We start from the raw sequence: 57,671 nt of genomic DNA, 5'->3' as shown, positions 1-57,671 counted from the left end.
GAATGCATGGTAATTATGGCCCGAACGTAATGACCAATGAATGTGATGTATTAATTGCAGTAGGTATGCGTTTTGATGATCGCGTAACAGGAAGACTGGATAAGTATGCCAAACAGGCCAAAATAATTCATTTGGATATAGATCCATCCGAGATTGATAAAAACGTAAAAGCAACAGTAGGTGTTTGGGGCGATTGTAAAGAAACATTACCCCTGCTTACCAAACAGATACAGTCAAAAGTGTATCCACAGTGGGTAGAAAAGTTTAAAAGCTTTCAGCAGGAAGAAGAGACACAGGTAATTTTCGATGAACTGCACCCCGATACAGAACAGATGACGATGGGGGAAGTGTTGCGTGTACTCAATGAACTAACCAACGGAGACGCCATTATTGTTACAGATGTGGGTCAGCACCAGATGGTGGCCTGTCGTTATGCAAAATTCAATGAAACAAGAAGTAATGTAACATCGGGTGGATTGGGTACCATGGGTTTTGCATTACCTGCAGCTATTGGTGCAAAGTATGGTGCACCGGAAAGAACCGTTGTAGCCATCATTGGAGACGGAGGTATCCAGATGACCATTCAGGAACTGGGTACGATAATGCAAACGGGGATCAGTGTAAAAATATTAATCCTCAATAACCAGTTCTTGGGAATGGTACGCCAATGGCAGCAACTGTTTCATGATAAACGTTATTCGTTTGTAGACATAGCCAGTCCCAATTATGTAATGGTGGCAAAGGGATATGGCATCGAAGGAAACAGTATTAATGACCGTATACAATTAAAAACTGCACTGGAAACCATGTTGCAACACGATGGGTCTTATTTACTGGAAGTGATGGTTGGAAAAGAAAATAATGTGTTTCCCATGGTACCACAAGGATGTAGTGTTAGTGAAATCAGATTAAAATAATTGTATGAGCAAGCAGGAATTTACGATCACAGTCTATACAGAAAACCATATCGGGTTATTGAATCGTATTGCGATTATCTTCTCCAGAAGAAAAATCAATATCGAAAGCCTTAACACATCTCCTTCAGAAGTGGAAGGTATTCATCGGTTTACCATTGTTATTGATGAACTGGAAGAAGTAGTGCGTAAACTGGTAAGACAAATTGAAAAACAGGTAGAAGTATTAAAAGCGTATTACAATACCAACGACGAAATTGTATGGCAGGAACTGGCATTGTACAAAGTATCGACTGATGAGATTGCTGAAAAAGTAAAAGTAGAAAGACTGCTACGTGAGTATGGGGCAAGGGCGGTAGTGATCAGGAAAGACTATACCATTTTTGAAACCAGTGGTCATCGTGAAGAAACCAACAGGTTGATTGCCGTGCTGGAACCACATGGTCTGATCGAATTTGTGAGAAGTGCAAGGGTGGCTATCATTAAAGCCAGCCGAGGTTTTCATGAGAAGATCAAAGAATTTGAAGCAAAAGATCCGGGCGATGAAGTGATCGAAAATGAATACCTCGGAAAACAGGATGAAATATTTACAATGTAATAGAAACAAGCAATAAAAACTTATAAAACAAACATCATGGCAAAATTAAATTTCGGCGGCGTTGAAGAAAATGTAGTAACCCGCGAAGAGTTCCCGCTTGAAAAAGCACAAGCGGTACTGAAAAATGAAACCGTAGCAGTTATTGGTTATGGCGTTCAGGGACCCGGACAGGCATTGAACCAGAAAGAAAATGGTATCAATGTTATTGTAGGTCAGCGAAAAAATTCAAAAAGCTGGGATAAAGCTGTGCGTGATGGTTTTGTTCCCGGAGAATCACTTTTCGAAATTGAAGAAGCACTGGAACGTGGCACCATCATCTGTTACCTGTTAAGTGATGCAGCACAAATTAAATTATGGCCAACGGTACAAAAATATTTAACACCGGGTAAAGCCCTGTATTTCTCTCATGGCTTTGGTGTAACCTATAAAGAACAAACAGGTATTGTTCCGCCAGCCGATGTGGATGTATTCCTCGTCGCACCAAAAGGATCAGGTACATCATTGCGTCGCATGTTTTTGCAGGGTCGCGGACTGAACAGCAGTTATGCTATTTTTCAGGATGCTACAGGCCGCGCTTTTGAAAGAGTAGCGGCACTTGGTATTGCCATTGGAAGTGGCTACCTCTTTGAAACAGATTTCAAAAAAGAAGTATACAGCGATCTTACCGGAGAACGTGGTACACTGATGGGTGCCGTACAGGGTATTTTTGCTGCTCAGTATGAAGTATTGCGTGCAAAAGGTCATTCACCATCGGAGGCATTTAATGAAACGGTAGAAGAATTAACACAGTCATTGATGCCACTGGTGGCAGAAAACGGGATGGACTGGATGTATGCCAATTGTTCTACCACAGCACAACGTGGTGCATTGGATTGGTGGAAAAAATTCAGGGACGCTACATTACCTGTATTCACTGAATTGTATGAAAGTGTGGCAGCAGGTAAAGAAGCCGCGAAATCAATTGAAAGTAACAGCAAACCTGACTATCGCGAAAAACTGGAAGAAGAACTGAAAGAATTACGCGACAGTGAACTGTGGCAGGCAGGTAAAACAGTGAGAAGTCTGCGTCCGGAAAACCAGAAAGTAGCTGAAACAGTAGAAGCGTAGCATCTTAAATAAGTATGGCCCTCTCTGTAACAGGGAGGGCCAATAGTAACAGATATGAGCATAACAGCAACACATACGCTTGATTTTGCAGCGGCAGCAAAGCGCTTACAGCATGTGGTCAACCGAACACCATTAACGTATAACCGTGCTTTGTCGCGCAGGTATAACTGTAATGTGTATCTGAAAAGAGAAGACCTGCAGATAGTGCGATCGTATAAATTGCGTGGTGCTTATAACATGATGAGTAGCCTGCCTGCAGAACAATTACAGCAGGGTGTGGTATGTGCCAGTGCAGGAAACCATGCACAGGGATTTGCTTATAGTTGCAAAAAACTGAACATAAAGGGTGTGGTATTCATGCCCATCATTACACCCAACCAGAAAGTAAGCCAGACTAAAATGTTTGGAGAAGGGTTTGTAGAAGTGAAATTAACCGGCGACACTTTCGACGATTGCGCAACAGCCGCCAAAGAATATACGCTGGAAAATAAAATGACATTCATTCCGCCATTTGATGACCTGAGAATCATTGAAGGGCAATCAACCGTTGGATTAGAGATTATGGAAGATCTGGCGGATATTGATTACCTGTTTGTTCCGGTAGGTGGCGGCGGACTAAGCGCGGGTGTTGGCAGTTATTTCAAAACATTTTCGCCCAAAACAAAAATCATTGGTGTAGAACCGGAAGGGGCTCCATCGATGACAGAAGCATTAAAAGCAGGAAGCCCTGTTTTATTGGATCAGATTGAACGTTTCGTTGATGGTGCAGCAGTTAAAAGAGTAGGTGACATTACTTTTGAAATCTGTAAAGATGTACTGGATGATATGAAACTGGTACCCGAAGGTCGTGTTTGTTCCACCATTTTGCGTATGTATAATGAAGATGCAATTGTAGCTGAACCCGCAGGTGCGCTATCCATTGCAGCACTCGATGATTATACGGAAGCAATTGAGGGTAAGAATGTAGTTTGTATTGTAAGTGGCAGTAATAATGATATCGATCGTATGCAGGAAATCAAAGAAAGATCACTGCAATATGAAGGGTTGAAACATTATTTCCTTATCCGCTTTGCACAGAGACCCGGCGCACTCAAACAATTTGTGAACCATGTATTGGGACCGGATGATGATATCACCAGGTTTGAATACATGCAGAAACACAACAAAGAAACCGGTCCGGCATTGGTGGGTATTGAACTGAAATCGAAGAAAGATTATGAAATACTGATAGAGAACCTGAACAAACACCAGATTAACTATACAGAATTGAGTAAGCAGGATAATCTTTTTGGCTACCTGGTATAAAATCAGAAAACTATACTATATTTATAGGGTAATGAAACAACAGCAGTCAAATATCACTTCACTAGAAACAGCCCAACTGTTTACGACTGCTATTATTACAATCATTACCACTACAACAACCCTGTAAGGGGTTAATTATTCTATATCATACCATGGGTCGGCAGACTGTTTTCAAAGTAAACGGTTCTTATATTTTCTTATTCATTATCAAATCATTTTATGAAGGTTCTCAAATTCGGTGGAAGTTCAGTGGCCAATGCTGAAAATGTTGAAAAAGTAGTCAATATTGTTTTAGCACAAACAGGTACAGATAAAATTGCAGTAGTCGTTTCTGCTATGAGTGGTGTTACAGATAGCCTTTTAAAAATAGCCACGCTGGCTGCAACAGCAGATGAAACATATAAAGCCTCTCTGGAATTACTGGAACAAAAACACCTTGAGCTGGTTCGTTCACTATTACCTATACAACAGCAAAGTGCTACTTTAAGCCTTGTTAAACAACATTTCAATGACCTCGAGGGTATTTGCGATGGTGTTTACCTGTTGAAAGAACTTTCTTTACGCACACAGGATAAAATTGTGAGTTATGGAGAACTCCTCTCATCTCAAATTATTGCGTCTAGGTTTAAGTCGGCAGGCGTAGAGTCATTATGGGTCGATTCACGACACCTGATTGTAACCAATTCTAATTATTCCAATGCAGGCGTAGATTTCGCAATTACCAATGAAAGAATTTTTTCCTGGTTCAATGCCAACAAAGCAAAATATTATATCATACCAGGGTTTATAGCAGCCAATCTTGCTGAACATACAACAACATTAGGAAGAGGTGGATCAGATTATACAGGGGCTATTTATGCAGCCGCATTGGATGCTACTGTGCTGGAAATATGGACAGATGTAAGTGGCATGATGACTGCGGACCCACGACTTGTATCGAATGCCAAACCTATTGAACGCATTTCATACCAGGAGGCCATGGAGCTCTCACATTTTGGAGCTAAGATTATTTATCCGCCTACTATACAACCGGTCATGATTAAAAAAATACCGGTATGGATCAAAAATACATTTGCACCATCAGATCATGGAACATTGATAGAAAGCCATACAGAGACAGCTAATGAATTTATAAGAGGTATATCAAGTATTACAAGTATCAGTTTGCTAAGTCTGGAAGGAAGTGGAATGATCGGTATTCCCGGCTTTTCAAAACGTTTATTTGAATCGTTGGCAAATGAACAGGTGAATGTTATTTTAATTACCCAAAGCTCATCGGAACACTCTATTTGTGTAGGTATTAATGAAGCGGATACATTAAAAGCAAAAAGGGCTGTAGACAACGCTTTTAGTTATGAAATACAGACAGGAAAGGTCGATCCATTAATTGTGGAAACAAATCTCGCCATCTTAGCCCTCGTAGGTGAACAGATGAAAAGTCACCCCGGTGTCAGTGGTAAAATGTTCGGGGCATTGGGAAGAAATGGTATCAATATAAGAGCCATCGCACAGGGTTCATCTGAAAAAAATATTTCAGCAGTCATAGCAACCAAAGATGTTCGAAAGGCAATTAATGTGTTGCATGAAGTTTTTTTTGAAACAAGTTATAAGCAACTGAATGTCTTTATAGCAGGAGCTGGTAATGTGGGTAGCAAGCTGATCGCACAAATAAAACAACAACAACAGTTTCTACAGGAACAACTCAACTTGCAGGTAAGGGTCGTAGGCATAGCCAATAGCAAGAAAGCATTGCTGACAGACCAGGGTATAGAATTGAATCAATGGAAAACATTGCTGGAAGAAGCTCCTGCTGCTGGTATCGGCGATTTTGTTCAGCAGATCAGGGAGAAGAATCTGCGTAATAGTGTATTTGTAGATGTAACAGCCAACGAAGAAGTAGCAGCAGTTTATGATCAGCTTCTGGCAAAAAGTATTTCTGTAGTAGCCTGTAATAAAATTGCCTGCTCATCTTCGTATAGTAAGTATCAGCAACTGAAATCGCTGGCCAGAGAATACAATACCCTCTTCCTATTTGAAACTAATGTAGGGGCAGGTTTGCCGGTAATTGGTACATTAAATGATTTGTTACGCAGTGGTGATAAAGTAAATAAAATCAAAGCCGTACTGTCTGGTACACTCAATTATGTTTTTAATCATTACGACGGTACAAAACCTTTTGCAGAAGTAGTAAGACAGGCACAGACAGAAGGGTATACAGAACCAGATCCAAGACTGGACCTGGGAGGTACAGATGTAATGCGTAAAATTATGATTCTTGCCAGGGAAGCCGGACAGCAGATTGAAATGGATCAGATCAGCAACCGTTATTTCTTACCTGAATCCTGCTTCAAAGGAACAGTAGAAGATTTTTATGCAGAGATGACTAAACAGGAAGCTCATTTCAAATTATTATTTGAAAAAGCAGCAGACGAAGGGGCTAAACTGAAATTTGTAGCTAGCTATGAAGATGGGAAAGCAGCAGTAGGATTGGAGCATATATCGCCGAGTTCCGATTTCTATCATTTATATGGAAAAGATAACCTGGTATTATTTTATACTGATCGCTATCCTGAACAACCATTGGTGATTAAAGGTGCTGGTGCCGGGGCAGACGTTACTGCATCGGGTGTATTTGCAGATATTATTCGCGTAGCAAGAATCTAATGATATGGAAACAGGAAGAATCATTAAAGTACATGCACCGGCAACTGTGGCCAATATGGTATGCGGGTTTGATATACTCGGTTTTGCCGTGAGAGAACCTTATGACGAAATGTGGATCCGATTAACAGAACAACCTGGTATTACCATCATCAATAAAGACCATTACCAGTTACCAGTAGAACCGGAAAAAAATGTAGCAGGTGCGGCATTACTGGCTATGCTGGAAGAAATGACGATGCCGGTTGGGTTTGAACTTACGATTCATAAGCATATTAAACCTGGTAGTGGTGTTGGTTCGAGTGCAGCCAGTTCAGCAGGTGCAGTAGTAGCAGCCAATGCATTACTGAATAATGTTTTTAGTAAGGAAGACCTCGTACGTTTTGCCATGAATGGAGAAAAACTTGCATCGGGTGTGAAACACGCTGATAATATTGCCCCATGTATCTATGGTGGGGTAACGCTTATCAGATCCATTCATCCACTGGATATAGTTTCGCTAACCGCACCACCATTATATGTAACCATTGTTCACCCGCAGATAGAAGTACGAACTGCAGATGCAAGAAGCATTCTAAAAAAACAGGTCTACCTCAAAGATGCTATTAAACAATGGGGCAATATTGCAGGACTGGTAACCGGATTGCTGCAAAGTGATTATGAGCTGATAGGTCGTTCGCTCGAAGATGTATTGATAGAGCCGGTGAGAAGTATTCTTATCCCGGGTTTTAGCACCGTGAAAGCAAAAAGTAAAGAAGCGGGAGCTCTGGGAGGAGGAATCTCCGGATCAGGGCCATCCATTTTTATGCTGAGTAAAGATGAACAAACGGCGGTAGCAGTAGAACAGGAAATGAAAAAAGTATACCAGCAGTTAGGACTGGATCATCATACCTATGTAACCACCATACATTCATCCGGAATAGATATTGTTGAAGAATAAAAAATGATACATGCGTTATTATAGTTTAAACAGGCAATCGCCGGAGGTTGATTTCAGAGAGGCTACTATTTGCGGACAGGCACCTGATAAAGGCTTGTATTTTCCGGTAGCGTTGCCAAAATTGAAAGATACATTCATACAGCAGATAGATTACATGAGCAAAGAAGAGCTGGCTTATGAAATCATGAAACCCTATATCGGCAATAGCATCGGCGAAAACAATTTAAGAACAATTGTTGCAGAAACTGTCAATTTCCCTTTTCCACTGGTGCCTGTAAACGAAAATATTTATTCACTCGAATTGTTTCATGGTCCCACACTTGCTTTTAAAGATGTTGGCGCCCGATTTATGAGCCGCTGTCTGGGTTATTTTTCAAAAGACCAGAACAAAAAAACAACAGTGCTGGTTGCTACTTCAGGTGATACAGGTGGTGCTGTAGCAAATGGTTTTTTAGGTGTTGAAGCTGTTGAAGTGGTGATATTGTATCCTTCAGGTAAAGTAAGCCCGGTTCAGGAATTACAATTAACCACCTGTGGTCAGAATATTACTGCACTGGAAGTAAATGGAAGTTTCGATGACTGTCAGTCGATGGTAAAAGATGCTTTCATGGATGCCAAACTACGGGAACGTCTTCAACTCACATCCGCTAACTCTATTAATGTGGCACGTTGGTTACCACAACAACTTTATTATTTTTTCGCATGGCAGCAGTGGGCTGATAAAGAACACCCCCCTGTCATATCGGTACCCAGCGGTAACTTTGGAAATATTTGTGCAGGCTTGCTGGCCAGGTATTCAGGATTGCCCATACCTGCTTTTATTGCAGCCTGTAATGTAAATGATACTGTTTCAGATTTTCTGCAGACAGGAGTATATACACCCAAAACAGCTATTCCCACTGTATCAAATGCTATGGATGTAGGTAACCCCAGCAACTTGATCAGGATTATCGAATTGTTTAAAGTAGCGGGTATTCCGGTACATGAAATACTGCAAAGTGAAACTGTTACCGATGCTGAAACAATAGCCTGCATCAGGCATGTGTATGAAGACTATGGCTATATGCTCGACCCTCACGGAGCTGTGGCATACAGCGCATTGGAACGTAATATCGGAACAGATCAAAAAGCTATTTTCCTGGAAACAGCCCACCCTGTAAAGTTTCCGGATACTGTAAAGAAAGCTACAGGAAAGGATCCGGCAATGCCAGCATCCATTCAACCCCTATTAAAATTGCAAAAACAGGCGGTTACAATGCAACCTTCATTTGCGGCATTAAAGGAATGGTTATTGCATAAATAAGATCAGGAACTCTTCTTATTGAAGTAGATGATAAAAGTACTTCCTTTATCAACCTCACTGACAGCGGTAATAGATCCACCCATGGCTTCTACCTGTGTTTTTGTAATGAAAAGGCCCACCCCTTTTGCTTCTTCATGGCGATGAAAGGTTTTATTCAGACCGAATAATTTTTCGCTATGTCTGTTAAGGTCAATACCTAAACCATTGTCTTTGAATTTCAAGATTAATACGCCATCTTCAAATAAAGTTTCAGCATAAATAACAGGTGTACGTAAAGGAGACCTGTATTTTAAGGAATTGGAAAGCAGGTTTTGTAAAATACTTTCCAGGTAAAGTCTTGGATACTCAATGGCTGGTGCTTTGGTAAAATTGTAACTAACTACAGCTTCTGTTTCCATGATTTTACCAATCATACTGTCTTTCACTTTTTTGAACACTTCTTCAAATAACAGCGACTCTCTTTTCTTGCCCGTATCCTCCTGTATTTTCAGTGCATCTACCAACTCATTGAGTGTTTCGGAAAGGTTATGAATAACTGTTTCGAATTTTTCAAATAAGAGGGCTTTTTCTTCTTCTGTCTGGCTTTCTTTATATAACCATAATAAAGAGTTCAGGTTACTCACCGGAGACCTTAAATTATGAGAAGTAATATGCGCGAAATTGAGTAGTTGCTGGTTTTTTTGCTGCAGCTGTAATGATAATATTTCTTGCTCTGTTCTTGATTTTTTAACATCAGTAAAATCGGTAGCAACGCCACAAATGGCAACAACATTATAATGTTCGTCGAGTAAAGGGAATTTATTGGTGAGCATTGTTCTATGTGCCCCTTTCACAATGGCACTTGTTTCCTGTGTATTTGCTTCTTTAGAAGCTATAATAGCCGATTCGTTACCAACAAGCTTTGCCGCTATTTCTTCCGGAAAAAGATCAAATGCTGTTTTGCCAATAATATCGCTCACTTCAAGATCAAAATCGTTGGCAAACCGCTTATTTACTAAAAGGTATTTCCCTTTTATATCTTTAAGAAAAATAGCGGCAGATGTATTATTGATAATGCCTTTTAAGAGTTGCTCACTTTTCCAAAGATCGTTTCTGCTTTCTTTTAATGCTTTAACCGACTCATTCAATTCATTGGTTCTTTGTTCTACAATTTTCTCGAGATTTTTATTGAGATCCATTAACTGGTCTTCAGCAATATTTTTTTTGATATTAATCTTATTCAGTTGCCGGGCAGTGAGGGTAATGAGTAATAAGCCTACAAGTGTAAATGAAGTGGCAAATAAAGCAATGCCAAATTCAACACTGATCAGCCCCTCCCTGTGTAAATAAATCCTGATGATACTCAGGAATAGTACGGTGATGGTAAGTGTAGGAAACAACTGCCGGGCCATAATATTCCCCAGCCCTTTTCCGGTAAGTACACCAGTAATACCCAAATTATGGTTCCATAATGATGCAGCAATAGAAGTGATCAGTAATGCGATTGCTGTATGAATGGCCATAGACCCCAAGGCAGATAATTTATAAAATATGGGCACACCTAAAATATACCCGATGATAGCAAGTGATGCGATCAATGAAACTATATGCAAAAGATATTGAGCCACCACTCTTAAACTCTTTCTTGATGAGGTAATCAACAAAAAAGAAAAGCCCAATAAAAAAAAGGAAAAAGAAGTGCCTTGAGCCATTCTGCCGGGAGAAAATGATCCATCTTCTGTTACAAAAGAATCTTTGACGAGCAACTGATCAATACCAAAATCAAAACCTATAAGCGATTGTATAAATGTGGTAAAGCCTGTGAGTAACAATATAAAACTGAAACTAATCCTTGCCCATGACCATTTTTCTGAAACCAATGCATAAAGTATAGCACCCATGAATACGAAAAGTAGTGCTGTATTAAACTTCATGCTCACATACCCTGGTATAATTGTAGTAAGAGAGCGAAGATGAAAAATCCATCCGGCAGATACAATAGAACCAAGAACGATCGAGATAATGGATGCGAACCTGATATACTTTATGCTTGTATCCTGATTCATGAAATGAGGTGATGGGTGTTATGCGCGTCTTAAAGTTAAAAAAATAAATGTAGAGTAAGAATTTTAAATATGACTCACAGTGGGCTTAAACATTGCTTAAGAAGTGAAAACACAGTTGAGTTCAGATTATTGAATCAAAACTTGTAAGGATCGTTTTTGTGCTGCGTCATTCAGATACATGAGCACAAAAGTGGCTTCAAAACAAGTAATCATATGAAAACGCAATATTTATTGTTCTTTTTATGCCTGCTGATAGGTGTTGCTGCAAAAGCCCAGGATCTGTCTGACAGGAAAAAACACTATAATCTTTCCGAAACCGGACTGGCAATCGAAGGGTACGACCCGGTAGCCTATTTCCATCAGAAAAAACCGGTAAAGGGTAAAAAAGAACTGTTGGTTAATTATGAGGGGGTAATTTATTATTTTTCGTCAGCGAATAATAGAGCTGTTTTCCTTACATCTCCATCCTCCTATGAACCTGAATTCGGTGGCTGGTGCGCATATGCCATGGGGGCCAAAGCTGAAAAAGTAAGTATAGACCCCGAAACTTTTAAGATCATCGACAATAAACTATACCTTTTTTACAACAGATTTTTTACAAATACCTTAAAAGATTGGAACAAAGCGGAAGAAACACTTAAGCGCCAAGCCGAAAGAGCCTGGAAAAAAATTATTCAATAGTTTTCACATCAACCTTATGCAACATCAAACACAAAACATATTTCACTGGCTCTTACGAATAATAGCGGCGGTAATCATGCTGCAAACACTCTATTTTAAATTCTCTGGTGCTGAAGAATCGGTTTACATCTTTACACAAATGCAAATAGAACCCTGGGGCAGGTATGCAACAGGTATGGCAGAATTAATTGCAGCGCTGTTGATCTTATATAAGCCCAGTACTGCTATCGGAGCGATACTAACTATAGGAATCATGAGCGGAGCCATTTTTTCTCACCTCTTTGTGTTGGGTATAGAGGTAAAGAATGATCACGGACTTTTATTTACATATGCACTTGCTGTATGGGTAGCTGCTTTATTCCTGCTTTGGTTTAACAAACGCCAGATCAGCTATTTTTTGCATCAGCTTTTTCTTAATAAATCAAGGTAGAAACACGTGTTTACCCCTTTTGAGAATGAAATAATTGTAGGGTCGGCCAGTTTAAGCGTTCAGTCGGTGAAAATCACTGTGGATATTCATAAATAACCGAATCGTACCGATTTCGCAAAAGAACATTATTTTCACCCGTAAAAGGGATCGGCTGACCTGGTTTAAAAACCCGGAATTCAAACGATTCGTACATACTGGTACACGTTGTGTATGAAAAATTAACAACGAACATACCTGTTTTAAAAGTATAGAACCCGTTAGTATGCAAATTGCTCAAGCTATTCGAAACATATTTGTTCAGCTACATGAAACGCTGGATAAATTGACGCCCGAACAATATACGGCATGTAGTAAGTCGTTGTTTAATGCCACTATTGGTCAGCATGTTCGTCATATCGTTGAACTTTTTCAATGTCTTGAAAGCGGCTATGAGAGCGGATTGGTGAATTATGAAAACAGGAAACGGGATAAACAGATCGAAACTGACAAAGACCTTGCCATTCGTCTGTTGCACCAGATAAGCCATAACCTGGTACGTACCGATAAGAAACTACAACTCGAAATGAGTTATGATGACCTGTCGGATGAAACGGTAAGTGTAGAGAGTAATTACTACCGAGAAGTAATTTATAATCTTGAGCATACGGTTCATCATATGGCGCTGATCAGGGTGGGCGTAACAGAACTGTCTGATATTACACTGCCCGATGGATTCGGAGTGGCCAATTCTACGATAAAACATCGGGAAACATGTGCACAGTAACATTTATTCCACTTGGGAATAAGATACTGCTTACTTCCAATCGCGATGAAAAAGCTATTCGCAAAAAAGCAATAGCTCCTTCTATAACTACTCAGCTCTCAATAAACCTGCTTTTCCCAAAAGACGCAGAAGCTGGTGGTACATGGGTTGCTGCGTCAGATACAGGCACTGTAATGGTTTTATTGAATGGAGGGTTTATCAAACATGAACCTGCTGCTGCGTATAGGAAGAGTCGCGGTTTGATTTTTCTTGATGTGCTGTCAGAGAAGAAAGCCGCCCCTGCCTTCAAAAAAATTAACCTTTTAGGAATTGAGCCATTTACACTGGTAATTTGGGAAGATGGTAAATTATATGAATGCAGGTGGAGTGGAGAAGAAAAATATATCCGTGAAATGGATATCACTCAGCCACATATCTGGTCATCTGTTACACTGTATACTTCTGCCACTATTCAGAAAAGGGAACAATGGTTTAAGAACTGGTTAGATACGCACCCAGAGCCATCTATTGCTGATATTCGTAAATTTCATTTGTTTGGTGGAGAAGGTGATAGCGAAAATGATATTCGAATGAACCGAAACAATACTATGTTTACCGTGAGTGTAACAAGCATCGAATGTAACAAACAACAGGCCATCATGTATTACGAGGACCTGGTGAACGAAGAGAAAACAGAGACAGCGCTTACATTTGTTCAGGAACAGCCTGTAGCCTAACTTTCACTCATGAGTTTTATTAAGAAACTGAGCTTTCACCCCCTGTTTATAAAAATATTTCATTGGGAATACTGGCCATTTGCCGTATTGTATGCCCCTCTTTACCCATATTGGTTTTGGCTTTGTTTAAAAGCAAGGGCTTTCTTTTATATCAATGCAGCTAACCCATCCATTCGCAACGGCGGTTTTCTGATGGAAAGCAAGAAGGAAATCTATGATCTTCTGCCGGAGGGCAGTTACCCCACTACCGTTTTCTTTCACGCAGGTACAGCAGGTGCCATCGTATTGGAAGAAATGCAAAACAGCGGAATCCAATATCCGGCCATTGCTAAGCCAGATATTGGTATGAGAGGAATGAGTGTGCAGAAACTGGAAAGTGATGCGGATGTTTTAAGCTATGCACAAAAAAGCAAGGTTGATTTTTTAGTACAGTCCTATATTCCTTATGAAGATGAGCTGGGCATTTTTTATTATCGTATACCCGGCGAAGCCAAAGGACAGATAACAGGCGTTGTTGGAAAAGAATTGTTATCGGTAACAGGCGATGGGACATCGACGATAGATGAATTACTACAACAAAACCCGCGGTTTATTCTTCAGTTGCCAACATTGCGAAAAACGATCCCGAATGAGTTATCAATCATACTACCGCTCGGAGAAAAAAAAATATTGGTACCATACGGCAATCATGCGAGAGGTGCAAAATTTATTGATGTAACAGATTTAGCCGACGAAAAATTAAACCATGTAATTGATCAACTCGCTAAACAGATTGATGGTTTTTATTACGGAAGAATGGATGTGAGATATAAGAGTATTGAAGATTTACGTCAAGGTAAAAATTTCTCGATTATAGAACTCAATGGCTCTGGGAGCGAACCCACGCATATGTATGATCCACGCCATTCGGTATTTTTTGCATGGAAAGAAATTACGAGGCACTGGGCCCTCATGTACAAGATCAGCACCATCAACCATAAGAACGGGGTGGCTTATATGACACGAAAGGAGGGACTTGCCATGCTGAAAGCCAATGCCAAACTCGTAGAAGATATTTCCTGAATTTTCGCAAAACTTCGGTCAATAAATAAAATGCACAAGTTCTGTTGATGCATTAATTTGCACGCATAAATGAGTCAAACAATATGTTGCAGACAGCAAAGGCTTTTCTTTTCGACCTGAATGGTACCATGATCGATGATATGCAATACCATAAACAGGTATGGTATGATATTCTGACAAAAGACCTGGGTGCCGATCTCACCTGGGATCAGGTGGCTTCACATATGTATGGAAAAAATGTGGAGCTATTGATCAGAATATTTGGTCCGGACCATTTTACGATGGAAGAAATGAACCGACTGTCTGTAGAGAAAGAAAAAAAATACCAGGAACTGTATAAACCTCAGTTAAAAGGATTGCCGGGGCTGGAGATATTTCTTGAAAGAGCAAAACAGAAAAACATCAAAATGGGAATAGGCTCTGCAGCCATTTTGTTCAATATTGATTTTGCAATTGATGGACTTAATATCAGGCATTATTTTGATTCAATTGTTGGAGCTGAAAATGTGAAAGACAGTAAACCTGATCCGGAAACTTATTTAAAAGGAGCCATTGAGTTAGGCCTGAATCCGACCGACTGTATTGTTTTTGAGGATGCCCCCAAAGGTGTAGAAGCAGCACAGAATGCAGGTATGAAAGCGGTTGTTCTCACTACGATGCATACGGCAGAAGAATTCAGTCAATATCCTAATATCATCACTTTTGTAAATGATTACACGACATTAATTCCCTTGTTAGATTAATTAGCTTACCTGTAACAAGTTTTTTTAGAGATCATATGTTATCAACGACTCTGGGTAACCTTCCTTTTTTCCGTTCTCTTTGTTAAGAACATCATGCATTTTTATAAACTGCCCTTTTGTTAGATCCTTTTCACAAAGAAAACGGGAGAAAGTAAGTTGGCATAGAGTCATTTGTAGTATCATAGTATAAAATAATAAAGGGGCTCATATCGGAGCCCCTTTATTATTTTATAAAAACTATTCTACCAGAATCTTACGTAGAGAGCAGTAAGTAACAGTAATGTAATGATGATTAACACCAGTACAGAGTTGCTTACTTTAAACATACCTTTCTCAAAAACGAAAGATTTAGGATTTACTTTAGGTCCACGGAGACTGATGAGAATCATCAATACCATGGTAAAGAAGAATGACCAGCCCATATTGATCAGGAATGGTATTTCGTAACCACCTTTTCCATTTGGATAAGCAGTATATAATATGGTTTCATTACCCAATAGTCCGGGCGCATAGTTGTTAAAGAAGACCGATAATACAAAACCACAAATTACACCTGCAATAGCAGCAGCGCCTGTTGTTCTTTTCCAGAACATACCCAGGATGAACATCGCGAATACACCGGGACTGATAAAGCCGGTGTATTTCTGGATAAAGGTAAATCCACCTTCACCACCAATACCCAATGTATCGTTCCAGGTAAATAATACACTCACAATCATCGCTACAAAAATGGTTACCCTTCCGGTCCAAACCAGTTTCTTTTCATCGGCATTTGGTTTGAGGTATTTTTTATAAATATCAAGTGTGAAGATGGTAGAAATACTATTGGCTTTACCGGCGAGTGAAGCTACAATGGCAGCCGTTAATGCAGCAATTGACAAGCCTTTTAATCCACTTGGTAAGAAACCCAGAATGGCAGAATAAGCGCCATCCTTACTTCCACCTTCGAGTTGTGGCAGATGACCATTTTTGTATAACACATATGCAGCAATACCGGGTAGCATCACAATGACTGGCATCATTAATTTGAGCAGACCGGCAAAAAGAATACCCGTTCTGGCTGTTTGCAGATTGGCACCTAATGCACGCTGTGTAATATATTGGTTACATCCCCAGTAATTCAGGTTAACGATCCACTGACCGGCAAAATACATGGCAATACCTGGTAACACAAGATATTTGTTGATCTCTTCCTGTGTGGCATTTGGACCAGGCTTGTCAAGAATCATATGGAAGTGATCGGGCGCTTCTTTGAGTAGTGTATTGAACCCGGCTATGACATCTTTACCAAATCCGAATTTTTCACTCACAATCAGCAGGGCCATATAAGTGGTTGCCAGACCTCCTATGATGAGCACAGCCACCTGTATTACATCGGTATATCCAATCACCTTCATACCGCCCAACGTAATGATGAGGGCAAATACTGCCAGTAAAACCATAATCAGGTGCAGGTATTGTCCACCCACCAGTCCATTGATGGCAACGGCTCCGAGATAAAGTATGGAAGTAAGGTTTACAAATACATAGAGAAATAACCAGAACACTGCCATGATCAATGCAACCGTTTCATTGTAACGATTGGTCAGAAACTGTGGCATGGTGAAGATTTTATTCTTCAGGTAGATCGGCATAAACCAGATGGCAATGATGATCAGCGCCAGTGCGGCGATCCATTCATAAGCGGCAACGGCTGTTCCCACAAAAAAACCTTCGCCACTCATGCCAATAAACTGCTCAGCAGAAATGTTGGATGCAATGAGTGAAGCACCAATGGCCCACCAGGTAAGTGATCCTTCAGCAAGGAAGAAATCTTTGGTGTCGGTGGTTGTTTTCTTTTTTTTGAGGTAAATCCAGTAACCATATCCGGCTACGATGATAAAATAAAAGAGAAAGACAATAATGTCGATAGTGGCAAGTCCTTTCATTAGTTAGTGGTTTTCGTATGCGTAATTTCGCTTTTTATTGATAAAACTTATCATTCCAGCGCAATTCATTTTTAAATTGATACATTTTGGTATTGTTGTTAATGCAAACAAATTCAATACCGGCCATTGCGGCAAAATCTTCCATTTGTTCTGATGTAATATTCTGCGAATAGCAGGTATGGTGTGCGCCACCGGCTAAAATCCAGGCTGCACAGCCGTTTTGCATATCGGGATAAGGTTTCCATAACACCCTTGCTACAGGTAATTTAGGGAGGCTGCTGATTGGTGCAACTGCCATCACATCGTTTACCAGTAAACGAAAGCGGTTACCCATATCCACGATCGAAGCATTGATGGCCGGGCCGGAACCTGAGTTAAATACCAGTCGAACGGGATCTGCCTTACCGCCGATACCCAATGGATGTATCTCGCAGCTTGGTTTGCCATCTGCAATTGATTCGCAGATCTCCAGCATATGTGCACCCAGTACCAGTTTATTATCCGGATTAAAATGATAAGTATAATCCTCCATGAAAGAGTTACCACCTTTTAAACCATGACCCATTACTTTCATCGCACGCACCAATGCCGCTGTTTTCCAGTCTCCTTCACCTGAAAAACCATATCCCTTACCCATCAGACGCTGCGCCGCAATACCCGGTAATTGTTCCAGTCCATGCAGGTCTTCGAATGTGGTGGTAAAGCCTTTGAAATTTCCCTGTTTCAGGAAACGCTCAATACCCAGTTCAATTTTGGCAGCCGTTTTTAATGAAGCATGCTGGGCTCCTCCTTTTTGTAAACTGTCCATTAAAGTGTAGGAGGCAATATATTCATCTACCAGTGTATTTACTTCTCCATCACTTATTTCGTTCATTACCTGAACCAGGTCGCCAACACCGTAGGTATTTACAGAATATCCGAATTTAATTTCGGCTTCTACTTTGTCTCCTTCTGTAACCGCTACAAAACGCATGTTGTCGCCAAAACGAACAAAACGTGCGCCCTGCCAATCATGCCAGCCTGCTGCAGCACGTACCCAGCCATTTATTTTATCAATACATTCTGCATCGCTCCAGTGACCCACTACCACTTTTCTGTCGATGCGCATACGACTCATGATAAAACCAAATTCTCTGTCGCCATGAGCGCTCTGGTTAAGATTCATGAAATCCATATCAATGGTACCCCATGGAATATCGCGGTTGAATTGTGTATGAAAATGAAGTAAAGGCTTGCGTAAGATCTTTAAACCACCGATCCACATTTTAGCAGGAGAGAAAGTGTGCATCCAGGTAATAACACCAATACAGTTGGTTGCATTATTGGCTTCCTGACAAATTGCAAATATTTCTTCGGTAGATTTTACCGTTGGTTTATAAACAACCTGAACAGGCATATTTGCTGCCTTATTCAGTGCATCTGCAATTACAGTTGAATTAGCGGCTACCTGTTTCAGCGTTTCCTCGCCGTATAAATGTTGGCTTCCTGTAACAAACCAAACTTCCAGTTGCTTCAGATTGATCATAGTGCTTGTCTTTGTTGATATAAATATTATTGACCGTAATAAGAATCAGGTCCGTGTTTTCTTTCAAAATGTTTTTTGATCAATGCATCTTTTAATACCGGTGCATTTGGATTGATCTGTAAAGTGAGGTAAGCCATTCTGGCTACTTCTTCGAGTACAGCCGCGTTATAAACTGCTTTGTGGGCATTTTTACCCCAGGTAAACGGAGCATGATTACCGACCAGTATCATTTCGGTTTCGGCAGAATCGAGTGATTTTTCTTTGAAACAGTTCAATATTTGAAAACCTGTTTCTGTTTCATAATCACCTTTAATCATTTCATCGCTCATAGGAGGTGCGCAGGGAATGAATGCTGTGGTATGATCGGCATGCGTAGTGCCAAAAATGGGAATATCTCTTTGTGCCTGCGCCCAAGCTGTTGCATAAGTAGAATGTGTGTGTACAATACTTCCGATGGAACTCCAGTGTTTATACAATACCGCATGCGTTTTGGTATCTGATGAAGGACGCAATGATCCTTCCACCGTATTGGCATCAAAATCAACAATTACCATTTTGTCGGGGCTCAATTCATCATAAGGAACACCACTGGGTTTAATGGCGAAAACCTGGATGTTTCTGTCAACGACACTCACATTCCCGAAAGTGAACAATACCAATCCCAGTTTAGGCAACTGCATATTGGCATCATAGGCTTCTTTTTTTAGCTGATCATACTTACTCATGCTGGTTTATTTAAAGTACAGCTTATTGTTTTGGTGCATTGGCTTCCGTGAAAGCGCCTGCCCGCTGGTATTGTATATAACGTTGCTGGTAATAAGCGACCCTTGCGGCATTAGGTTCATATACTGCGTCAAACCCCTGGCCCATATGCTCCATGGCGTCTTCTACTTTTGTATAAACACCAGCTGCAGCAGCGGCAAACATCGCGGCACCAAGGGCACATGTTTGCTCACTTTTGTGAATACGTATTGGCATATTCATGATGTCTGCCATTACCTGCATAATGTATGGAGAGCGTTTCGCTACACCGCCTAATCCTATCAAGCCTTTTACAGGAACACCTTCTGTAATGAATCGATCAACAATCATTTTAGCACCAAAACAGGTAGCTTCTACCAGCGATTTAAAAATCGCAGGTGCATCCGTTCCTAAATTTAAACCATGCAGGCTACCAGTTAAAAATTGATTGGCATCAGGTGTTCTTCTGCCATTGAACCAATCCAGTGCCAGCTCATCATCTGCCTGTAAAGGAAGTTTGGCTGCTTCCTCCGAAAGATAAGGAATGAGTTTATCAGAAAGTTCTTTTTCAAGTTGTGCTGCTGTGTTTTCGTCGAGTATTGCCGATGCTGTGATCAGTTTTTTCACTGGTCTTAAAATTAGTTCACGGAACCAGGCGTAAGTATCGCCAAATGCAGACTGTCCTGCTTCGAGACCTAACATGCCCGGAATGACCGATCCGTTTACCTGTCCACAAATACCTTTTACTGTTTTCTCCCCGAGGTCAGCATTGGGTGCTACAAGAATATCACAGGTAGAAGTACCCATTACTTTACTGAGATGATAAGGTTCAATTTGGCCACCTACTGCGCCCATATGTGCATCAAAAGCACCTACGGCAACAATAACCGACTCCGATAAACCCAGTTTCTGTGCCCACTCAGGCGAAAGAGTTCCGGCAGACTGGTCAGAAGTATAGGTTTGTTTACCGAGTGAATCAGCATATCCATTTAATAGGGGATCAAGCTGGGTAAAAAAATCATTGGGTGGATACCCATTAAAAGCCTCAGCCCATAATCCTTTGTGGCCAGCAGCACAAACACTTCGTTTCATGTTTGAAACATTATTACCGCCTGTTAGCAAAAAAGGAATCCAGTCGCAATGTTCTACCCACGACACACAAGCTTTTCTAACGGCTTCATCTGCCCTCAGTATATGTAAGAGTTTGGCCCAAAACCATTCTGAGGAATAGATGCCCCCTACAAACTGTAAATAATTCGTATTGAATTTTGTTGCATGCTGGTTTATTTCAGCAGCTTCCTGCACGCTGGTATGATCCTTCCATAAAATAAACATGGCGTTGGGATTCTCTGCAAATGCAGGATTCAAAGCCAGTGGTTGCCCTGACGCATCTACAGCTACTGGTGTAGAGCCTGTTGTGTCAATACCTATGGCACGTATATTTTCTGCAACCTGTAAACCTGCTTTTTGTAAACAATCAGTAATAGTCGCGGTTAATCCCTCTACATAATCAAGCGGGTGTTGTCTGAACTGACTTTCAGCAGCATTGCAATAAAGTCCTTTTTTCCAGCGGCTATAATAATGAACGGAAGAAGCAATTTCTTCACCTGAACTGGTATTCACAATAATGGAGCGAACAGAATCGGTACCGTAATCAACACCAATAACGTAGTTGTCTTTTTTCATTGGCAAGCAATATGCGTTCTATAATTCGTGTCAAATTAACACTTAAAAATTGAAAACAAAAAAAACAGGAAGAAATTTTCCTGTTTATTTAAGATTTCCCGGGTTGGGTATCAGATTAAGAAAGGCGTGAAAGTTAGCTGCATAGCGCCTTTTATCAAGTTTATAGTAGAAGGCACCCTTTTTAGAGCTTTCCTTGTCTTTGTCTTTTTGTTTGACAAGGAGTTTTGTTGACTGCAGTTTCCGGCTGAAATTTCGTTTGTCGAACTGGTAATCGAAAATACCTTCATACAGGCTCTGCAGTTGTGGCAGGGTGAATTTTTCAGGCAGAAGTTCAAATAATATGGGGTGGAAAGCGGCTTTATACCTAAGTTTTTCCTTGGCCATATCGACCATCTGCTGGTGGTCGAAAATGAGTTTGGGTGTGTCTTTTATGGGGAACCATTCTGCATGATAATCTTCATTCAGTTGTTTTTCATACTGATGAATGTCGATTAATGCAAAATAGGCAACAGATACGGTACGTTCTATGGGGTCACGGTTTACATCACCAAAAGCATATAACTGCTCCATATATACACCTTCCAGACCTGTTAATTCTTTCAGGATGCGGGCAGAGCCGCGGGAGAAATCTTCATCTTTCTGGATAAAACCTCCCATCAAACTCCATTTGCCTTTTTCATATTCAAGGCCACGCTGAACCAGTAAGAGTTTCAGTTCCGTGCCGTCGAAGCCAAAGATGATACAATCTATGGCAACCAATATGCGTGTCTGTTTATGATACCTGACCATATTACTATGCTATCTCAAAAGCGTGAGTGACTGGTTTTCAAAGTAACAAATCTCAGGATTAAATATAAGTATTCCGTAAAAAATAATAAGTGTTTTTTTTACAATTAATAATTTTTCTCTAATTTGGTACGGCCCTTTAAGGGTTTCAGGATATTTACACCGATTGCAAACCATCTATCATCACCATATGAAAAAACTACAAAACATAGCCGTTTTAGCCCTTATTACCTTATTGGTACAATGTACTTCCGCACCTGCCGATAAAACAGCAGCCACTCCTACAGTACTAGATACAACTGCATTAAAGGCGGCTTATGAAACAACTGTTGATAATAAACCGGTTCGTTTATACGTATTGAAGAATACCGGAGGCTTGCAAGCGGCCATCACCAATTTCGGTGGAAGAGTGGTAGCATTGGTAGTACCTGATAAGAATGGTGCGATGACTGATATCACACTAGGTTATGATAGTCTGAATCATTATCGTACCCGTAGCGAAACCTATTTTGGCGCACTGATCGGGCGTTATGGAAACCGTATTGCAAAAGCAAAATTCTCACTGAATGGGAAAACGTATCAACTGGCAGCCAATAACGGCATAAATAGTTTACATGGTGGCCCAATGGGTTTTCACAACCAGGTATGGGATGCTGTTCAGAAAGATGATCATACACTTGAATTAAGTTATGTATCCAAAGACGGAGAAGAAGGCTATCCCGGAAATCTTACGGTAAAAGTCATTTATACATTAACAGATGCCAACGAATTAAAAATCGATTATGAAGCAACTACCGATCAGGCTACTGTAGTGAACCTCACTAACCACGCTTATTTCAACCTGAGTGGTCAGGGTAACGAAACCATTACCGATCATATGCTGACCATCTATGCCTCAAAATATTCTGCAGTAGACACTACCTTGATTCCTGCAGGAGATCCGGTAGCTGTAGAGGGAACACCGTTTGATTTCAGATCATCAAAACAGATTGGTAAAGAGATAGGTGCTAACCATATACAAATTAAAAACGGACTGGGTTACGATCACAATTTTGTCCTCGATAAAAAGCAGGCCGGGGCTTTAGAAAAAGCAGCATCGGTATATGCACCTTCAACAGGTATATTGATGGATGTATACACAACTGAACCTGCTATACAGTTTTACAGCGGTAATTTCCTGGATGGCAAACTGGTTGGTAAACAACAGAAAGCATATGGACATCGCTCAGCATTTTGCCTGGAAACACAGCATTATCCTGATGCGCCCAACCAACCATCATTTCCGTCAACAACACTGGAGCCCGGAAAAAAATACCAGACTACCACCATCTACCAGTTTGGCGTTCAGAAATAACAAAATAGAGTCAGTATTGGTTAATATCTGAAAAATAAAACGAAAACTACAGTTGTATTTTTAGACAGATTCTAAGTCTCACAAGGAAAGGTGGACACTGCATGAATACCGGCTTTTCTTTGAAAAGCCAGTGATAGATCAAATATAAATTTTGGAAACATGAGTATCTGCAAAAACAAATTTTTTGTTGCGGGGATGTTATTGTCTGTATGTAACCTGAATGCCCAGGTGAAAGACTATCCCATTCAACCGGTAACGTTCAATCATGTTCATGTACATGATCAGTTTTGGGCACCGCGTATTAAGATCAATGCGGAAGTAACCATTCCGTATGTGTTACAGAAAAGTCGTGAAACAGGACGTGTCGATAATTTCCTGAAAGCGGCGGGAAAGATGGCGCCTGAGAAATTAACAGAATATCCTTTTGATGATTCTGATATTTTCAAAGTGATAGAAGGCGCTTCATATGCCTTACAGGTAAAGCCAAATCCAGCGCTGGACAGATCAGTCGATTCACTGATCACAATTATCGGAGAAGCACAAGAGCCGGATGGTTATCTCTATACTTTCCGTACCATGAAACCCGCAAAACTGCATCCATGGATCAGTCCGAAACGTTGGGAAAAAGATCCTGATCTGAGTCATGAACTCTATAATGCAGGTCACTTATACGAAGCTGCTGTAGCGCATTTTCTTTCTACCGGTAAGAAGAACCTGTTGAACATTGCCACCAAAAATGCAGACCTCATTGTTAAAGATTTTCTGCATGGTAAAGCGCCGTATTTTCCTGGTCACCAGGTAATTGAAACAGGTTTGTCGAGACTATACCGAGTAACCGGTAAAAAAGAATACCTCGATCTGGCAAAATACTTTTTAGATATACGTGGTAATGGACAGGTAAGAGGTTCTCAATACAGCCAGTCGCACAAACCTGTAGTACAGCAAAATGAAGCAGTAGGTCATGCTGTTCGTGCTGCATATATGTATACAGGTATGGCCGATGTGGCAGCACTTACGGGAGATGCATCCTATATCAAAGCCATTGACAATATATGGTCCGATGTAGTGACTAAAAAAATGTACCTCACTGGCGGTATCGGTGCAACCGGTGCCGGTGAAGCATTTGGTGCTGCATACGAATTGCCCAATATGTCGGCTTATGCAGAAACCTGTGCTTCTATTGCTAATGTATACTGGAATATCCGCATGTTTTTATTACATGGTGATGCGAAATATGTTGATGTGATGGAACGGGTTTTATACAATGGTGTATTATCAGGTATTGCTCAGGATGGAAAAAAATTCTTCTACCCAAATCCATTGGCATCAATGGGGCAGCATGCCCGTAGTGCATGGTTTGGTTGTGCCTGCTGCATTTCAAACGTAACACGTTTTATGCCATCTGTTCCGGGCTATGTATATGCGCAGGATCAGAATAATGTATATGTAAATCTGTTCATGACCAATGAAGCAGATGTTACATTACCCGCAGGTAAATTAAAGATTGCACAGGAAACCGCTTACCCTTGGGAAGGTGGCGTAAAAATTACGGTAAACCCCGAAAAACAGATCCCTTTTGCATTGCGTGTGAGAATACCAGGATGGGCAAGACAGGAAGCGGTACCTGGTGACTTGTATCGTTTTGCTGATCAAAAACAAACACAGATACAAATTAGTATCAATGGTAAACCCGTTGAGTATACATTGGAAAAAGGTTATGCCGTGTTTAGCCGTATCTGGAAAAAAGGCGATGTAGTGAGTTTTAGTCTGCCCATGGAAATAGAAAAGGTACTGGCGAATGAGAAAATAAAAGACGATCAGGGAAGATTCGCATTGCAAAGAGGTCCATTGGTATTTTGTCTGGAAGGGCCTGACCATGCTGATAAAGTAGTACAGAATATTGTGGTTCCGCAGCAAGCATCTTTAAAAGAATCATTTGATCCGCAATTATTAAATGGCGTATTGCTGTTAAATGGTACAGGCAGTGCAACTACACGTCAACTCAACAGTGATGAGTTGTTGAAAAAAGAACAGCCTGTAAAAGCTATACCCTATTACTCCTGGAACAATCGTGGTTCAGGCGAAATGGTAGTATGGATTCCTTATGTTGAAGGAGCTGCCCGCCCCAAGCCGGCACCAACAATTGCCTCGAAAAGTAAAATCAGTGGTTCTATCAATAACCAACGAATGCTGAATGCTTTGAATGACCAGTTTGAGCCTTCGAGTTCAGAAGATAAATCTGCATTATACCTGCATTGGTGGCCTAAAAAAGATACAGAAGAGTGGATACAGTATGAATTTGACCAGGAACAAACTGTTTCAGAATCAAAAGTGTATTGGTATGATGACAGTCCTTTTGGCGGATGTCGTATTCCTGCATCTTGGGAGTTATTATACAAACAGGGCGATCAGTGGGTGCCAGTACAAACTACGGCACCCTATGAAAATGCAAAGGACAAATACAATACAGTTCGCTTTACACCTGTAAAAACTACGGCTATCCGAATGAAAATTCGTTTACCCAAAGATCATGCTACGGGTGTTCATGAGTGGATCGTAAAATAAAAATCAAGCAAACAATTATGCAATTCAAATATTCTTTTCGTACTGTGTTGATGGGGTGCTTTGTTGCATCAGCTTCTATAGGTATGGCTCAGGAAAAAGCATCGATGAAAGTATATACCAGCAAAGTAAAAAATACGGTGTCGCCTAACCTGCACGGTATTTTCTTTGAAGAAATCAGTCATGGTGGTGAAGGAGGACTGTATGCTGAACTGATTCAGAACCGTGGTTTTGAAGAAAGTAGGATTCCTCCCGGCTCCGTTGTGGAGAATGGTATGCTGAATGCCAACCCCAATAAAAAACCACACTATAACCTCAATGGAAGAGCAAGTGATTGGCGTATGCCATGGCCTGTAAAAACAGCCATGCCTTACTGGAAATTATCACTTGGTGAAAATGCCAAAGTAAATGCAACCATCAGCACCGAAAAACCGCTAACAGCGGCCACCCCTCAATCGGCATTCCTTACAGTTGAACAATTGTCGGGAACAGGGAAAGATTATTTTGTAAATGAAGGATTCTGGGGTATTGATGCTAAAAAAGGAGAATCATATACACTGAGTTTTTACACAAAAACAAATGAAGCCTATAAAGGACCACTCACCGTTGTCTTATTGTCTTCTGCCGGAAAAGAAATTGCATCGCATACATTCAAATCAGTCAACAGTAAAGACTGGAAAAAATTCAATTGCACATTAACGGCAGCGGAAACCGATGGTAAATCAAGTTTTGCTTTTCGCTTGGAATCAACAGGAGAGATATCATTTGATTTCGTATCGCTGTTTCCAAAAAAAACATTTAAAAACAGACCCAATGGCTTACGAGCCGATCTGGCACAATACCTGGCCGATTTAAAACCGGCTTTTGTGCGTTGGCCAGGAGGTTGTTTCGTAGAAGGTGTGAATGTTGAAAGTGCCCCCAACTGGAAAAATGCAATAGGTCCATTGGAAAACAGACCGGGAACATTCAGTGTTTGGGGTTACTGGTCGAGTGATGGTTTTGGATACCACGAGTATTTGCAGTTTTGTGAAGACATCAAATCAGATGCTTTGTATGTGTTCAATGCCGGTGTTTCATGCGAATTCAGGAGTGGCACATTTATTAGTGACGGAGAAGTACAGGCTGTGATTGATGATGTACTGGATGCCATTGAATATGCGGTTGGACCTGTTAGTTCTAAATGGGGTAAGGTTCGTGCACAAAATGGTCATCCCAAACCATTTCCACTGAAATATATTGAAGTAGGTAACGAACAACATGGTCCCTGGTATGCAAAACGATATAATCGTTTTCACGAAGCTATCAAGGCTAAGTATCCTGATATCAAGATTGTATCCAGTATGGGTATAGGTGATATCAACCGACGTACACTTGATAGCATTAAAGTAACAGATATTGCTGATGAACATGCTTACAAAAGTGCTTTCTGGTCATTCACGAATTATGATCATTTTGACAATTACAAACGCGGTGATTATGAGGTATATGTTGGTGAATATGCTACCAATGCAGGTGTAGGTAATGGTAATATGCAGGCAGCACTGAATGATGCGGCTTATATATTAGGTATGGAAAACAATGGCGACCTCGTGAAAATGTCGAGCTATGCACCATTATTCGAAAATGTAAATACAAGGCACTGGCCGGTAAACCTCATCAAGTATAAAGCCGATAGCAGTTTTGCACGTATCTCCTACTATACGATTCAGTTGATGAACGAACAGAGGTCTGATGAAAACTTCTCTGTTTCTCTGCAACAAAAAGAAGCAGCAGTAAAGAAACCGAAAAACAAAGGAAGCATTGGTCTGGCTACCTGGGATACCCAAACAGAATACCGCAATATTGAAGTCATACAAAACGGACAAACTGTTTACCAAAGCGATTTTATAAACAAAGCCAATGAATGGCAGTCTGTAAGAGGTTCATGGCAGGTAAAAGACGGTGCTATGGCACAAACAGCGCAGGGAGCGCAAAGACTCATGATCCTCAAAGACAAATCCTTTGATACTTACACGCTGAAACTGGAAGCAAGGAAAACAGGAGGAACAAATGCCTTTATCATTCCATTTGCAGTAACTGGTACGAATTCTATGTTGCGTGCACATATTGGTGCACTCGTGAATAATAGCACCGTGTTTGAAATTGTAAGTGAAGGATCTGTTGCGAATGTATCGCCCACTAAAAGGCTGGCCAAGCCTATTGAAACAGGCAGATGGTACAAAATAAGACTGGAAGTAGGTCACGATAAAGTAGATTGTTACCTCGATGATGTATTGCTGCTTTCTTATACCGAGCCCAAAAAATTGATTGGTATTGCAGGTCGTGATCAGCAAACAGGTGATTTGATTGTGAAAATGGTGAACGGAAATGACGAAGCCATTGAAACAGACATTGAACTGGATGGAACGATTGAAGCTGCTGGTACTTATAAAGCATATACCATTGCTTCTGATGAAACTTCTGCAGAGAATTCATTTGCAGAACCAAAAAAATACATACCTGTTGCAACTACAGCAAAAACTGCTGGTGCAAAAAAACTGGTGCATAGTTTCCCTAAATATTCAATTACTGTTTTACGAATCCCAACTAAAAAATAACAGCGAAAATGAAACGGTTGTTAATCCTTGTATCCTTATTTGCTGTAACAGGTGAATTGTCTGCACAGCAAAAACCATTGCCATCATACAGTCCATCACGTACTGAAATATTAGCCAGGTATAAAGCTGCCAACGACAGAGACAGTTTGGCACGTAGAACAGCGTTCAAATTGAATGTTACTCCTAACTGGAGCGGCCCATCTGCATTTTGGTACAGGAATGCATTACCCGATAGTCAATCTGAATATTTACATGTCGATCCTATCCGAAATGTAAAACGCCCATTGTTCGATGCACAGAAAATGGCAGCGGCTCTTACATCGGTACAAGATAAACCAGCGGCAGCCAACCGTTTGCCCATCAGGAATGCATATTTGTATCCCGATGGAAAGAAAATAGCCGTTTCGCTCGGTCGTACGTTTTACGATGTAGATCTTACCACTTATAGCGTGTCAAAAATTGATTCGCTACCGGTTGATAAAACAGAGTATCCGTCTTTAACACGTATGCCCGGTCGGTGGCAGCGAAACAGAAACGCGAGAACTTCACCTGATAATCAATGGAACGTATCGGTAAAGGATCACAATATATACCTTGAGCCTGTTGGCGGTGGAACAGCAGTTCAGTACACTACCGATGGTACACCTGCACTGCCCTATGGCGACATTACCTGGTCGCCAGATGGTAAATACCTCGTGGCATATAAAATCAAAAGAGTGGTTGATAAACCAGTGTATTATGTACTTACATCTGTTCCAGGTACCACACGTGGTGAAATGAAAGAACGTCCGTATAAGCAGCCAGGTGATGATTTTTCCACTTATGAAATGCACCTGATTAAAGTGGCTGACAAGTCTGTTGTAAAAGTAAAAACAGATATCATCGACTTTTTTGACGCACCAAAACTGAACTGGAATAAAGGTGATAACGATCACTTTATGTTTGAAAGGGTAGATCGCGGTCACCAGCGGTTCAGAATTATTGAAGTAAATGCCACAGATGGAAATACAAGAAATATTGTAGATGAACAAACCAATACATTTATTTACGAGCAACGCATTTTCACTTATTACCTGCCTGAGACAGCAGAAATACTATGGGTTACAGAAAAAGACGGCTGGAGACATATTTATCTAGTGGATGCAAAAAGCGGCACTATAAAAAATCCTGTTACCAAAGGTGAATGGGTGGTTCGTTCAGTGGATAGTGTTGACGTGAAAAAAAGAGAGATATGGTTTCAGGCCAGTGGTATGAATAAAGGGGAGGACCCATATTTCCTTCATTATTACCGTATTGGTTTTGATGGAAAAAATATGATAACACTTACCAAACCCGGATTTCATCACCGCATCACCTGGTCGCCGGACAAACAATATTTTGTAGATACTTATTCTACAGTAGACCAGGCACCTGTTTCTGTACTGGGTCGGGTAGCAGATGGTAAACAACTGATGGAGCTGGAGAAGGCCGATATCAGTAAACATGTTGCTGCAGGGTTCATATTACCGGAACCATTTGTTGCAAAAGGACGTGATGGTGTAACCGATATCTGGGGCATCATCTGTCGCCCTTCTAATTTCGATCCTAAAAAACGTTATCCCATTATTGAAAATATTTATGCCGGTCCACAGGACGCATTCGTACCCAAATCTTTTTCTGCATTTGGTGAAATGCAAAGCATGGCAGAGCTTGGTTTTATAGTAGTACAAATTGATGGAATGGGAACAGCCAACCGTTCCAAAGCCTTCCATGATGTATGTTGGAAAAATCTGGCAGATGCTGGTTTCCCCGACCGCATTGCATGGATGCGTGCTGTTGCTGCCAAATATCCGCAGGCAGATACAACAAGAGTGGGTTTGTACGGCACATCGGCAGGTGGACAAAACTCATTGGGTGGTTTATTGTTTCATCCCACCTGGTACAAGGCAGCAGTATCAGCATGTGGCTGCCATGACAACCGGGTAGACAAACAATGGTGGAATGAACAGTGGATGGGTTACCCGATAGCGAAACATTACGACGAGCAGTCGAATATCACCAATGCCCATAAACTAAAAGGAAAGCTTTTGTTGATTGTTGGGGAAGCTGATACCAATGTACCACCAGAGTCAACCTATCGTGTAGCTGATGCGTTGATTAAAGCAAGAAAAACGTTCGACTTCCTGGCAGTTCCGGGAATGGGTCACAGCGATGGAGGCCCTTATGGAAGAGCGAAGAAAAGAGATTTCTTTGTGAAAAGCTTATTGGGTGTTGATCCGCCTGACAGAAATATGGATGAATTGGCAACAGAAGATTAATAACAGGTACGTTTCTGATAAGTAAAGCGGCGATTCAAGTAGAATCGCCGCTTTACTGTTTATACGGTGGTTGTTTCTTCGTAAGTGCTTCTGAAATAGTCATCCACATATTCACTTGGCGATTTACCAATGACTGTTTTGAATACACGGTTAAAGTTGGTAACAGTGTTAAAACCACAGTTGTAAGCAATAGTAGAGATACTTACACTGTCGCTGTCGCCGGTAGTTAATTTTTTACAGGCTTCATTGATACGTACTTCATTCAGAAAAGAAACAAATGTGTGTAGTGTTCTCTTCTTAAAATAACGGCAGAAAGCCTGAGGTGTCATATGCGCCTGTTGAGCCACATCTTCGAGTGTAATGTTTTTGGCGTAGTTGGCCATGATATAATGGTAAATATGACTGAGCCTGATACCATCGTGCTCGCTAACTGTGGTAAGATTGGAGATACTTGATAATTCTTTCAGCTTTGGAATGCTGGTAAATTTTTTCAGTAAGTCAATAAATGCAATCATCTGGTCGGTGCTGTGGCTCTTGCTTACCTGCTGAATTTTATGAGAAATATCTGAGACCTGTTCTGAAGGTACAATGAAACCATTGTTATGCTTCTGCAGAAAAGTCTGTATATGCTTCATTTCAGCAAGATCGAAAAGCGAAGCGAGTTTGCCATTGGGATTGAAATGAATGGTGATGGCCTGTACCTTTCTTTTACTTTTTGCTGAAAAGTACATGGGGTCGCTTTTAAATACATGTGGCTGGTTGGCGCCCAGATAATAAATTTCGTTCGGCCCAAACGGATACATGTTATTATCGACTACCAATGTGCCTTCTCCCTTCTGAATCCAGGTAAGTTGAATTTCATCATGCCTGTGCAGGTGTGGGTAGAAATAAGGCAGCAGGTCGTGCTGTACAATAATGTTCTTGTCGCCTGGAACGGGTATGGTAAATTGTAAGACTTTCATCAATGGGGGTTTATGTAGGTCTGGGCCCTGTCAAACAATAATAACCAATATTATCATTTCTCAGGGTTCTGGTATCAATAGACAGTTAAGATATTAGATATGCTGCGTGGTTTTCACATTTTAGAAACTTGTATTTGACAGCCTTTTTTTAATTCTTCATGGGAAAGTTAATTTAATCGTTTGGTGCTGAACGCAATAACAGTACATTTAGTGTCAAAATAACGTTTATTTTTTCCTATATTTGAGAAAGCGGGCATTGATGAAAAGCTGACTTTCGATATAGGGTTAAAATAGCCGTGTATTAACCTTATTATACCAGAATTTTACCCGGAACGATAGACCAGGCTTGATTTGGTGAGTTATGCAGTGATGGAGGAAATGGAAACAGGGAGTAGTAATTCATGCAAAGAATAAGTAGGTAGGCATTCAACAGGTTAAATTAATGGATGAAGGCTAAAAATAGAAGATGAAGCTGATCTAATCTGTTGATCATGGGTTGTTGGGTGGGGCATAACAGCAGAGGGATATTTTAATATATTAGATGAATGAAAGAATAGAGAAGGTGAAGCTGTCAAATAAAAATAAACCCGGTTGCTCCACGAGTACGTTTTTGATTGTAATACTGTAGAATTGGGCCAAAAGAAAAGAAATAATAACCCTAATGGTACAAGACATTTCAAAAACAGTTAAAATCGGTATAGAATTTATTAATACAGAAAAACAGGCCCCCTAAAGTTCCTGTTAGTTTTGCTTTTATAAATTATTCAGTATGGCTAATATAACATGGAAAGGTGTTTATCCGGCACTGCTTACTCCATTCAAAGCGGATGACTCTGTAGATTTCGAAGTGTATAAAACGAATCTGCAGGCCCAGATGGATGCGGGTGTAGATGGTATCATTCTCGGCGGTTCTTTGGGTGAGGCAAGCTCTTTATCGAATGAAGAGAAAAGAGATTTGTTATTCTATTCAAAGGAGATCGTACCCAAAGATTTTCCAGTGATCATTAATATCGCTGAGCAAACCACCAAGGCGGCTATACAGCTCGCACAGGATTCTGAAAAAAATGGTGCCGATGGTTTGATGTTATTGCCACCGATGCGTTATAATGCCGATAGCAAAGAAACACTTGAATATTTTAAAGCTGTGGCAACAGCTACTGCTCTGCCTATTATGATTTATAACAACCCCGTTGATTATAAAATAATGGTAACGCTTGATATGTTTGAAGCCATGGTGCCTTATAAAAACATCCAGGCAGTAAAAGAATCAACACGTGATGTGTCGAATGTAATACGTATGCACAACCGTTTTGGGGATCGTTTCAGCGTACTTACAGGAGTTGATCCGCTGGCCATGGAAAGTTTATGTATAGGTGCCGATGGATGGGTAGCCGGACTGGTGGATGCATTTCCTGCTGAAACCGTTGCTATCTACCGCCTGGTAAAAGCAGGTATGATTGATGAGGCATTAAAAATTTATCGTTGGTTCCTGCCTGTACTCGAACTGGATATACACCCGAAACTTGTTCAGTATATTAAACTGGCTGCACAACATACTGGTATTGGTACTGCGCATGTAAGAGCACCACGTTTACCATTGGAAGGCGAAGAATTAAAAGCGGTAACCGCTGTAATTGAAAAAGCATTGGCAACACGTCCGGTATTGCCAGATTATTTGAACCTGAAACATAAGAAGGATGCTGCATGGGCATAATGTCATCGGATTTGATACAACAAAAAAAGGCGCTGAAACATTTCAATCGTTCAGCACCCTTCAGGGAACAGTTCTCCCCGAATTATTTCATATAGCAACAAACGAAGAGATCGAAGCAGCTATCGCAAAAGCGGTAGCTGCTTTTGATATTTACAGTAAAACCAATTTTCAGCAACGTGCTACTTTTTTGGAAGCCATTGCTGAAGAAATTTTACTGATCGGCGATGAGCTGCTCGAACGAACCAATCTTGAAACAGGATTACCCCTGGCAAGGTTAACAGGCGAGAGAGACAGAACCATGAACCAGTTAAAGCTCTTCGCAGCTTTACTCAGAGAAGGTTCATGGGCCGATGCTGTTATAGATACCGCTTTACCCGATCGTAAACCCCTGCCAAGATCAGATTTGCGCAGGTTGTTACAACCCGTTGGTCCGGTAGTGGTGTTTGCCGCAAGTAATTTTCCATTTGCATTTTCTACAGCAGGTGGAGATACGGCTTCTGCATTAGCTGCGGGATGCCCTGTACTTGTAAAAGCACATAGCTCACACGCAGGCACCAATGAACTCATGGCTTCTGCCATACAGGCTGCGGCCAAAAAAACAGGCATGCCCGATGGTGTATTTTCATCACTCAATGGTGAAGGTGCCACACTCGGTCAGCAACTGGCCATGGAACCAGCTATCAAAGCCATCGGATTTACCGGCTCATACCGTGCTGGTATGGCATTGTATGCAACAGTAACACAGAAAAGAAAAGAACCCATACCCCTGTATGCTGAAATGAGCAGCATCAATCCGGTAGTATTGTTGCCTGAAACACTCGCTGCCAGAACAACTGAAACTGCAACAGCCATTGCAGGATCCATGACATTGGGTGTTGGTCAGTTTTGCACGAACCCTGGTTTATTGTTTGTCATTAAATCACGTACAACAGATGCTTTTACAGAATCACTTGTTGCGGCACTGTCAAATGCAGCAGCAGGTACCATGCTCAACCAGACTATCTGCAAAAGTTATTACAACGATCGCAACAAAACGGCACAGGCAAAAGGAGTGAAGCAATTATACGCAGGAGAAGATCTGTCATCTTCTTATAAAGCTAGTCCTGCATTATTATCGGTGTCTGCTGCTGATTTTATTGCAGATGCATCTTTACAGGACGAAGTTTTTGGCCCTTGTTCCATGTTGGTTGTATGTGATGATAAAGCACAATTGGATGCGTCATTAAAAACACTCCACGGACAATTAACCGGTTCTGTATTCGGGAACACCGAAGAATTAACCATCTATACTTCAACGATCGATATTTTGCAGCAGAAGGTTGGCCGACTCATCTTCAATAATGTTCCAACGGGTGTGGAAGTATGTCATGCCATGGTGCATGGCGGTCCTTTCCCGTCAACCACAGATGCAAGAACAACTTCTGTAGGAACAGAGGCGATCAGAAGATTTGTACGACCTGTTTGTTACCAGGACTGTCCGCAAAACTTATTGCCTTTATACCTGCAGGATAAAAACGAAGCAGGTATCATGCGTAAAGTAAATGGCACATATACCAGGGAACCGATTGTTTAGTTTTTGAATTTGATTATTACCAGATGGCACATAAAAAATTTTTTTGCATAGATGCGCATACCTGTGGCAACCCGGTTCGTCTGGTGGCAGGTGGCGGACCATTACTGGAAGGAAATTCCATGATGGAAAAAAGATTGCATTTTCTGGCTCAATATGACTGGATCAGAAAAGGATTGATGTTTGAGCCAAGAGGACATGATATGATGAGTGGAAGTATACTCTATCCACCACATGACCCGCAAAATGATATTGGCGTACTGTTTATTGAAACCAGTGGCTGTTTACCTATGTGTGGTCACGGAACCATTGGTACCATTACCATTGCCATTGAAGAAGGATTGGTGATTCCAAAAAAGCCCGGTCAGCTCCGCATTGAAACACCTGCTGGTTTAGTACTCATTGAATACAAACAGGAAGGTAAAAAAGTGAAGTCGGTAAAATTAACCAATGTACCTGCCTTTCTCTATGCTGCAGATCTTGAAGTGGAATGTCCAGACCTGGGTACCATTAAAGTAGATGTGGCTTATGGCGGAAATTTTTATGCCATCGTAGATCCTCAGACCAATTTCGCAGGCATTGAAAATTATACGGCCGATCAACTGATTTCATGGAGCCGTGTTTGCAGGAAAAGACTGAATGAAAAATATTCTTTTATTCATCCGGAGAATGAAAACATCAAGGGCCTGAGTCATTTGTTGTGGACGGGAAAAACGCTGGCGCCATCATCTGCTGCACGGAATGCGGTTTTTTATGGAGACAAAGCCATCGATCGCTCCCCATGTGGAACAGGAACATCAGCAAGAATGGCGCAATGGTATGCTAAAGGGAAACTGAAAAAAGGAGATGACTTTATACACGAAAGTATTATTGGTTCCACATTCACGGGAAGAATTGAAGCAGAAACAACTGTAAATGGTCAGCCCGCTATTGTGCCAAGTATAGAAGGCTGGGCCATTGTTACAGGATACAACACAATTATTATAGACGATGAAGACCCATATGCACATGGGTTCCAGGTTATCTGATTGTTGAATTGACAGATGTATGAAATAAGCCATGGCAAAATGGAGACAAAAGCTGAAGTATTTTTTGTCGAATTCCAGGTGGCTACAATCAATTGAAATAAACACATGAAAGCAGTAATTATTGGTGGAGGTATTATAGGCTTGAGTTCGGCTTACTATCTTGTACAGGATGGGTGGGATGTAACCATTATTGATAAAACAGATCTTACAGATAGTTGCTCTTATGGTAATCTTGGCATGATTGTACCCAGTCATTTTGTACCACTGGCAGCGCCAGGTATTGTGGCCCAGGGCATTCGCTGGATGTTTAATTCAAAGAGTCCTTTTTATGTAAAACCCTCGTTAAGCGGACAGTTGATTAACTGGGGATTGAAATTTATTAAATCAGCGAATGAAGCAAACGTAAAAAAATCGGCCAGACCACTTACCGATATCAACCTGCTGAGTAAAAAATTATATGAAGACCTGAGCAGCCAGCCAGGTTTTGATTTTGCTTTTGAAAAAAAGGGAATCATCATGTATTACAAAACGGAGAAAGTAGGGGAAGAAGAAGTGCATATGGCTGAAACAGCCAGAGGCATGGGACTCGATGTGGAAGCACTTTCAGCAGAACAGGCCCAGGCACTGGAACCACATGTACAACTGGATGTGCTGGGAGCGGTACATTATCGTTGCGATGCTCATCTCTATCCCAATAAACTGAATGAACAACTGATTCAGTACCTGAAACAGAAAGGGGTTCGTTTTGTAACCGGTAAGCCTGTTAAACAGATTAATAGAAAGGGCAATAAAATAATATCAGTACTGGTAGGAGAACAGCTGATAGATGGAGATGTATTTGTAATGGCCGCCGGTTCATGGATGCCAGCCTTGTTACAAATGGCAGGTCTGCAATTACCATTGATGCCCGGCAAAGGATATTCGTTTACGCATAAGAATACAAATAACAAGTTGCAGGTGCCATCTATTTTATGTGAAGCCCGTGTAGCCATTACACCCATGGGTAATGATTTACGTTTTGGTGGTACCATGGAAATTGCGCCAATCAATGATAAGATTAATATGAACCGTGTGCAGGGTATTGTTGAATCGGTACCGGCTTATCTACCGGGTCTTGCGATCGGGATGCCAAAGCGGGAAGAAGTATGGTATGGTTTCAGACCCTGTTCACCAGATGGTTTACCCTATATTGGTTATGGCGTTAAATATGATAACATGTTGTATGCAGGTGGACATGCCATGATGGGTTTGAGTCTGGGGCCTGCCACTGGCAAACTGATTGCAGAACTGGCTTCACGAAAACCAACAACAATTGATATAAAAGCATTTGATCCAACACGATTCGATTAATTGTCAACACCCAAAACAGCTATATGAAAAAACACACCTACTCTTTTTTGTTGCTGCTGACTGTAAGCACCGCATGTACAGTAATGCAGGAAGCTACGGCCCAGGTATCAAAAGAAGCATATGTTCCCTGTCAGGAAATGCCATCACTTATACAGGGCTTTGCAACAGATAACAGAACATTAAACAGGTTTTATACACCCGCTGTTAACAGAGGAGGTGGTGGAGGTTTTGGTGGGGGTGGCGATGCTGCTGTAGGTTCGCCCGAAAGAAACCAGCGTTTACAGCAACTGGTAAAAGATTACCAGAAAAAACTGGCAGCAGTAAATTTCAAAGGACTTTCACAGGAGTGTAAAGTAGATTATATTCTTTTCAAAAGAGACCTGGAAGACAAAGCCCAGCAATTACAGACAGAAGAAGCGGAAGTAAAAAAAATCATCAAATGGATGCCCTTTGCCAGTAAAATTTATGCGCTGGAACAAAGCCGCCGCAGAGGTCATCAACCCAATGGTGAGTTAGTAGCAAAAGAGTGGGCAGCTATTATCACAGAAATAAAAGACCTGCAGACCAAACTGAAAGCAGAAAAAGTAATTGACCCAGAATCTGTCTTTACCGCAGGTGAATTAATTAACAACATTAAAACAGCAGCACTAAGTGTATATGAATTTTACAATGGTTACGACCCTATGTTTACCTGGTGGGTACCTACTGTTCATAAATCATTGGACGAAGCCCTTACAGCATATGCCAATGTCTGGAAAAGCAAAGCCAATAGCGGTTTAACAGCTACAGATAACAGCGGTATTGTAGGTGTACAGGCAGGTAGAGATAACCTGGTAAAACAATTACAACGTGAAATGATTCCTTATTCACCAGAGGAATTAATTGATATAGCGAATAAAGAATTTGCCTGGTGTGATGCAGAAATGCTGAAAGCTGCCAAAGAAATGGGTTTTGGCAATGACTGGAAAGCAGCACAGGAAAAAGTGAAAAATATGTATGTGCCTGCAGGCAAACAACCTGAAGCCATCCTGAAATTATATACTGAGTCTATTGATTTTCTGAAGAAGAACAACCTCATCACCATTCCACCACTGGCAGAAGAAACATGGGGTATGATGATGATGTCTCCCGAACGCCAGTTGGTGAACCCCTTCTTTTTGGGTGGATCTGATATCATCATTTCCTATCCTACCAATACCATGGCATATGAAGACAGGATGATGAGTATGCGTGGCAATAATCCGCATTTTTCAAAAGCAACGGTACACCATGAACTCATTGCCGGCCATAACCTGCAGCAGTTTATGAACTCGCGTAACAGAACATACCGCAACTTCGGCACACCTTTCTGGACTGAAGGATGGGCGCTTTACTGGGAGTTGATTTTATGGGATATGCAATTTGCCAAAACGCCGGAAGACAGAATTGGTATGCTTTTCTGGCATATGCACCGTTGCGCCAGAATTATTTTCTCTCTGAATTATCATATGGGCAAATGGACACCACAGCAGTGTATTGATTTCCTTGTAGACCGTGTAGGTCATGAGCGTGCCAATGCAGAAGGCGAAGTGCGTCGTTCATTTACCGGAAGATATCCGCCTTTGTATCAACTGGCTTATTTAACAGGTGGTCGTCAGTTCTATGCATTGAAGAAAGAACTGGTAGACAGTGGTAAAATGTCTTACAAACAATACCACGATGCCGTGATCACGATGAATGCAATGCCTGTTGAAATGGTAAGGGCTATTCTTACCGGTCAGCCTTTAACGGAAGATTTCAAAACAAACTGGAGATTTTATAACGAAAAATAGCAGTCAACGCCTGTTATTCATTAATCAAATCTCTTTTTTATGAAAGCACCCTCTTTCATCAGGTATTGTATTGCCCTTGGCCTGATACTAACAATCTCTTTTGCGAAAGCACAACAAGTAACGACTTCAAATGCAGAAGCCGCAGAACTGCTGATCAGTAAATCTGGTGATCATGCCATCCGTATTACTGTAAAACCTGTTTCTTATACCAAGCCATTGCCACTAAATCCGGCCCTGGTAAGTAATGCATCGTCTGCACCTGTTCTGAAACTTCGTTCTATTGAAAAGGAAGTTCATCAGACAATCGGTCAACTAAAAGTTAGTATAACGGCAAAGCCTTTGACGGTAAAAGTTTTTAATCTGCAACAGCAACTGATTCAGCAAATCGTGTTTCAGGAAAATGGGTGGATGTCTTTTGATTTGAAAGGGAAAGAAAAAGTGCTGGGTATGGGTGAAGGTGGCCCTAAACCGGTACGTGGTGTAAACTGGAGAAACAGTGTTGTTCAATTCGACAGGCGTGGTACTATGGATAGTATGCAGCCTCGCTGGCAGGGTGATGCTTATGGTTCAAGAAATCCTGTGGCAACATTAATGGGCACGAGCGGCTGGGGACTTTTTGTAACAACGCCATGGGTATTGGTTGATATGCGTGCAACTGATAAAGGTTATTTTATTCCTTATAAACCACCGGTAACCGGACAGGCACAGACCCAACGTAACCAGGGACAAAATTTAGGAAAAGGTCTTCCGCCGGTAAGCGAAATGGTGGATGGGTTGTATGATGTATTTGTATTCGATGCAACAGACCCCACAATAATGATGCGGCAGTATGCGGCTATTACAGGCCCTGCAGTGATGCCTCCCAAATGGGCATTGGGTTATATGCAATCGCACCGCACTTTGCAGGATGATTACCAGATGACTTCGATTGTAGATACTTTCCGGATGAAGAAAATTCCTATTGATGCCGTTATTTATCTGGGAACAGGATTTACACCCAAGGGCTGGAACAAAATGCAGCCGTCATTTGAATTTAATCCAGACGTATTCAAACGTGATCCCAGGAAAGTGCTGGATCAGTTTCACGATAAAAAAGTAAAAGTAATATTGCACATGGTTCCATGGGATCGTGATGAATTACCTACTTTATATGGATCGATCCCGGCAAAAAAAAAAGAAACAACAAATTCACTTTCACATATTGCCAACTACTGGAAACAGCACGAAGGACTGGTAAAAATGGGTGTTGATGGTTTCTGGCCCGATGAAGGTGATTGGTTTAATTTACATGAACGCATTAAACGTCATCAGTTGTATTACCAGGGACATTTATCAACCAACCCCAATCTGCGCCCATGGAGTCTTCACCGTAACGGCTATCCGGGTATTGCACAATGGGGTGGATGGGTATGGTCGGGGGATACGGAATCATCCTGGAAGACACTGGAAGCACAAATTGCAGTAGGCATTAATTATTCACTGAGCATTGCACCTTTCTGGGGTTCTGATATTGGTGGATTTTATCCTGCAGAAGATTATAGTGGCGAAATGTATGCACGCTGGCATCAGTTTGCTGCATTCAATGCATCATTCCGTTCGCATGGCAGAACATGGTGGCTGCATCTTCCATGGGGTTGGGGATTAAGCAGCATGGGGCCAAAAGAAAACAGGAATAATCCGCCTGAATCTGCTCTCAATGATCCAACGATTGAACCTGTTATCAAACAGTATAACGAATTGCGTTACCAGTTAATGCCATACACTTATACGCTGGCATGGGAGGCAAGAACAAAAGGACTTCCGATGATGCGTGCATTATGGTTACATTATCCCAAAGACAGTACCGCGGCTGGTGTTGGTGACCAGTTTTTATGGGGTAAAGAAATGATGGTGGCACCGGTGTATGAAAAACAGGCAAAAACAAGATCTGTTTACCTGCCGGAAGGCATCTGGTACGACTGGTGGACAGACGAAAAAATAAATGGAGGGAAAAAAATAACGAAACAGATTGATCTTTCTGTGATGCCCTTGTATATAAAAGCAGGTGCCATTATTCCGGTTGATACAGTGAAACAGTATGTGGATGAAATGACTAATCAACCACTTCGTATAAAAATATATACAGGTACAGACGGAGAATTTGTTTTGTATGAAGACGATGGCGTAAGCCAGGATTATTTGAAAGGAAAATCAAGAACAATCAGGTTTGGCTGGAACGATAAAACAAAAACCCTTACTATTGATCCGGTTCTTCAGCAGGGTGGATTGAAACATGAGCCAAGGACATTTATAATAGAATGGGTAGCTGAACAAAAATCAAAGCTGGTAAAATTCAATACTATAAAACAGCAGATCAAATTATAATGATTGTAACTTCCTTTCTTAAACAATACAACTGATGTTCAGGCAAAGATGGATTTTGATTATTACCTGTTTAGCTGTAACAGCATTGCTGTTTCAGTTTTGTATGCAGGAAAAAAAACCGATGCAACAAGACCCGAGAGGAATGGGTTATGCAGGCTCGTCATCCTGTATCAGTTGTCATGCAGATATAACAAAGTCATATCTACAAACAGCACATAGCCGTACAACTAACCCTGCCAGTGCAGCAAATATTTTAGGTAGTTTTCATGCAGACAGTAACCGCTTTCATTACACAAGAGAACTGGAAGTAGTGATGGAAGCAAAAGAGGGAAGATTTTTTCAGACAGCATATGAAGCCGGTCAACAAAAAAACTCCTCTCCATTTGATATTGTAATTGGTTCGGGAAGAAAGGCGCAGACTTTTTTATACTGGCAGGATAGCAATGCTTACCAGTTACCTGTAACCTATTCTGTTATTGGTAAATGCTGGGTAAATAGCCCGAATTATCCGGCAGACCGTGTTCGCTTCGATCGTGTAATCCCGATTGGCTGTTTCGAATGTCATGCCTCGTTTGTGGAACGTACAGGTATGCGTGAGGAAAAAGGATACCGTGTTGATCAGTTAAATAAGAATTCGGTTATTTATGGTATTGATTGCGAAAGATGTCATGGTCCTGCTGCAGCACATGTGGCATACCAACAGGAACATCCGGCAGAAAAACTGGCCAAATATATTCTTACCTATAAAAATCTTACCAATACACAAAAGATGGAGAATTGTGCGACCTGTCATTCTGGTTTGCGTGAACCCATTCGCTCTCCTTTTCTGTTTAAACCGGGTAACCTGCTGAAAGATTTTTACCGGCCCGATACAGTTAAACAGGAACCAGCAAAATTAGATGTGCATGGTAACCAGTATCAGTTATTAATGGCCAGTAAATGTTTTAAAGGGGCCGTAGCAACCATGTCATGTGGTACCTGTCATGATCCGCATAAGACAGAGAGAAATGACCTTAAAGTTTTCTCCACCCGTTGTATGAGTTGTCATCAGCAAAACAGCAAGCAGTTTTGTAAGATGGCGCCAAAACTGGGTGCAACCATCGTTAACAATTGTATCGACTGTCATATGCCTGCAACCCCCTCCAAACTGATCAGTCTGCAAACAGAACAGGCTGGCACCATTGCCAACCTGGTTCGTTCGCACCTGATAGGTAAATATCCCAATGCAACGGTGCAGTATTTGAAAAGTGTGAGGGATTAGATTTCATGGCTCATAGCTCACTGCTCTTTTTTCTTACTAAGTAATACACTGGAATACCAAGTAAAGTAATGATCAGTCCCGGCCAGGTAAAGGCGGGTTTGAAAATAATTAAGAGAATACAGAAACTAAGCCCCATTAAAATATATATTAATGGTAACAAGGGGTATCCAAATGCTTTATACGGTCTTTCTGCATCGGGTCTTTTCTTTCTCAGAATAAAAATACCAGCGATGGTAAGCATATAGAATCCGACTACTACAAAAGAAATCATGTCGAGTAGTTGGCCATATTTCCCACTCAAACTCCAGGCGCAGGCTACTATACATTGAAGCCATAATGCATAAGCCGGTACATTGTTCTGGTTGAGTGAACCAGCTTTGGCAAAAAAGAGTTTGTCTTTGGCCATGGTATAATAAACCCTTGCACCGGCAAGAATGATTCCATTGTTACAGCCGAATGTGGAGATCATGATCATGATGGCGATGATGATGGTTCCGGCTTCACCAAAAATAACATTGGCGGCAGAAACACCTACACGGTCTTTCTCTGCATAGGCAATTTCCTGTAAGGGCAATAATGCGGTGTAGGTAATATTGGTCAGGAAATAAATAATGGTAACGATCAATGTTCCGAGAAAAAGGCTAAGACCAATATTTCTTTGCGGATTACGGATTTCGCCTGCAATAAAAGTGACATTGTTCCAGGAATCGCTACTGAATATGGAACCTACCATCGATGCAGCGATGGCGCCCACTGCAGCGAAAGTGGTATAAGTTCCCAGGCTGCCATCGCTGTTCATTGGTTTTAGTTCCCATGCATTATTCCAGTTCATATTCCAGATGTCTGATTTAAAGGCAAGAAGTCCGAATAAAATCAAACCGAATAAACTCAGCAGTTTGGTAATGGTAAAAACAGTCTGTATACGTTTACCACTTTGTATGCCCCTTGTATTGATAAAAGTGAGTACAATAATTACGAGTAAGGAAAGTAACTGAGCACGTGTAATACTGAGAAACCCGCTTTTAAATACGATGATGTCTTCACTGAAATAAGGGAAAAGATAAGCGGTGAATTTGGCGAAAGCCACTGCTACGGCGGCAATAGTAGCTGTTTGTATCACTGAAAAAAAGCTCCAGCCGAATAAAAAAGCAACCAGCGGGTTATAAGCTTCTTTCAGGTACACATACTGTCCACCCGCTTTGGGAAACATGGCACTCAGTTCGCCATAACTTAATGCTGCGGCTACTGTCATGAAACCGGTAATCACCCATACGGCCATGAGCCAGCCGGTACTACCGACATTCCGGGTAATATCGGCACTGACAATAAAAATACCTGATCCGATCATGGATCCGGCCACGATCATGGTGGCATCTAACAGTTTAAGGGATGGTTTGAATTGAGTGCTGTTACTCATAATGGGTTTTGTACGTGTGAATGAGTGTTATGTAAGTTTTATTCCATCAGTAGTTTTCAATAATGATTGGGTTAATCATCGGCTATTCCTACAGTTACGGATTTACTAAAGTTATCTGTTCATCTATTTATCTCTCTATGCAGATATAAACCAGATATTCTTTTTAATTATCCTGTTTATAATACCCGAAAATCAGCTGTAAGAATCTGACAAAATTTAAGTGTAAATATGACACAACCCCTTAATAATGAATGCTTTTGGAGGTTTGGTTTTAAACTGGTTAAAATACGTTTAGTATTAGTTAAAATATTAGCCGGAAACGAAAGATATAAAAAATACTTTTAAGTGTCATTTTGACCTTTAATAAAACGCTTGCATTATGAAAAATCTACTAGGATGTTTTCTGCTTCTTTCAATGCTGCTGGTAAACGCAGCAAATGCCCGTTGGGGAAGCCCTCCCAAAACTGTAACGGGTGTAGTTACGGACGCTTCTTCTGGTGCTCCGCTTCAGGGTGCCACTGTAACGGTAAAAAACACTACAACTGCAACAAGTTCAGATGCGGATGGTAAATTCAGTATTACCGTTCCATCCGACGATGCTGTAGTGGACATTACATTCGTTGGGTATGTTACCCTTTCTGTTCCCGTAAAAGGATTAAGCACTTTATCTGTAAAACTGAACAAAGACATCAATAGTCTGGATGAGGTTGTGGTGGTAGGTTATGGTACACAGAAAAAGGCTGACCTGACCAGTGCCGTATCAAGTGTAAAACAGGAAAGCTTTGTAAAGGGTTTTGTAAGAGATGCTGCCCAGTTGATTCAGGGTAAAGTAGCAGGTCTTTCTGTTTCTACCTCTTCTGGTTCTCCCACTGCAGGTACACAAATTCAGTTAAGAGGTATTACTACCTTAAATGCTTCTACTGCTCCATTGGTACTCATTGATGGGGTTCCGGGTAACCTGAACTCTGTTTCTCCGGAAGATATTGAGTCAATTGACGTATTAAAAGATGGTTCTGCCGCTGCGATCTATGGTACACGTGGTACCAACGGTGTAATCCTCATTACAACCCGTAAAATTCAGGGTGGTGGTAAATCTGTAGTTGAATACAATACGTATGCAAGCATCCAGACCATTGCAAGACGCCCCCGCTTCCTCAATGCAGCGGAGTTTCGTCAGTTTGGAAAAGAAGGATATCCTTTTATTGATTATGGCATGAATACAGACTGGTTTGAAACCATTTCAAGACCAACGCCTTTCAGCCAAACACATAACCTCACATTCCAGGGCGGTAACAGACAAACCAGTTATACTGCCAATGTGAACTATCGTAACTGGGAAGGTATGTTCCTGAAATCGGTAAACCGTCAGGTTACCCTGAGAGCTGATGTAAACCATGCCATGCTCGATGGAAAAGTAAAAGTAAACCTGAATGTCATCAGTCGTCAGCGTAATGATGATGGTGGATTCAACAGTTATATCTATCGCCAGTCAGTGATCCGTAACCCTACGGATAGCGTGTATGATTCCCAGGGTCGCTGGAAAGAGCGCAATATCTATTTCTACGATAATCCACTGGGTTACCTGATGGAAACAATCGCAAGAAACGAATCTCAGGAAACACGTTTATCTGCCAGTGTAACGGCGAATATTGCCCGTGGACTGAATGCCAAATTATTGGTAGCGAATGTGCAGAGCGAATCAATGTCTGGTTTCTCTGAAACAAAAAAACACGTATCAACCACTAAGAATGGTAGAAATGGTAATGCTTCAAGAAGCACTAGTGCCAGTGAAGACAACCTGTTAGAGTTTACGTTGGATTATACCAAAAGCTTTGGTAAACATCGTGTAGTAGCATTGGCTGGTTATAGTTATCAGGATCAGCGTTATGAAGATTTTTCTGTGTCAAACTGGGATTTCCCAACTGATGAGTATTCATACAACCGTCTGCAAGCCGGTAATGCATTGGGAAGAGGTGAAGCTTCTATGAGCAGCTTCCAGTCGCTCAGCAAATTGATTGGTTTCTTTGGTCGTGTGAACTACAACTTCGGTGACAAATATTTATTGTCTGCCAGTGTACGTCGTGAGGGTTCTTCTAAATTCGGTGCCAACCACAAGTGGGGTACTTTCCCGGCTGTTTCAGCAGCATGGCGCGTAAAGAACGAATCTTTCCTGCGTGACGTAAACTTTATCCATGACCTCAAGCTTCGCGCTGGTTTTGGTGTAACAGGTATTGCTCCTGGCGATGCTTACTTATCACAAACCAGTCTGAACTATGGTACACGTTTCCTGGATAATGGTGTATGGATTCAGTCACTGTCTCCTGTACGTAACCCCAATCCGGATTTAAGATGGGAGAGAAAAGAAGAGGTTAACTTCGGTATCGACCTCTCTATCCTGAAAGGCAAACTGAGTACAACCATTGACATTTATAAAAGAACAACACGCGACATGTTATATAACTACAGCGTGCCCGTTCCTCCATACCTGTTTAACAGTATCCTCGCTAACGTAGGTGTAATGGAAAATAAGGGTGTGGAAGTATTGGTGAACTATAATGCTATTCAGAAAAAAGATTTCTCATGGGAAACCAGCGTGAACTTCTCTACCAACTCTAATAAACTGGTTAGCTTATCCAACAATTTATTCAGAACTACTGCTAACTTCTTTACAGCAGGTGGAACCGGTGAGCCTGTTCAGGATTACACACACCGTGTAGATATTGGGGGTCCTATCGGAAACTTCCATGGTTACAAATCTGTTGATATTGATGCAAATGGTTTGTGGATCATTGAAGGGAAAGACGGTAAGCCTAAACCGTACAGTGCTGCTGTACAGGAGGACAAAAAAATCCTCGGTAACGGTTTGCCTAAATACTATGCAGGCTGGAACAACACTGTTCGTTACAAAGACTGGGATCTGAGTGTATTGATGCGTGGTGCTTTTGGTTTCCAGATCCTGAACTTCCAGCGTATGTTCTATGAGAACTCTCAGCCACAGATCCTGGGTAACTACAATGTACTGTTATCAGCATTCGATAAAGTATATGGCAAAACCAGATTGACCAACTCACAGGCTTATGTTAGCTACTATGTTGAGAATGGTGATTACTGGAAAGTGGATAACATCACATTGGGCTATAATGTAAAACTGAAAAGCAATAAATATGTGAAATCACTTCGCCTTTATGCTTCAGGTCTGAACATGTTCACCATCACTGGTTACAAAGGAATTGATCCTGAAGTAAACAGAGGCGGACTGGCTCCAGGTAATGACGAGCGTGATAAATATCCAACAACACGCACATTCACTTTTGGTGCATTGGTAACATTATAATCTGATAAAAGAAACGCTAAATCATGAAAAAATATAATAATCATAAATGGTTCCTTACAGCAGCGCTGGCTGGTACCATGTTAATGAATAGCTGTACAAAGCTTGATGAAGAAGTATATTCTGAATTGCTGGCACAAAACTTCCAGGCTACTGCACAGGATGTGCCTGCCCTGATTGCGCCGGTATACACCGTATTACGTGCCAATACTGCCAGTTGGCAGGGTCTGTTCGATCTGCAGGAAGAAGCAGCCGATCAGATTGTAACACCTGCCCGTCCAAACGGATGGGTAGATGGTGGTACATACCGTCGTATGCATGAACACGTCTGGACTCCTACACAGGGTCAGCCAAACGGTTTGTATAACCGTTGTTACAGTGGTATCAATAATGCCAACAGGGTATTGTTCCAGATTGAATCAGGCGAAATACCTGTTACAAGTGGTAAAGATGCCATCATAGCTGAGTTGAAAGCAGCTCGTGCTTACTATTATTATCTGTTACTGGATAACCATGGTAATGTACCAGTTGTTACCGACTTTAAAGACACCAGTTTACCTGTTCAGAGAACACGTCAGCAGGTATATGATTTCGTAGTAAAAGAATTTACAGATGCGATTCCTAATCTTTCGCCTGTTGTTTCTAAAGCTACTTATGGTCGTATGACACGTTGGGCGGCAAAAGCATTCCTGGCCCGTGTTTACCTGAATGCTCAAGTGTATACCGGTACACCTAAATGGGCTGAGTGTATTCAGCAGTGTAATGATATCATCGCATCTAACCAGTATGCACTGTCAAATACCTACAAAGAGAATTTCTCATCTACCAACGAAAATTCTAAAGAAACCATTTTCGCGGTTCCTTATGATGAGATCTTCGCTACGGAAAGTAACCTGCACATGAAAACCCTCGATCCGCTCATGCAGTTGGTATACCCAATGCAGGTGCAGCCATGGGGTGGTAACTGTGCAGTTCCCCAGTGGATTGATACCTACGATCCGGATGACAGACGTTTGAGAGATACATGGATCATGGGTCCTCAATACAATGCTACAACAGGTGCACTGGTGATTGACTATGTGAAAACAGTTACAAGCATCGCATCAAGTACATCTAACCAGGGTTACCGTATTGGTAAATACGAAATCAAAGCTGGTATGCGTGGTGGTTCAAGTGTAGACTTCCCACTGATGCGTTATGCAGATGTATTGATGATGAAAGCTGAATCATTACTCCGTACAGGCGATGCAACACAAGCTGCAACCATCGTAACACAGGTTCGTCAGCGCAACTTTGCCAGCAACCCTGCGAAAGCAGTTGTTACCGGCGCGCAGTTACAGCAAGGCAGTAGCTACTCTTATGGTGAGTGGGCCAATGGCGCACAAACTACTGTAGAAGGTGGTGGTGATATTCCTTTCGGAAGAATGTTGGATGAATTAGGTTGGGAGTTTGCTGCTGAAGCAAAACGCAGACAGGATTTGATCCGTTTCGGTGTGTTCCACAGAAAGAGCTGGTTCTCACATAAACCATCGGCTACTTTCAGGAATATCTTCCCGATACCGGCCAACTCTTTGCTGACGAACACCAACCTTAAGCAAAATCCTGGCTATTAATAAAGACTCTTTCTCATAGGTTTAGGTTTTAGGTATTAAGCAATAGCAAGGCCTGCAAACAGTTCAATTGCAGGTCTTGCTGTTCAAATACCTCCCTATCTTCACCAGAGAAAAGCATTTTCATATGAAAAACCAGTTCCTTCTTACACTTGTTTTGTCTGTTTGTACTGCAGGATTTTTGCAGGCACAAAACCAGCGTGCATTTACCAAAACCGATTCGCTGCGTGGTACCATTACACCCGAAAGGGCATGGTGGGACCTGATAAGGTATGACCTGGAGGTACAACCCGATTATCTTTCCAAAACATTGAAAGGTGTAAATACCATCAGTTACACGGTAGTAGAAAACAACGGCACCACAAAAATGCAGATCGATCTGAAGGATCCACTAAAGATTGATCAGGTAACAGATGCAGCAGGTAAAAAATACAGTTTTAAAAAAGAAGGATCCGTTTGGCTGATTGATATAGCTGATCAAAAAAAAGGCACAAACGGAAAATTATCCATACACTATAGTGGTACACCACACGAAGCCATCCGTGCCCCATGGGACGGCGGCTGGACTTTCACCACAGATTCATTAGGTCGTCCATGGATGACGGTAACCTGTCAGGGTGCAGCAGGCGCCTCTATCTGGTATCCCTGTAAAGATCACCAGAGCGATGAGCCCGATAAAGGAGCATCACTCACCATGCGTGTACCGGATACCTTGATGGCCATTGGTAATGGCAGGTTGAAAAAAACAACCAGACACGGAGATGGTACTACCAGCTATCGTTGGGAAGTCATCAACCCAATCAACAACTACAATATCATTCCGTATATCGGAAAGTATATCAACTTTAAAGAAGTGTACCAGGGTGAGAAAGGCAAACTCGATCTCAATTACTGGGTATTGGATTATAACGAACAGAAAGCAAAAAATTACCTGCCCAAAGAAGTACACAATACCATGAAAAGTTTTGAGTACTGGTTTGGACCTTATCCATTTTACGAAGATGGTTATCAACTCATTGATGTACCACATACGGGTATGGAACACCAGAGTGCAGTGGCTTATGGCAACTGGTACCAGCCAGGTTACAGGAAACGTGATGGCTCAGGAACTGGATGGGGATTGAAATGGGATTTTATCGTGATCCACGAAAGTGGTCACGAATGGTTTGGTAATAATATTACTTCGAAAGACCTGGCCGATATGTGGGTGCATGAAGGTTTTACCAATTACAGTGAAACACTTTTCATCGAACATATTTTTGGCGAACAGGCAGGTAACGAATACAATGTGGGTATCAGAAGAGGCATACGTAACGACAGACCCATTATACCCACAGCCTATGGCGTAAATGCGCAGGGCAGTGGCGATATGTATCCGAAAGGTGGTAACCTGCTGCATGCCATCAAACACAGCATCAACGACAACGAAAAATTCAGACAGATACTTCGTGGACTGAATAAAGATTTCTATCACCAGACCGTAACCTCGGCACAGGTAGAAAATTATATCTCAAAAAAAGCAGGATTTGATTACAGCAAAGTATTTGATCAGTACCTGAGAAATACAGCCATACCCAAATTTGAGTTTGAGATCAATGGTAATACGGTTCGCTATCGTTATAGCAATTGTATTCCAGGATTTAACCTGCCGGTGGTGTTGAAGAATAACAGCACTGTATTAAAACTGTTACCCACTTCTGAGTGGAAAACAACGGAGTTGAAAGCAAATGAAGTAGCCATGCTAACCGTTGATGCAGTGAAGAATATGTATTATGTAGACCCTGTACAAATAAAATAAATCACTTAAAAATTCGGAGATCAATGAAAAAGTTTCGGTTCGTTTTTACAGGATTACTGCATGTGATGCTGTTGACGGGTTTTCTAACGTCGGCAAAAGCACAGCAGTCGCTGACGGGCAAACCCAATCTGGCATTGGTGGCAAAAGTCAGCTCCAGTCGCGGAGGTTTTGGGGTAGAAGGATTGAATGACCAGAAAACCCCTGTTAATACCGGTAATAACCGTGGTGGGTTTAACAATAACAACAATCGCCCTCCCCGTGCCAATATCTGGGTGCAGTACGAATGGCAGGAGCCTGTTAGCACCAGTGAAGTCGCTTTGTTCTGGTGGAATTTCAACAACAATGTTCGTTTGCCTGAACAATACCGTATTTCATACTGGAACGGTACTGCCTTTGTACCTGTTGAAAATGCGCAGGGTATGGGCAAGGAAAACAACCAGCTCAATACCACTACTTTCAAAGAAATTACCACTACGCGTATGCGGATTGATCTCGATTCGGCAGACCGTGGTGTTACTACTTTACTGGAATGGGCGGTCAACAAAAGCCCCAATTCTGCCAATCCCAAACCATTGGTGTCTGCGGGTATCGACAGAGATGTGATCATCAACGGTAAAACCTATCTCGACGCATCGGTAAAATCTGTTTCTCCAGTTTCTAAAATGGAGTGGAAGAAAGTAGCAGGTCCCGGAACCGTACAGTTTAGTGATCCAGGTTCATTAAAATCAACGGCCAGTTTCAGTGCCATTGGTGATTATGAATTGGCCATGACAGCAACGGAAGGCAATCTCACACAAACATCTACGATCAAAGTAAAAGTACACAACCCGCCACCGGTAAACAGGCTGGATGTGGTGTACACCAAAAAATATAAAATAGACAATAAACTCTGGAACGACCGTGCCAAAGCCATGATCGTTAACTGGATACCTTATTGTATTGCACAGAATGAACGTACCGATTTAACCATTGGTCAGGGTGGTCTTGATAATTTTATTGAAGCTGCCAAAGCCATACGCGGTGAGCCGCATGCACGTCATAAAGGATATGTATTCTCCAATGCATGGGTACACCAGACGGTAGAATCGATCTGTATTGCCTTGATGGTAGATCCGCAGGGCGATAAAGAAATTATTGCGGCACAGGCCAAAATGAAAGAGGCACTGGAAAGATGGATTCCCATCATTCTTTCTGCACAGGAATCGGATGGTTACCTGCATACCGCTTATACACTGCGTGATACTACCCGCTGGAAAGACCGCTGGGCTCCACGTAACCGTGGCGATCATGAAGGATATGTGGCCGGTTATTTTATTGAATCTGCCATCAACCACTATACCTTAACCAATGGTAAAGACAAACGTTTGTATGATGCAGCCAAAAAACTGGCAGACTGCTGGGTAAAAAATATCGGAACAGGTCCGGGTCAGAAAGAATGGTACGATGGACACCAGGAAATGGAACAGGCGCTGGTGCGTTTCGGACGTTTTGTAAACGATATGGAAAAAAATGGCAGGGGCGACAGTTATGTGAAACTGGCTAAGTTTCTGCTCGACAGCCGTAAGAATGGCAGTGAGTACGACCAGAGCCATGTACCCGTACAGCAACAATACGAAGCAGTAGGTCATGCGGTAAGGGCTACCTACAACTATTCAGCCATGGCCGATGTGGCTGCGGAGACAGGTGATGTAGATTACCAGAGTGCGGTGATGAGTTTATGGAACAACCTCATCAACAAAAAATATTATTTCACCGGTGGTATTGGCAGTGGTGAAACATCAGAAGGTTTTGGACCCAACTATTCATTACGTAACAATGCTTATTGCGAGTCATGCTCCAGTGCGGGTTTAATTTTCTTCCAGTATAAAATGAACCTGGCTTATCACGATGCCAAATATGCTGATCTGTACGAAGAAACCATGTACAATGCATTATTGGGTTCACTCGATCTAGATGGTAAGAATTTCTATTACACCAATCGTTTATCAGAAGCACAACCCAGAGATCCCTGGCATGTTTGTCCATGCTGTGTAGGTAATATTCCACGTACACTGTTGATGGTGCCTACCTGGACTTATGTAACCGATCCCAATGCCATCTATGTAAACATGTATATCGGTAGTACCATTAATGTAGAGCGTGTGGCAGGAACAGATATTGAAATGGTACAAAAAACCAATTATCCCTGGGAAGGTGCGGTGGCTATTACGGTGAATCCTAAAGTAAGCGCAGCGTTCACTGTATATGTACGTGTGCCCAACAGAACCACCAGTGAACTGTACACACCTGATAAAGAAGTGAAAGGGTTGAAATACCTGAAAGTAAATGGTAAATCTGTACCCGTAACCATCGACAAGGGTTATGTAGCGCTGAAACGTACCTGGAAAAAAGGCGATAAGATTGAGCTGGAAATGCCGATGGAAGTACAGAAATTCCGTGCCGATACAAGAATTGAAGCGAATCGCGGCCGCGTGGCATTGCGTTTCGGGCCATTGATTTATAATGTGGAAACTGCAGACGGGCAAGACATCAATAAAGCCATTGATACACAAAAACCATTGGCTGTTGAGTGGAGAGATAATTTCCTCCGTGGTATGCTGGTAATCAAAGGCCAGTGGGAAGATGGTACACCATTGCTGGCCATACCCAACTATGCGAGAACCAACCGTATTGATGGTAAAGTGCCTGCTACTACCACTACTACACTGCCAACTGAAGCTGCTGAGCCTCCGCAGAGAATCCAGAACAGACCGGTAGCGTCTGCCATCTGGATCAAGGAGAAACCGAATAAATAAGATTTTAGCGTTTTTGTTTTGGCCTTTATCGTTTAAGCCTGTATTCGTAAGAATGCAGGCTTTTTTGATTGCGGAATTGATGTAAAAGCAAACAAATAGACAATTTATGGAAGCATAGTTTCATTTTGTACAATGGGTACTTAATTTTTTTATCAAAAAATCTCAGGAATTAGAAAATTCTATCTATTTTTGTAGTGTAATTACAAAGAAATAAATTTGAAAAGGCTGATAAAAGATATTACAAATATCCAAACCGGACTCTTTGCCAAGCCCTCCGGCACTGGCGGATTGGTGTACCTGCAATCAAAGCATTTTGATGAATATGGGCAACTGCACTCAATTCTTCATCCCGATTTAATGGCAGAAGGTGTTTCTGAAAAGCATTTGCTAAAAGACGGTGATGTGTTGTTCGCAGCTAAGGGAACAAAAAATTTTGCAGCCGTTTTTGAAAACCACAACGAGCCTGCTGTGGCTTCCACTTCCTTTTTTGTGATAAGATCAACCGACAAAACGGTGTTATCTCAATATCTGGCCTGGTTTTTAAATAATCCTGCTACACAGACCCTTTTAAAAGGCCAGGCCATAGGAACATCCATTCCTTCAATTTCGAAACAGGTATTAGAAAATCTGGAAATAACAGTGCCAGCGATTGAAACCCAGAAGGCAATTCTGCAAATCTCTCAACTGCGTAGTAAAGAAAAAGCATTGAAACAGAAAATTGAGCTGCTTCGTGAAAAACAAATTCAACAACAAATTATCAATAAGATAAATCAAGAAAAATGATAAAAATACCTTGCCCAAGTTGCGGGTGTCAATATTGTGATGCAACAACAAATTCAGGCGAACAAGTAAAAATTGAAATCTGCAGATGCAATGATGGAAGTGGAGAATACGAAGTTTCAATAATACCGGAAGATGGTAGCCCTGTATCTTATGAAAAACATCAATGTTCGGAGGAAGATATTGAACACTGTTTAACTTCTAGGTTTAAAATAAATTTAGACACAATGAATCATGAATGTTTTAATTAAAAAAACCATGGCTAAAATAACCCAGAAAGACATCAACGATGCAGTTTGGAAAGCTTGCGACACTTTTAGAGGAAGCATTGACCCCAGTGTTTACAAAGACTATGTACTTACCATGTTGTTCTTGAAATATCTCAGTGATGTACATGACGATAAAATGGATGGTTACCTCAAAAAATACAATGGTGATACAGAGCGTGCCAAACGCGCCATGCAACACGAACGCTTTATTGTACCGGAGCATAGCCATTTCAAGTATTTATACGACCACCGAAATGAGGCCAATATTGGTGAATTAATTGATATTGCATTTACTGATCTGGAAGAAGCCAACCGTGATAAACTATACAGTGAAGATGGCTCAGGGATTTTTAAAAATATCAGTTTTAATAGCAGTTTATTGGGTGACCCCAAAGATAAAAACCAACGCCTAAAAACTTTATTGATTGATTTTAGCTCTGATAAATTGAACCTGCGCCCCTCGCATTTAGATGGCAATGATATTATTGGTGGAGCCTACGAGTTTTTAATCGCCAACTTTGCCAGTGATGCTGGTAAAAAAGCAGGTGAATTTTTTACTCCGGCGGAAGTATCTACACTTTTAGCTAAACTTACGAAAAGCAAACCCGGCTCCCGCATTTGTGACCCCACCTGTGGTTCAGGTTCATTGCTTATTAAAGCCGGACAAGAAGTTGACTCGGATAATTTTTCGTTATATGGACAGGAAGCCAACGGCAGCACCTGGGCATTGGCTGTGATGAACATGTTTTTGCATGGCTTTGACAATGCCACCATCCGTTGGGGCGATACCATTCGCAACCCCAAACTGAAAGAAGCTGATGCACTGATGAAGTTTGATACCGTGGTTGCCAACCCTCCTTTCTCCTTAGACAAATGGGGAAAGGTAGAAGATAAGGATGGCGAAAAAACCACCGTGAGCTACGACCCGGAAAGTGATCCATACAATCGTTTTTGGCGAGGTGTACCACCCAGGAGCAAGGGCGACTGGGCATTTATCAGCCACATGATTGAAACACTGAACGAGCAGGGAAAAGCAGGTGTGGTAGTGCCACATGGTGTATTGTTCCGTGGCAGCAGTGAAGGCCGAATACGCCAGCGCACCATTGAGGAAAACTTATTAGAAGCTGTGATTGGTTTACCTGCTAACCTGTTTTTTGGCACAGGCATACCAGCTGCCATCCTGGTGTTTAACAAGCAAAAAAGCAGCAACAATATATTGTTTATTGATGCCAGCAAACACTACGAAAGCGCCAAAAACCAAAACAAATTGCGTGAAAGCGATATTGAACATATTGTAACTACTTACCGTGATTTTGCAGCAGGAAAATTACAGCCCGGGGTGGTGGAAGATAAATATAGCTATGTAGCCACTCCTGAAGAAATACAGGAAAACGACTTTAACCTGAACATCCCCCGCTATGTAGACACTTTTGAAGAAGAAGCTGAAGTAGATATTGTAACAGTACAAAAAGAAATAAAACAACTGGAAGACGAGTTAGTGAAAGTGCAGAAAGACATCGAGCAATACTTAACCCAATTGGTGAAATGATGGAAGAAACAAAACACACCCAAGCGTTTCATAATAATGAAATTCCGAGTGATTGGTCTCAAAGAAAATTGGCTGATGTTACCAGGATTTATGACGGGACACACACAACTCCCAATTATGTATCAAGTGGAGTACCCTTTTATTCGGTTGAACATGTCACAAGCGACAATTTTGACGTGACTAAATTTATTTCTGAGGAGGTATTCGTAAAAGAGTCAGAAAGAGTTGTTTTAGAAAAAGGAGATATTTTAATGACTCGAATTGGAGATATTGGGACAACAAAGTTTATAGATTGGGATGTAAGAGCCTCCTTTTATGTTAGTTTGGCATTGATTAAAGCCAATAATGGTGAAGTAGATGCTAAATTCATAAGTCAGTTTATTAATTCAGATTATTTTCAACGGGAGTTGTATCAAAGGACAATTCATGTAGCCTTTCCCAAGAAAATTAATCTAGGTGAAATAGGCGAATGTCTTGTAGCTCTCCCCCCACTCACAGAGCAAAAAGCTATCGCCCAAGTACTCAGTACGGCAGATGCCGCCATTCACACTACCGAAAAACTAATAGCCCAAAAAGAACTCCGCAAAAAATGGCTGATGCAGCAATTGCTTACGGGAAAGAAGAGGTTTAGGGGGTTGGGTGGTGAGTGGAAGGAAGTTAGAATTTCCGATTGCCTTTCTCGAATGGCCAATGGAATTACTTATGATACAGAAAAAAGAGCAGGAATACCAGTTACACGAATTGAAACTATTTCAGATGGTGTGATTAATTTTAATAAAATTGGATTTGCTGATTCGGCTGATAATATTGAGGGTTATCGACTTCAAAAAGGTGATATTCTTTATAGTCATATTAATAGTTTATCACACATTGGTAAAGTGGCTATATATAACGATGAAAAACCATTGTATCACGGCATGAATCTGCTTCTACTAAGATGCAAGGAACAAGTAAATTCAATCTTTTTTTATCAATGGTTAGTATCAGAAAATGGAAGAAAGAAAGCTATAAGTTTAGCTAAACCAGCCGTAAATCAAGCCAGCATTAGTACTAATGAGCTAAAAAAAATTCCTATTTCAATACCATCACTCGAAGAACAAACTGCCATCGCCCAGATACTGCAAGCGGCAGATAAAGAAATCAGCCTGCTCAAAGCCAAAGCAGAGAAGTTGAGGGAGTTGAAGAAGGGGTTGATGCAGGTGTTGTTGACGGGGAAGGTGCGCTTGAGCATTGATACAATAAAATCTGCATAATAAAGTAACAGGGTTTATTGTGCAAAAAGAATAAATAAAAAGCTCATGACAATAGCAGAACTAAA

General features: G+C 41.3%; 41 protein-coding genes (2 of these 41 running past the window's edge). 33 read left to right on the top strand and 8 right to left on the bottom strand.

Annotated elements, in window-relative coordinates:
* The 7 genes from ilvB to thrC all read left to right on the top strand — a co-directional run.
* Positions 1-917: the 3' portion of a biosynthetic-type acetolactate synthase large subunit gene (ilvB, locus tag ACH3Z1_RS03300; RefSeq protein WP_490820422.1), read on the top strand. The gene continues 820 nt to the left of window position 1, outside the view; the window shows 917 of its 1,737 coding nt (coding positions 821-1,737); its start codon lies off the left edge, out of view; its stop codon occupies positions 915-917.
* 4 nt (positions 918-921) lie between these two features.
* On the top strand, positions 922-1,512 hold the full coding sequence (gene ilvN / locus ACH3Z1_RS03295; protein ID WP_490820421.1) for an acetolactate synthase small subunit: 591 nt from the start codon (positions 922-924) through the stop codon (positions 1,510-1,512).
* A gap of 36 nt (positions 1,513-1,548) precedes the next feature.
* Complete coding sequence (ilvC, locus tag ACH3Z1_RS03290; RefSeq protein ID WP_490820420.1) at positions 1,549-2,619, top strand: ketol-acid reductoisomerase; 1,071 nt, start codon at positions 1,549-1,551, stop codon at positions 2,617-2,619.
* Positions 2,620-2,673: 54 nt separating this feature from the next.
* Positions 2,674-3,924, top strand: coding sequence for a threonine ammonia-lyase (gene ilvA / locus ACH3Z1_RS03285; RefSeq protein WP_490820419.1), 1,251 nt, complete (start codon positions 2,674-2,676; stop codon positions 3,922-3,924).
* A gap of 219 nt (positions 3,925-4,143) precedes the next feature.
* Positions 4,144-6,588, top strand: a complete 2,445-nt coding sequence (gene thrA / locus ACH3Z1_RS03280) for a bifunctional aspartate kinase/homoserine dehydrogenase I (protein WP_490820418.1) — start codon at positions 4,144-4,146, stop codon at positions 6,586-6,588.
* Positions 6,589-6,592: 4 nt separating this feature from the next.
* Positions 6,593-7,525 (top strand): homoserine kinase, encoded by a 933-nt coding sequence (locus ACH3Z1_RS03275; protein ID WP_490820417.1) that lies wholly within the window; start codon positions 6,593-6,595, stop codon positions 7,523-7,525.
* A 10-nt stretch (positions 7,526-7,535) separates the two neighbouring features.
* Positions 7,536-8,828, top strand: coding sequence for a threonine synthase (gene thrC / locus ACH3Z1_RS03270; protein ID WP_490820416.1), 1,293 nt, complete (start codon positions 7,536-7,538; stop codon positions 8,826-8,828).
* A gap of 2 nt (positions 8,829-8,830) precedes the next feature.
* Here thrC and ACH3Z1_RS03265 read toward each other — a convergent pair whose 3' ends face one another.
* Positions 8,831-10,873, bottom strand: a complete 2,043-nt coding sequence (locus tag ACH3Z1_RS03265; protein WP_490820415.1) for a PAS domain-containing sensor histidine kinase — start codon at positions 10,871-10,873, stop codon at positions 8,831-8,833.
* Positions 10,874-11,086: 213 nt separating this feature from the next.
* Here ACH3Z1_RS03265 and ACH3Z1_RS03260 point away from each other — a divergent pair, with 213 nt between their 5' ends.
* The 6 genes from ACH3Z1_RS03260 to ACH3Z1_RS03235 all read left to right on the top strand — a co-directional run bounded on the left by ACH3Z1_RS03260 (position 11,087) and on the right by ACH3Z1_RS03235 (position 15,268).
* The gene (locus ACH3Z1_RS03260) at positions 11,087-11,554 is read left to right on the top strand and encodes a YHS domain-containing (seleno)protein (RefSeq protein ID WP_490820414.1); all 468 of its coding nucleotides are present in this window, start codon (positions 11,087-11,089) and stop codon (positions 11,552-11,554) included.
* A 16-nt stretch (positions 11,555-11,570) separates the two neighbouring features.
* Positions 11,571-11,984, top strand: a complete 414-nt coding sequence (locus tag ACH3Z1_RS03255; RefSeq protein ID WP_490820413.1) for a DoxX family membrane protein — start codon at positions 11,571-11,573, stop codon at positions 11,982-11,984.
* Between the two features lie 262 nt (positions 11,985-12,246).
* On the top strand, positions 12,247-12,747 hold the full coding sequence (locus ACH3Z1_RS03250; protein WP_490820412.1) for a hypothetical protein: 501 nt from the start codon (positions 12,247-12,249) through the stop codon (positions 12,745-12,747).
* A complete protein-coding gene (locus ACH3Z1_RS03245; protein ID WP_490820411.1) occupies positions 12,735-13,463 on the top strand; it encodes an NRDE family protein in 729 nt (242 codons plus the stop codon). The genes ACH3Z1_RS03250 and ACH3Z1_RS03245 overlap by 13 nt, the downstream gene beginning before the upstream one ends.
* Before the next feature lie 9 nt (positions 13,464-13,472).
* The gene (locus tag ACH3Z1_RS03240) at positions 13,473-14,525 is read left to right on the top strand and encodes a hypothetical protein (protein WP_490820410.1); all 1,053 of its coding nucleotides are present in this window, start codon (positions 13,473-13,475) and stop codon (positions 14,523-14,525) included.
* A gap of 83 nt (positions 14,526-14,608) precedes the next feature.
* Positions 14,609-15,268: an HAD family hydrolase gene (locus ACH3Z1_RS03235; protein WP_490820409.1), complete on the top strand. Its 660-nt coding sequence runs from the start codon at positions 14,609-14,611 to the stop codon at positions 15,266-15,268.
* Positions 15,269-15,510: 242 nt separating this feature from the next.
* Here ACH3Z1_RS03235 and ACH3Z1_RS03230 read toward each other — a convergent pair whose 3' ends face one another.
* The 5 genes from ACH3Z1_RS03230 to ACH3Z1_RS03210 form a co-directional block, all read right to left on the bottom strand.
* Positions 15,511-17,196: a sodium:solute symporter family transporter gene (locus ACH3Z1_RS03230; RefSeq protein WP_490820408.1), complete on the bottom strand. Its 1,686-nt coding sequence runs from the start codon at positions 17,194-17,196 to the stop codon at positions 15,511-15,513.
* 34 nt (positions 17,197-17,230) lie between these two features.
* Positions 17,231-18,721: an L-arabinose isomerase gene (gene araA, locus ACH3Z1_RS03225; RefSeq protein ID WP_490820407.1), complete on the bottom strand. Its 1,491-nt coding sequence runs from the start codon at positions 18,719-18,721 to the stop codon at positions 17,231-17,233.
* Positions 18,722-18,747: 26 nt separating this feature from the next.
* Positions 18,748-19,446, bottom strand: a complete 699-nt coding sequence (locus ACH3Z1_RS03220) for an L-ribulose-5-phosphate 4-epimerase (RefSeq protein ID WP_490820406.1) — start codon at positions 19,444-19,446, stop codon at positions 18,748-18,750.
* Positions 19,447-19,468: 22 nt separating this feature from the next.
* Positions 19,469-21,148: a ribulokinase gene (locus ACH3Z1_RS03215; RefSeq protein ID WP_490820405.1), complete on the bottom strand. Its 1,680-nt coding sequence runs from the start codon at positions 21,146-21,148 to the stop codon at positions 19,469-19,471.
* An 84-nt stretch (positions 21,149-21,232) separates the two neighbouring features.
* A complete protein-coding gene (locus ACH3Z1_RS03210; RefSeq protein ID WP_490820404.1) occupies positions 21,233-21,937 on the bottom strand; it encodes an NUDIX hydrolase in 705 nt (234 codons plus the stop codon).
* Between the two features lie 187 nt (positions 21,938-22,124).
* On the opposite strand from ACH3Z1_RS03210, the gene ACH3Z1_RS03205 reads away from it, so the two are divergent.
* From ACH3Z1_RS03205 to ACH3Z1_RS03190, 4 genes are all read left to right on the top strand, one after another.
* Entirely contained in the window at positions 22,125-23,288 is a 1,164-nt protein-coding gene (locus ACH3Z1_RS03205) for an aldose epimerase family protein (RefSeq protein WP_490820403.1), read from the top strand.
* 159 nt (positions 23,289-23,447) lie between these two features.
* Positions 23,448-25,853, top strand: a complete 2,406-nt coding sequence (locus ACH3Z1_RS03200) for a glycoside hydrolase family 127 protein (protein WP_490820402.1) — start codon at positions 23,448-23,450, stop codon at positions 25,851-25,853.
* Positions 25,854-25,936: 83 nt separating this feature from the next.
* Entirely contained in the window at positions 25,937-28,447 is a 2,511-nt protein-coding gene (locus tag ACH3Z1_RS03195; protein WP_490820401.1) for an alpha-L-arabinofuranosidase C-terminal domain-containing protein, read from the top strand.
* 8 nt (positions 28,448-28,455) lie between these two features.
* Positions 28,456-30,744 carry a S9 family peptidase gene (locus ACH3Z1_RS03190; protein WP_490820400.1) on the top strand — a complete coding sequence of 763 codons (2,289 nt, stop codon included), beginning with the start codon at positions 28,456-28,458 and terminating at the stop codon, positions 30,742-30,744.
* 59 nt (positions 30,745-30,803) lie between these two features.
* On the opposite strand, the gene ACH3Z1_RS03185 is transcribed toward ACH3Z1_RS03190, so the two are convergent.
* The gene (locus ACH3Z1_RS03185; protein ID WP_490820399.1) at positions 30,804-31,706 is read right to left on the bottom strand and encodes a helix-turn-helix domain-containing protein; all 903 of its coding nucleotides are present in this window, start codon (positions 31,704-31,706) and stop codon (positions 30,804-30,806) included.
* A gap of 769 nt (positions 31,707-32,475) precedes the next feature.
* On the opposite strand from ACH3Z1_RS03185, the gene ACH3Z1_RS03180 reads away from it, so the two are divergent.
* The 7 genes from ACH3Z1_RS03180 to ACH3Z1_RS03150 all read left to right on the top strand — a co-directional run bounded on the left by ACH3Z1_RS03180 (position 32,476) and on the right by ACH3Z1_RS03150 (position 42,804).
* Positions 32,476-33,420, top strand: coding sequence for a dihydrodipicolinate synthase family protein (locus ACH3Z1_RS03180; RefSeq protein ID WP_490820398.1), 945 nt, complete (start codon positions 32,476-32,478; stop codon positions 33,418-33,420).
* Positions 33,404-34,993 (top strand): aldehyde dehydrogenase (NADP(+)), encoded by a 1,590-nt coding sequence (locus ACH3Z1_RS03175; RefSeq protein WP_490820397.1) that lies wholly within the window; start codon positions 33,404-33,406, stop codon positions 34,991-34,993. Before ACH3Z1_RS03180 ends, ACH3Z1_RS03175 begins: the two co-directional genes overlap by 17 nt.
* 23 nt (positions 34,994-35,016) lie before the next feature.
* Positions 35,017-36,018: a 4-hydroxyproline epimerase gene (locus ACH3Z1_RS03170; RefSeq protein WP_490820396.1), complete on the top strand. Its 1,002-nt coding sequence runs from the start codon at positions 35,017-35,019 to the stop codon at positions 36,016-36,018.
* A gap of 105 nt (positions 36,019-36,123) precedes the next feature.
* Complete coding sequence (locus tag ACH3Z1_RS03165; protein WP_490820395.1) at positions 36,124-37,368, top strand: NAD(P)/FAD-dependent oxidoreductase; 1,245 nt, start codon at positions 36,124-36,126, stop codon at positions 37,366-37,368.
* Between the two features lie 23 nt (positions 37,369-37,391).
* On the top strand, positions 37,392-39,179 hold the full coding sequence (locus tag ACH3Z1_RS03160) for a DUF885 family protein (protein WP_490820394.1): 1,788 nt from the start codon (positions 37,392-37,394) through the stop codon (positions 39,177-39,179).
* 39 nt (positions 39,180-39,218) lie between these two features.
* Positions 39,219-41,543, top strand: coding sequence for a TIM-barrel domain-containing protein (locus ACH3Z1_RS03155; protein WP_490820393.1), 2,325 nt, complete (start codon positions 39,219-39,221; stop codon positions 41,541-41,543).
* Between the two features lie 34 nt (positions 41,544-41,577).
* Entirely contained in the window at positions 41,578-42,804 is a 1,227-nt protein-coding gene (locus ACH3Z1_RS03150) for a multiheme c-type cytochrome (protein WP_490820392.1), read from the top strand.
* Between the two features lie 10 nt (positions 42,805-42,814).
* Here ACH3Z1_RS03150 and ACH3Z1_RS03145 read toward each other — a convergent pair whose 3' ends face one another.
* Positions 42,815-44,221: an APC family permease gene (locus tag ACH3Z1_RS03145; RefSeq protein WP_490820391.1), complete on the bottom strand. Its 1,407-nt coding sequence runs from the start codon at positions 44,219-44,221 to the stop codon at positions 42,815-42,817.
* Between the two features lie 379 nt (positions 44,222-44,600).
* Between ACH3Z1_RS03145 and ACH3Z1_RS03140 the strand changes: the two genes are divergently transcribed.
* The 9 genes from ACH3Z1_RS03140 to ACH3Z1_RS03100 form a co-directional block, all read left to right on the top strand.
* Positions 44,601-47,555, top strand: coding sequence for a SusC/RagA family TonB-linked outer membrane protein (locus tag ACH3Z1_RS03140; RefSeq protein ID WP_490820390.1), 2,955 nt, complete (start codon positions 44,601-44,603; stop codon positions 47,553-47,555).
* Positions 47,556-47,578: 23 nt separating this feature from the next.
* Entirely contained in the window at positions 47,579-49,165 is a 1,587-nt protein-coding gene (locus tag ACH3Z1_RS03135) for a RagB/SusD family nutrient uptake outer membrane protein (RefSeq protein WP_490820389.1), read from the top strand.
* 124 nt (positions 49,166-49,289) lie between these two features.
* Complete coding sequence (locus tag ACH3Z1_RS03130; protein WP_490820388.1) at positions 49,290-50,960, top strand: M1 family metallopeptidase; 1,671 nt, start codon at positions 49,290-49,292, stop codon at positions 50,958-50,960.
* A gap of 23 nt (positions 50,961-50,983) precedes the next feature.
* Positions 50,984-53,755, top strand: a complete 2,772-nt coding sequence (locus ACH3Z1_RS03125; RefSeq protein ID WP_490820387.1) for a glycoside hydrolase family 127 protein — start codon at positions 50,984-50,986, stop codon at positions 53,753-53,755.
* Between the two features lie 216 nt (positions 53,756-53,971).
* The gene (locus ACH3Z1_RS03120; RefSeq protein ID WP_490820386.1) at positions 53,972-54,538 is read left to right on the top strand and encodes a restriction endonuclease subunit S; all 567 of its coding nucleotides are present in this window, start codon (positions 53,972-53,974) and stop codon (positions 54,536-54,538) included.
* Positions 54,535-54,786 (top strand): hypothetical protein, encoded by a 252-nt coding sequence (locus tag ACH3Z1_RS03115; protein ID WP_490820385.1) that lies wholly within the window; start codon positions 54,535-54,537, stop codon positions 54,784-54,786. Before ACH3Z1_RS03120 ends, ACH3Z1_RS03115 begins: the two co-directional genes overlap by 4 nt.
* A gap of 7 nt (positions 54,787-54,793) precedes the next feature.
* Complete coding sequence (locus ACH3Z1_RS03110; RefSeq protein WP_490820384.1) at positions 54,794-56,353, top strand: type I restriction-modification system subunit M; 1,560 nt, start codon at positions 54,794-54,796, stop codon at positions 56,351-56,353.
* A complete protein-coding gene (locus ACH3Z1_RS03105; protein ID WP_490820383.1) occupies positions 56,350-57,606 on the top strand; it encodes a restriction endonuclease subunit S in 1,257 nt (418 codons plus the stop codon). Before ACH3Z1_RS03110 ends, ACH3Z1_RS03105 begins: the two co-directional genes overlap by 4 nt.
* 45 nt (positions 57,607-57,651) lie before the next feature.
* Positions 57,652-57,671, top strand: partial view of a DUF8451 domain-containing protein gene (locus ACH3Z1_RS03100; RefSeq protein WP_490820382.1) — the 5' end (the start) only. It continues 1,648 nt past the right edge of the window; the window shows 20 of its 1,668 coding nt (coding positions 1-20); it begins with the start codon at positions 57,652-57,654; its stop codon lies beyond the right edge, outside the window.

It is taken from the genome of Sediminibacterium sp. FW305-C-49, assembly GCF_058231085.1.
This window is presented reverse-complemented; position numbering and strand designations above follow the sequence as displayed.

Coding starts and splice junctions, on each gene's coding strand:
- ACH3Z1_RS03260 (WP_490820414.1), top strand. CDS start 11,087: ATGAAAACGCAATATTTATTGTTCTTTTTATGCCTGCTGATAGGTGTT.
- ilvC (WP_490820420.1), top strand. CDS start 1,549: ATGGCAAAATTAAATTTCGGCGGCGTTGAAGAAAATGTAGTAACCCGC.
- ACH3Z1_RS03110 (WP_490820384.1), top strand. CDS start 54,794: ATGGCTAAAATAACCCAGAAAGACATCAACGATGCAGTTTGGAAAGCT.
- ACH3Z1_RS03180 (WP_490820398.1), top strand. CDS start 32,476: ATGGCTAATATAACATGGAAAGGTGTTTATCCGGCACTGCTTACTCCA.
- ACH3Z1_RS03130 (WP_490820388.1), top strand. CDS start 49,290: ATGAAAAACCAGTTCCTTCTTACACTTGTTTTGTCTGTTTGTACTGCA.
- ACH3Z1_RS03190 (WP_490820400.1), top strand. CDS start 28,456: ATGAAACGGTTGTTAATCCTTGTATCCTTATTTGCTGTAACAGGTGAA.
- ACH3Z1_RS03145 (WP_490820391.1), bottom strand. CDS start 44,221: ATGAGTAACAGCACTCAATTCAAACCATCCCTTAAACTGTTAGATGCC.
- ACH3Z1_RS03250 (WP_490820412.1), top strand. CDS start 12,247: ATGCAAATTGCTCAAGCTATTCGAAACATATTTGTTCAGCTACATGAA.
- ACH3Z1_RS03200 (WP_490820402.1), top strand. CDS start 23,448: ATGAGTATCTGCAAAAACAAATTTTTTGTTGCGGGGATGTTATTGTCT.
- ilvA (WP_490820419.1), top strand. CDS start 2,674: ATGAGCATAACAGCAACACATACGCTTGATTTTGCAGCGGCAGCAAAG.
- ACH3Z1_RS03155 (WP_490820393.1), top strand. CDS start 39,219: ATGAAAGCACCCTCTTTCATCAGGTATTGTATTGCCCTTGGCCTGATA.
- ilvN (WP_490820421.1), top strand. CDS start 922: ATGAGCAAGCAGGAATTTACGATCACAGTCTATACAGAAAACCATATC.
- ACH3Z1_RS03230 (WP_490820408.1), bottom strand. CDS start 17,196: ATGAAAGGACTTGCCACTATCGACATTATTGTCTTTCTCTTTTATTTT.
- ACH3Z1_RS03150 (WP_490820392.1), top strand. CDS start 41,578: ATGTTCAGGCAAAGATGGATTTTGATTATTACCTGTTTAGCTGTAACA.
- ACH3Z1_RS03245 (WP_490820411.1), top strand. CDS start 12,735: ATGTGCACAGTAACATTTATTCCACTTGGGAATAAGATACTGCTTACT.
- ACH3Z1_RS03255 (WP_490820413.1), top strand. CDS start 11,571: ATGCAACATCAAACACAAAACATATTTCACTGGCTCTTACGAATAATA.
- ACH3Z1_RS03105 (WP_490820383.1), top strand. CDS start 56,350: ATGATGGAAGAAACAAAACACACCCAAGCGTTTCATAATAATGAAATT.
- ACH3Z1_RS03185 (WP_490820399.1), bottom strand. CDS start 31,706: ATGAAAGTCTTACAATTTACCATACCCGTTCCAGGCGACAAGAACATT.
- ACH3Z1_RS03205 (WP_490820403.1), top strand. CDS start 22,125: ATGAAAAAACTACAAAACATAGCCGTTTTAGCCCTTATTACCTTATTG.
- ACH3Z1_RS03275 (WP_490820417.1), top strand. CDS start 6,593: ATGGAAACAGGAAGAATCATTAAAGTACATGCACCGGCAACTGTGGCC.
- ACH3Z1_RS03115 (WP_490820385.1), top strand. CDS start 54,535: ATGATAAAAATACCTTGCCCAAGTTGCGGGTGTCAATATTGTGATGCA.
- ACH3Z1_RS03135 (WP_490820389.1), top strand. CDS start 47,579: ATGAAAAAATATAATAATCATAAATGGTTCCTTACAGCAGCGCTGGCT.
- ACH3Z1_RS03170 (WP_490820396.1), top strand. CDS start 35,017: ATGGCACATAAAAAATTTTTTTGCATAGATGCGCATACCTGTGGCAAC.
- ACH3Z1_RS03210 (WP_490820404.1), bottom strand. CDS start 21,937: ATGGTCAGGTATCATAAACAGACACGCATATTGGTTGCCATAGATTGT.
- ACH3Z1_RS03125 (WP_490820387.1), top strand. CDS start 50,984: ATGAAAAAGTTTCGGTTCGTTTTTACAGGATTACTGCATGTGATGCTG.
- ACH3Z1_RS03175 (WP_490820397.1), top strand. CDS start 33,404: ATGCTGCATGGGCATAATGTCATCGGATTTGATACAACAAAAAAAGGC.
- ACH3Z1_RS03215 (WP_490820405.1), bottom strand. CDS start 21,148: ATGAAAAAAGACAACTACGTTATTGGTGTTGATTACGGTACCGATTCT.
- thrC (WP_490820416.1), top strand. CDS start 7,536: ATGCGTTATTATAGTTTAAACAGGCAATCGCCGGAGGTTGATTTCAGA.
- ACH3Z1_RS03220 (WP_490820406.1), bottom strand. CDS start 19,446: ATGAGTAAGTATGATCAGCTAAAAAAAGAAGCCTATGATGCCAATATG.
- ACH3Z1_RS03195 (WP_490820401.1), top strand. CDS start 25,937: ATGGCTCAGGAAAAAGCATCGATGAAAGTATATACCAGCAAAGTAAAA.
- ACH3Z1_RS03265 (WP_490820415.1), bottom strand. CDS start 10,873: ATGAATCAGGATACAAGCATAAAGTATATCAGGTTCGCATCCATTATC.
- ACH3Z1_RS03160 (WP_490820394.1), top strand. CDS start 37,392: ATGAAAAAACACACCTACTCTTTTTTGTTGCTGCTGACTGTAAGCACC.
- ACH3Z1_RS03165 (WP_490820395.1), top strand. CDS start 36,124: ATGAAAGCAGTAATTATTGGTGGAGGTATTATAGGCTTGAGTTCGGCT.
- ACH3Z1_RS03140 (WP_490820390.1), top strand. CDS start 44,601: ATGAAAAATCTACTAGGATGTTTTCTGCTTCTTTCAATGCTGCTGGTA.
- ACH3Z1_RS03240 (WP_490820410.1), top strand. CDS start 13,473: ATGAGTTTTATTAAGAAACTGAGCTTTCACCCCCTGTTTATAAAAATA.
- thrA (WP_490820418.1), top strand. CDS start 4,144: ATGAAGGTTCTCAAATTCGGTGGAAGTTCAGTGGCCAATGCTGAAAAT.
- ACH3Z1_RS03235 (WP_490820409.1), top strand. CDS start 14,609: ATGTTGCAGACAGCAAAGGCTTTTCTTTTCGACCTGAATGGTACCATG.
- araA (WP_490820407.1), bottom strand. CDS start 18,721: ATGATCAATCTGAAGCAACTGGAAGTTTGGTTTGTTACAGGAAGCCAA.